The organism is Phenylobacterium sp. (genome assembly GCF_041913825.1).
Lineage (GTDB): Bacteria > Pseudomonadota > Alphaproteobacteria > Caulobacterales > Caulobacteraceae > Phenylobacterium.
Genome location: NZ_JAYSEO010000029.1, coordinates 1 through 51,902, shown reverse-complemented (window position 1 = coordinate 51,902; position 51,902 = coordinate 1). Strand labels below are relative to the sequence as shown.

Here is a 51,902-nt window from a genome sequence, read left to right as displayed (position 1 = left end):
CTGGCGCAGCACCGGCGAGAAGCCGCCGGAGGTGACCTTGCCCACCACCTGGCCGTCCTCGTCGGCGATCTCGGCGCCCTCGCGGGCGGGGGCGCCTTCCAGCACCTTAAGGCCGACACGGACCCGGAAGGGGCCCTGGCTGAGCTCACCCGCGATGCGGGCCGCGCCCGGGAAGTCGCGGGCGTCGCGGCGCTTCTTGGACACCGCGAAGCCGAGGTCGGCCTCGATGGGGCTGACCGTCTCGTCGAGGTCGTGGCCGTAGAGCGGCAGGCCGGCCTCGAGGCGCAGGGAATCGCGCGCGCCCAGGCCGATGGGCTTCACCCGCTCGTCGGCGAGGAGCTGGTTCCAGACGCTGACGGCCGCGTGCCCGGGGACGGAGATCTCGAAGCCGTCCTCGCCGGTGTAGCCCGAGCGCGAGACGATCAGGTCGACGCCGAAGCCTTCCAGCAGGCGGGCGTCCATGAACACCATGGCGGCGACCTCGGGCACGTGGCGCTTCAGCACCTCGACCGCGGCCGGGCCCTGCAGGGCGATCAGCGCCCGGTCCTCCAGGCGCTCGATGGTCACCTGGGGGGAGAGCTCGTCGTCGATGACCCGGAAGTCGTTGTCCTTGCAGGCGCCGTTGACCACCACGAAGAGGCCGTCGTCGCCGGAGCCGTCGGGCCGGATCGGCCGCGCGGCCATCAGATCGTCGATGATCCCGCCCTGGCGGTTCAGCAGGACGGAGTAGCGCTGCTTGCCGGGTTTCAGGCCGATGAAGTCGGACGGCGTGATCTCCTCGAAGGCCGACAGCGGCGCGACGCCGCGCAGGCGCGCCTGGCCCATGTGGGAGACGTCGAACAGGCCGGCGTGCTCGCGGGTCCAGAGGTGCTCCTTCAGCACGCCCTCGGCGTACTGCACCGGCATGGAGTAGCCGGCGAAGGGGACCATCTTGGCGCCCAGCGCCACGTGGGCCTCGGAAAGCGGCGTGGTCTTCAGGACCGTTTCGGCGGGGAGGTCGGACAAGGCGAAGGACTCCGGTGACGCGCGTTCGGTCCGCCGGACCCCGTGGCCCGGCATCCCTGCGCCCCCGCTGTCCTTATGGCCTGAGAGATTTCGGGCCCCGGCCTAGCCTTGCCGGCGCCCCCTGCTCCTTCGGCGTCCCGCCTTCGCTCGGGTGAGCGACGGAGGGAACTTTCCAGCGTGCCTTCGCCCCTCGCGGTCCTTTTGCCTGAGCGTTTCCGGGGCGGTTGCGCCTTCGGCTCCGGGGTGAATCCCGGTCTCTCCCGCGAGAGTCGGCCGACGGTGTAGCGGAGGGGCGGGGGGAGTCAACGCGGGAGTGTGGCGCAGGCGGGGGGAGGTGCGGGGATGGGTAAAGCGTGGGCGGCTCAGGCCCGCAGGGCGGCGGCCACGAACCCCGCCCGCTCGTCCGGCGAGAGCACCCGCGGCGCGGCCACCGGCCGGCCGGTCGCCGCATCGAAGAAGGGCGTGCGCCGGTAGCTGCCGTCCAGCCGCGCCTTGAGGCTGCGGGCCGCGACCCGCAGCAGGACGCCCACGAACGGCGTCTGCGGCGGCTTCGGCTCGCCCCGGGCGGTCTTCACGAAGCCGAACAGGCGCGCGGGCCCGAAGGCGGCGTCGAGCGCCGGGGCCCCGCCCAGCACCGGCGCCTGCAGGGCGGCGAAGGCCATCTTCGGCGACGCGCCCGTGTTGGCCACCGGGGTGTCGCAGCAGGCCGCATACCAGCGCACCGGCCCCCGCCCGCTCAGGCGGACCGAGGCCAGCCGCTCGGCGCCCGACGCGATGTGGATGGCGCTGGGCGAGGTCAGCAGCGCGTTCGAGCCGCCGCGCGCGTCCAGGTCCTCGGGGTGGCCGAGCACGTGGGCGTAGGCCTGGCAGTCGGCGCAGTAGCAGGTGATCCGCTCGTGCGGCTGGGCGGTGTCGACGGTTCCGCTCAGGGCGCCGCAGCGGCAGCCCAGGGGGTGCAGCATCGGCGCCTCGCGGGGGTGATCACGCCTGTGGGGAGGATGGGGCCGGGCCGGCGGCGGTGTCAACGAAGGGGGAGGGGGCGGGACCACGGACCTCACGGACCGAACGGAAGACACGGAGGGGGCGGTGGGCGGCGGCCCTGGGGGAAGGTTGCTGACAGACCCTGGCAGCAGGCCTCGGCTAGGTCGGTGTCCGACGGGCGGACGGAGACGGGCGATGGGCGATTTCGGGTTCCAGACGGGCGAGTGGCGGGTGCGCCACCGCAAGCTGAAGGCGCGCCTGGCGGGCTGCGAGGACTGGGTGGAGTTCGAAGGGACCTGCCGGGCCTTCGAGGTGATGGGCGGCGAGGCGAACGTGGAGGACAACGTCCTCGACGACCCCGCCGGCGCCTATCGCGCGGCCGCCTTCCGCCGGCGCGATCCGGAGACCGGGGTGTGGTCGATCTGGTGGGCGGACGGACGCGCCGGCGGGCTCGACACGCCGGTGCGGGGCGGTTTCGTGGACGGGGTGGGGACCTTCCTCGCCCGCGACACCCTCGACGGCCGGCCCATCCTCGTGCGGTTCGTCTGGTCGGAGATCACGGCGACCACGGCCCGCTGGGAGCAGGCGTTCTCGGCGGACGAGGGGGCGACGTGGGAGGTGAACTGGGTGATGGCGTTCGAGCGGGTGGGGTAGGGCGCGGGCTTGCGCCACCTGTCGCCGCGCTTCGATCGCTTGGGGGGCTCCTCCTCCCGCTCGCCGCTAAACCTCACGCACACCTCATGGTCACACGGCGCGTGTCCGCTCAGCCACGTACTGCGGCGGAAGGGAAGTCGTCCCTTTTCGATGACGTCCGCGCCGGCGCCCGCGGAGCTCGTCGCAACCTCAGGCGTCACGGCCGAGGGCGTTCGCCCGCGCGGCGACGATCTGGTCGAGGTTCTCGAGGAAAAACCTAAGGATGGGCGACGGATTGTCGGCCCGGTACCCTGCCGCGATCTCGATGACCGGCGCATTGCCGGAGAGCGGCCGGCTGACGACCGAGCGGGGCAGAAGCGGCTCCACGTAGGCCGGCAATAGGGTCACGCCGCCCGTCGACGCCACCAGCGATATGCCCGTGGCGATGCCGTCGAGAAGTTGCGTGGGCCTCATGGGCACGCCCCGATCGCGCAGATAGCGATCCACGATGCCGCGCAGCACGTGCGGGGTGTCCGTGTAGCCGATGAAGGAGGCCGGATCGATCTCGCGCACGTCGATGGCCGAGCGGGCGGCCAGGGGGTGGTCCGCGGGCAGAATCACCAGGATCGGCTCGTGCGCGATGACCTTGTAGGAGACGTCGGGCTGTGGCTCGAGCCGGCAAAATCCCAGGTCGATCTCGCCCCGCTGGACCGCTTCGCCAATATCCGGCGAGAAGTCGCTCGAAACGCGGAAGTCGATGTCCTTGAGCTGGCTTCGCAGCACGTTGGTGACGTGTGGAAGCCATATGACTTCCTGGCCCGTCAGAAAGCCCACGGAGAAGCTGGGCTTCGGAGGCCTGACCGCGCGCCGCGCCGCTGCAACCGCTTCGCCAGCTTCCCGCAACGCGAGCCGGGCGTGCTCCAGGAAGGCGCGTCCGGCGGCGGTGAGCTCGACGCCGCGAGGGCCGCGGATGAAGAGCTGGGCGCCGACCTCGAGCTCGAGATCCCGGAGCTGGCGGCTGAGAGACGGCTGGGCGGTATGCAGCCGCCGCTCGGCGGCGACGGTGAGGCTGCCCTCCTCCGCGACGGCCACGAAGTATCTGAGGTGGCGAAGCTCCATGCGACCCATGCCTTCCAGGTATGGTCGACCCATAAACGAAGTCGTTCTTCAGACGAAGCGACCTTGTTATCACCCTGAGGCCGACGTCGAGACGTCTGCCGTCCGGGCATGGCTCGGGTGAGTACCTTACTGCTCACGGCGGTTGCCCGCCTGCCCCCTTCCACCTCCCCGATGCGGCCCCCGGGCCGGATCGGTCAGCCGCCGGCTTCCCCGCCGGCGGAGGGAGACCTCGCATGCCTGAAGACCCGTTCGCTTCGCTCAGCTTCATCGCCGGTCCGGCGATCCTGACCAACGCGAGCGCCATCCTGCAGAACGGCGCCACGACCCGCTACAACCTGGCCATCCTGCAGTGGCGCGAATTCCGCGCCGCGTTGGCCGCCGGCGACGGTGGGGTGGCCCGGCAGTACGTCGCTCCGGCAGCCGCGGTCGCCCTCGCGAGGCGGCGCATCCGACTGCAGCTCTTCGGCCTGAGCCTGCTTAACGCCGCGGTGGCGCTGTTCGCCGCCACGACGGTCCTCGGGCTGGCCGGCGCCCTCCTGGTCCAGGCGCGCGGCGCGCCGGCGCCGGCCGTAGGCCTGGTGCTGACCATCTCGGGCAGCTCGGGGCTCGTCGCCCTGCTCGCCGCGACCGTCTTCTTCTTCCTCGAAAGCAACTGCGGCGGGGCGCTGCTCCGCCTGCACCGCGAGTTCGGCGCCCCCGCCGACGCTCAAACGGCCGACCCGAGCCGGCCGGCTTGACCTCACCCCAAAGTTCACAGGAGCCCCATCATGAGCACCATTTCCATCGTCACCGGCGGCAGCCGTGGCCTCGGCCGCAACACCGCCCTAAGCATCGCGCGCCACGGCGGCGACGTGATCCTGACCTACCGCAGCCAGGCCGAGGAGGCGCGGCGTGTCGTCGCCGAGATCGAGGCGATGGGCCGGCGCGCCGCCGCAATCTCGCTCGACACCGGCGACACTTCGGGCTTCCCCGCCTTCGCCGACCAGGTGCGCGCCACCCTCGGAGCCTGGAGCCGGAACACCTTCGACCATCTGGTGAACAATGCCGGCCATGGGGAGATGGCGGGCTTCGCCGAGACGGCCGAGGCGCAGTTCGACCAACTGTTCGACGTGCACGTGAAGGGCGTGTTCTTCCTGACGCAGGCCCTGCTGCCGCTCCTGGCCGACGGCGGGCGGATCGTGAACTTCTCATCCGGCCTGACCCGGGTGTCTTATCCCGGCTTCGCCGCCTATTCGGCCGCCAAGGGGGCGGTGGAGATCCTCACGCTCTACATGGCCAAGGAACTCGGCGCCCGCGGCATCACCGCCAACGCCATCGCCCCAGGGGCGATCGAGACGGACTTCCTCGGCGGGGCGGTGCGCGACACCCCTGCCTACAACGAGGCTTTCGCCGCGATGATCGCGCTCGGACGCGTCGGCGTCCCCGACGACATCGGGCCGGCGGTGGCGAGCCTGCTCGGTCCCGACAACCGCTGGATCACCGCCCAGCGGATCGAGGTCTCGGGCGGCCAGAACATCTGACCCATGAACGAAGGGGGCCATCGCCCCGACCGGCCGCCGAACCGCCGCAGGCGGCGGCCGGACAATCCCTGCCTGCGGCCCCCACCCGAAGGAGACCAAACCCATGCCCCGCGTGCTCACCGTGCTGTCCGCCGCCGACAAATGGACCCGCACTGATGGCTCGACATACGACACCGGCATCTGGGCCGAGGAGTTCATCGTGATGGACGAAGCCCTGATCGCCGCCGGCTTCGATGTCGATCTCGCCACACCGGGCGGCGTCCCGCCGACCATCGACGCGCTGAGCCTGCAGCCGAAGATCGTCGGCGAGGAGACCGCCGCCCGTTATCGCGACTATCTCGCGCGGAACGCAAAGCGCCTGCAGAACCCGCTCGTGCTCGCAGGTGTCGACGCTGACGCCTACGACGCCATCGTCATCCCCGGGGGGCACGGGCCCGTAGAGGATCTCTACAAGGATCCAGACATGGGCCGGGTGCTGGTCCAGGCCGACCGAGCCTCGAAGTTCATCGCCGCGGTCTGTCACGGGCCCGCCGGCCTGCTGGCGGCCAGGGACGAGGACGGCGGCTGGCCCTTCGCCGGACGACGGATGACCGCCCTGACCGACGAGGAGGAGATCGAGTTCGGGACCGCCGAAAAGGCGCCCTGGCTGCTGGCCGACACCCTTCGCAAGCACGGCGCCGTTTTCCTGCAAGGGCCGAACTGGGCCTCCTTCGTGGTGCAAGACCGGAATCTGCTGACCGGGCAGAATCCGGCATCGACCGCCGCCCTTGCAGATGCCGTGGTCAGCGCCCTGCAATGAGCGCGTGCTCTCCAGCCGGCGCTATCGTCGGCTGGAGAGCCGCGGAGTCGGGGGCGCCCGGAAGTCAGCCATGCGCCAGCAGCAGGGCGCTCTCCTCAGTCCTCTCCCGCTCGGCTGCGCCGGGGGAGAGGCGGGGAAGGGGCCGCGGCGCGGCGCGTCTTGGGCTTCAGGCCACCACGAACCAGCCCGTGCCGGTGAGGGTGGAGGCCTGGACGCCCACGAGGGTGACCTGGTCGCCGGCGCCCCAGGCGACGACGGTGTCGGCCCCCACCTGGGTGACGGTGTAGTTGGGCTGGCCGCCTTCCCAGCGGATCCGGTCTCCCTGGGCCAGGCTGAAGTCGGTGATGCGGTCCTGGCCGGCGCCGGCGAACAGGTTGAACAGGTCCGCGCCGGCGCCGCCGGTGAGGGTGTCGTTGTCGCGGTCGCCGCTCATCCAGTCGTTGCCGGCGCCGCCGTTCAGGATGTCGGCCTGCTGGCCGCCGCGGACCCAGTCGTCGCCGGCGTCGCCGTTGAGGGTGTCGGCGCCGAGGTTGCCGTAGACCACGTCGAAGCCGTCGCCGCCGAACTGCAGGTCGTTGTCCTGGCCGCCGACCACCCAGTCGTCGCCGGCCCCGCCGGAGACGGTGTCGTTGCCCATGTTGCCGTGGACGTCGTCGAAGTCGGCGCCGCCGGTCAGGTTGTCGTCGCCCTCGTTGCCGCGCAGGTAGTTCTGGCCGCCGGTGTCGCGGATCACGTCGGCGCCGAGGCCGCCGGAGACGGTGTCCTGGCCCGCGCCGCCCTCGAGGGTGTCGTCGCCGGCCCCGCCCACGAGGCTGTCGTTCCCCGCATGGCCGGACAGCCGGTCGGTGAAGGCCGAGCCGGTCATGGTGTCGGCGCCCGCGAAGATGGTGGAGACCGCCGTGGCGTTGTCGTCGTTGGCGACCCAGATCAGGAAGGACGAGACCGAGACGTTGGCGCCGCTCACCTCGAAGACGAGCTGGCCGTTGTAGGTCTGCTTCCAGCCGGTGAGCACGCCGCCGGCCAGCTGGCCGAAGGCGTTGTACTGGAACTGGCCGTAGAACTCGTCGAGCCAGCCCTCGAAGCGCAGGGCGGCGTAGGTCGCCGTGGCCTCGCCGGCCTGGACGCCTTCGGCCAGCATGCCGATCTCGGGATCATTGACGTCGATGCCGGCGTTGCCGGCGACCACGATGGCCATGGGCGTTCCTCTCTGTGCGGCGCTACTCGTCGCGGCGCCGGCAGGCGGACGCACGGAAGCTGTTGAACTTCAGACCCTTGCCGGGCGTGAACTGCCGGCGAGTTCAACCGGAGGCGGTGGCCATGGTCAAGCTGTCCGTCAGACGGCGGAGGATCGGTCTGCGGGCCGACGACCGGGCGGGCCGGGGCGTGCAGGCGCCGTGGAGATCTGGCGGGGAAGCCGAGGTCTTCGGCGTCCGGGGCTGTCGCGCGGGGGCGGGGCGGGGCAGGGTCGTCCGGGAGCCGCCGGACGGAGACCCCACGCGATGACCCCCGCCACCTTCCGCGCCCCATGGCGCCTGCCGCTCTGGGCCCTGATCGCCGCGGCGCTGGTCGCGCCGGCGGTGGCCATGCGGTTCACCGACGAGATGGCCTGGACGGCCGGCGATTTCCTGGCGGCCGGCGGGCTGCTGGTGGGCGCGGGCCTGGCCTGGGAGCTGGCGGCCTGGCGGCTGCGGCGGCCCCTGCACCGCATGATCGCGGCCGCCGTGATCGCCGCGGCGGTGCTGGGCGTCTGGGCCGAGGGCGCGGTGGGGATCTTCTAGCCGGACCGGGCCGGGACGAAGCCGGCGTCGGTGAGGGTGAAGGCGTCCAGGTCGAGGCCGAAGCCCCGGGCGCTGCGGCGCGCCGCGTCGCCGATCTGGCGGAGCTGGGCGGGGTCGGCCTTGGCCTGTTCGGCGGCGCTGCCGATCAGGACGGCCTGCAGCAGCAGGGCCTCGGCCATGGCCTGCTTGCCGGCGTCGTCGCCGCCGGCGAGGCCGGGCGTCGCCAGCATGGCGCGCTCGGACTGGGCCTTCACCGCCTTGACGCTGGCCTGGGTGGGATCGCCGGTGACGCCGTGGGCGGCGTGCCAGACGTTGATCCACCAGACGGTATAGGCGTCGGCGAGGTTGTCGCTGCGCAGGCCGAAGCGGCCGAGCTCGGCCTCCAGCTTGGGCATGAACGTGGGGTCGCGCAGGACGGCCTCGAGCTCGCGTCGGCTCTTGGCGTCGCCGCGCCAGCCGGCCAGGAAGCGGTCGAGGTTGGCGCGACGCCGCTCGGGCGAGGGCGTGTAGCGCAGCCCCGCGGAATTGGCCGCCGGCGCTGGTTGTGGAAGTAGGTCCCGAGCTGGTCCGTGCCGGTGACCGAGGGGATGATGATGCTCCAGCCCCAGCCGTCCTGGGCCGCCGCCGGCAGCGCGCCCATCCAGATCGCCGCGGCGATCGCCAGCACCCGTCCCATGTGCGCGCTCCTTCGCAAGGTGAGCCTCGGGCGCAGGCTGGGGCGGCATTGTGACGGATGATGGGCCGGCCGCGCGGCGCGGACTGAACCCGGACCGGGTTCGCGCGTAACCGCTCCGCACCGGAGCCTGCGCGCCCTTGTACGAACTCTCCAGCTATCACGTCCTGCTCGCCGCGCTCGGCGTGGCGATCATCCTGGCCTACTGGCTGCCGCGGTTCTTCTCGGGGCGGGAGCCGGCCGCCTCGGCGCTGCTGATCGGACTGGGCTGGCTGATCTTCGGCTGGATCCCCGGCATGCCCGAGGCGCTGAGCCCGATCTCGGCGCCGAAGCCGTGGGAGATCCTGAGCGAGCTGTGCGTGATCGTCGGCCTGTTCGGCGTCGGCCTGCGGATCGACCGGCTGTTCAGCCTGAAGCAGTGGGGCCCGACCATCGGCCTGCTGGCGGTGGGCATGCCGCTGACCATCCTGGGCGTGGCGGCGCTGGGCTGGCAGCTCGCCGGGATGACGCTGGCCGGCGCCCTGCTGCTGGGATCGGTGCTGGCCCCTACCGACCCGGTGCTGGCCGGCGACGTGCAGGTGGGGCGGCCGACCGAGGGCGGCGAGCACCCGGTGCGCTTCACGCTCACCACCGAGGCCGGGCTGAACGACGGCCTGGCCTTCCCCTTCGTGCACCTGAGCCTGGCGGTCGCGGCGGCGGCGACGCTGACGCCGGACCTGTTCGGGACCTGGGCGGCGCGCGACCTGGCCTACCGGGTGGTGGTGGGGGCGGCCTGCGGGGTCGCCATCGGCTGGCTGCTGGGCAAGGTGCTGTTCGAGATCCCGCGCGAGAACGCCCTGGCCGAGACCGAGGCCGGGGTGTTCGCGCTTGCCGGGGTGTTCGTGGCCTATGGCGTAACGGAGCTGGCCGAGGGCTACGGCTTCATCGCCGCCTTCGTCGCCGGGGTGACGCTCCGGCGCTCGGAATCCGACCATGCCTTCCACGTGCGGCTGCACGACTTCTCCGAGACGATCGAGCACGCGCTGACCGCCATCCTGCTGATCGGCCTGGGCGCGGCCATGCCCGAGCTGCTGAGCCGGCTGGACCTGACCGGGGCGCTGATCGGCCTGGCGCTGATCCTGGTGATCCGGCCGGCGGCGGGGCTGCTGTCGGTGGCCGGCTCGCCGCTCCGGGGCCGCGAGCGGCTGGTGGTGGCGTTCTACGGGGTGCGGGGCGTGGGCTCGATCTACTACCTGAGCTACGCCGGCAGCCACATGGAGCTGACCAACGAGGCGCAGCTCTGGGCCATCGCGGCCTTCACCATCCTGGTCTCCACCGTGCTGCACGGCTTCTCCGCGGCGCTGGCGGTGGAGCGGGCCACCGGCGAGACCCAGGCCGGCTGAGCCGATTTGCCCCAGGGGCGCGACAGGATGCGTGGGCGCGCAGGGGCCCCGTCCATGGTCAAGCTTTCGCCCTGATTGGCGGCGACCAAGGGCGTCCGCAGAACGAACAGGGGTCTCCCATGCGTCTCCTCCTCGCCATGCTGGCAGCCGCCTCGGCGCTGGCGGTGGCGATCCCGCTGTCGGCCCGGGCCCAGGCGCTGGCCGACCCGGAGGCGAACCTGGTGGCCGAGCTGGTGGTCCAGGCGGTGGAGCCCGGACCGGCCTGGTGGCGGGTGCGCGACGGCGACACCACGGTCTATGTGCTGGGCCTGGCGGACGACGACCTGCCGGCGGACCTCGCCTGGGACCGGCGGTTCCTGGAGCGGCGGCTGGACGGCGCGAACCTGCTGATCGTCGGCAATCGCATCAGCCTGAAGGGCGGGCTGCGCGACATCCCCACCCTGCTGAAGGCCCGCAGCCAGCTGCGCACCAAGACACCACTGGAGGAGACCCTGCCGACGGAGCTGCGGACTCGGTTCGTCGCCGCGCGCGAACGGATCGGCCGGCCGGCCAAGCGCTACGCCGGCTGGCAGCCGCTGATGGCCGGCGAGATGCTGGTGGAAGACACCCGCGGCGCGACCGACGAGACGGGCTCGCTGGCGCGGGAGGTGGAGAAGCTGGCGAGGCGCGGAAAGGTGCGCACGGTGGTCCCGGCCACCTACGACGCCGTGCCGTTCATCCGCCAGGCGCTGGGCGGGATCACCCCGGCGGTCCACCGGCAGTGCCTGGAGGGCGCGCTGGCCGACGCCGAGGCGCCGCGGGCGCGCTGGCGCGGGGCGCTGGAGGGCTGGGCGCGGGGCGACGTGGCGCAGGCGCTGAGCGAGCCGCGCAGCTTCGACAAGTGCCTGCTGCTGCTGGGCGGCGGCGCGGAGCTGTGGGACCGGGCGGTGCGCGACCAGGCCTCGGCCATCGAGGGGGCGCTGGCCACGCCCGGCCATGCGGTGGCGCTGGTGAGCCTGCGGCCCTGGCTGGCGCAGAGCGGCATCGCCGCCCAGCTCCGCGCGCGCGGCCTGCAGGTGAGCGGGCCGGGCGAGCCCTAGGCCGGTCCGGCCGCGGGGGCGGGGGCGGGCTCGACGTCGTCGAGGGCCCCCAGCTCGCCGCGCGCCCGGGCGCGGGCGCCGTAGACCAGCTCGAACAGCGGCGAGGCCATCAGCGTCGTCACCACCGCCATCAGCACCAGGATGGAGAACAGGGCCGGCCCGATCAGGCCGCGCTGCAGGCCGATGTTGATGATGATCAGCTCCATCAGGCCGCGGGCGTTCATCAGGGCGCCGATGGCCATGGCGGTGGGATTGGACTGACCGGTGAGCCGGGCCGCGGCCCAGCAAGCGCCGCCCTTGGCCAGGATGGAGGCCGCCAGCACCCCGGCCGCCAGCAGGAACAGCGACGGCTCGGCGATCAGGGTGAGCTGGGTGTTCAGGCCCGAGAAGGTGAAGAAGACCGGCAGCAGCAGGACCACGGTCAACGGCTCGAGCCTGGCCTTCAGCTCGCGGGCCAGCACGCCGCGCGGCATGGCGGCGCCCAGCAGGAAGCCGCCGAACACCGCGTGCATCCCCGCCCAGTCCATGGCGAAGGCCGAGGCCAGGAACAGCATCAGCACGGTGGCGAGGACGCCGTGGCTCAGGGTCCCCTCGCGCTCCGCCTGACGCCCGAGCGGCGCCAGCAGCCGCGGACCGAAGCCCAGCACCAGGACGGCGAACCCGACGGCGCAGACCACCGCCTTGACCGCCACGCCGGGGCCGTCGCCGAAGGTGGCGAGGACCACGGCCAGCACCGTCCAGGCGCCGGCGTCGTCGATGGCTCCGGCCGAGAGCGACAGCGACCCCAGGGGCGACTTCGAGAGGCCGCGCTCGTGGATGATGCGCGCCAGCATCGGGAAGGCGGTGATGGAGATGCAGGCCCCGAGGAACAGGCTGGCCTGCACCGTGTCGAGCTTCGGCGAGAACAGCCCCGGCGTCCGCATCAGCCAGGGCGCCAGCACGAGCGCGATCAGGAAGGGCGCGGCCATGCCCGAGAGCGACACCGCCGCGGCGCTGCGGGCGTTGGCCCGGAAGTGCGAGCGGTCGAAGCCGAGGCCGACCAGGAACATGTAGAGGCCGACGCCGAGCTGGGAGAGGACGTAGAGCACGCCCCTGGCCTCGGCGGGGAAGAGGGTGGCCTGGGCCTGCGGGAAGAGGAGGCCCAGCAGGGAGGGCCCCAGCAGGACGCCGGCGATCATCTCGCCCACCACCTGCGGCTGGCCGAGGAAGCGCTTGCCGATCCAGCCGACGACGCGGGCCGCCGCGACGATGGCGGCAAGCGCCAGGAACAGCACCACGCTGAGCTCGGCCGGCGTCATCGGATCGCCCCTCCCAAGGCGTTTTCCCCGGACTGTGACCGCTAACAATCTGCTGGTCAAACGCCGTTTTGCCAGCGCTGTCATTTTGCGGGTGGGGCGCGGCAGGGCGCCCGGGAGCTTGGCGCGCGCCTAGACCCGCGGCCGCCGCACCATGGGGTGGAGGCCGGGGAAATCTCCGGGCTGGACGAAGCCCATGACCTCGAAGCCCCAGCGCTCGTACAGCGGCACGTTCTTCGGATTGGAGCTCTCGAGGTAGGCGATGACCCCGTCCTCGTCGCAGCGCCGCAGGGAGTCCCGCAGGATGGCCGACCCGTAGCCGCGCCCCTGACGGGCGGGATCGACGCCGATCATGGCGAGGTACCAGTGCGGCTCCTGCGGATGGTAGCGGGCCATCGTCTCGCCCAGCTCGCCCAGCACCGGCAGCTTCTCCGGGCGCGCCAGTTCGGCCACCACCGCCAGCATGGCCTCGCGGTCGGAGGTCACGCCGGGGGGCAGCCAGAGCGCGGCCGCGGCCGCCTCCTCGGCGAGCCAGGCCGTCCCCTGATCCAGAGCCGCTCCGCCCATGCCCCCGGCGAAGGCCCGGAACCCCTCGAGCAGCTTTCCCGGCGTGTCCAGCACGTAGCGCAGACAGGGATCGCCGCTGAAGGCCAGCATCAGGGTGTCGAGGACCGTGTCCCGCTCCGACGCCTGCGCCACCCGCACGCCGTAGCCGCTCATTCCGACCTCCCGCGCCCTCTCGTCGGCCCAGTTGAGCAGGCCCGGCGCGGGCTGCCTAGGGCGGTGCCGGCGGGGAGGCCGCGATCCGATCGGGACCTGGGCGTGGACCCGGGCCCCGATCTCCACGTAGTCTGCCGCCAAAGACCGACAGGGAGAGTTCGATGTTCGTCGACATGCGCGAGGGGACCCAGGAGCACTGGAAGGTGATCGGCGCCGAGCACAAGGCGCACCAGCGGTCCGCCGCCCCCATGCAGATCATGGACACCCTGCGTCGGCTGGAGCCCCTGCAGCTCGGCTTCGCCGCCAACCAGTTGACCCACAGCCTGATGGCCGGGACGCTGGCCCGCCGCGACGGCGCCAGCGACGAGGAGGTGGTCGCCGCGCTGTGCCACGACATCGGCAAGGTGCTGTCGATCCCCAACCACGGGCCGATCGCCGCCGAGATGCTCAAGCCCTATGTGCGGGAGGACATCTACCAGGCGATCTACTGGCACCAGGACTTCCAGGGCGCCTACTACTACGAGTTCGTGGGCAAGCCCGGCGACCTGCGGGAGAATTTCCGCGAGCAGCCCTGGTTCGCGTTCGCCGAGAAACTGGTCGACCGCTGGGACGCCCCGGCGTTCGATCCCGACTTCGCCGTCGACCCCCTGGAGTCCTTCGAGGATCAGGTGGTGAGGGTGTTCTCCAGCCCGAAGCGGTGAGGCTGGGAGCTCCGGCGGGGCGGCCGCCGAGCCATGGGGAGACCCGACTTGACCCGTGACGCATCATCGGCGGCCCCCGGCTCGATCGTCATCATCGGCGCATCGCGCGGCCTCGGCCATGCCATGGCGGCCGAGTTCGCGAACCGGGGATGGCGGGTCGTGGGCACGGTCCGAGGCGCCGAGACGCCCCTGCATGCCCTTGCCGCCGAACGGGCCGGCCTCGTCGAGGTCGAGACCCTCGACCTGACGGACCCCGACCAGATCCGGAGCCTGCGCGATCGGCTCGCCGGCCGGTCGTTCGATCTGGTCTTCATCAATGCGGGGATCGTCAACCGCCGGCCCGCCGACACCATGGCCGAGGTGGCCACCGCGGACTTCGTCGAGGTCATGGCGACCAACGTCCTGGGCGTCATGCGGGCCGTGGAGGCGCTCGGCTCCCTGGCCCGGCCCGGCGGCGTCGTCGGCGTAATGTCCTCCGGGCAGGGCAGCATCGCCAACAACGCCAACGGGACGAACGACGTCTACAGGGCCAGCAAGGCGGCGCTGAACCAGGCGATGGCCAGCTACGCCGGCCGCCACGCCGACCGTGCGGCGATCCTCATGGCGCCCGGGTGGATCCGCACCGATCTGGGCGGCGCCAAGGCGCCGGTCGGCGCCGACGAGGCCATGCCGCAGATCGTCGACGTCCTGGTGGCGCAACAGGACGCCCCCGGCCTGCGCTACCTCGACCGCTTCGGGAACACCGTGCCCTGGTGACGGCAGGACGCCACGTGGAAGGCTCGCGCCCTTGAGGGCCACGAGCGGAGGCGCAACCCCGGCCGGCGCGCGAGAGGTCTCCGGTCCCTAGTCCTGCCGCGCCCGGTCGTAGGCCGAGGAGGCGGCCGAGATGGCGCCCCCGTGCTCCAGCGCCCAGGCGCAGAGCGCTTCGAAGGGCTGGCGCAGGGAATGCCCCAGAGGCGTGATCGCGTACTCCACCCCGATGGGCGCGGTCGGCAGGACGGTCCGGGTCACGAGGCCGTTGCGCTCCAGGCGCTTCAGCGCGTCGGCCAGGGCCTTGTGGGTGACGCCGTTCAGCCGGCGCTTGATCTCGTTGAAGCGCGCGGGCTCAGGACACAGGACGGTCAGGATCAGGATCGTCCACTTGTCGGCGATCTTGTCGAGCACCGGACGCACCACCTCCATGTTGGACAGCGCGCGGGCCGACAGGGTCGCGAGATCGGTATCGTCAGGCATATCTAGGCTACTCAAAGTGCGTTCTTGATAGCAGATATACCCGGTATATCTGGAAAGCCATCGTTGAAACGAGGACCCTGCGATGGCTCGAATGTCGAACAAGGTGGCTTTGGTGGTGGGCGGCGCGAAGGGCATCGGCCTGGCCATCGCCGAGCGGCTGGCGGCGGAGGGCGCAAGCGTCTTCCTGACCGGACGCAAGGCCGAGGAGACCGAAGCGGCGGCAAGGGAGGTGGGGCGAGGCGCGACCGGCCTGGTGGCCGACGCGAGCGTGGCGGAGGACCTCGCCGCGGCGGTCGAGGCGGTGCGCGAAGCCCACGGGCGGATCGACGCCCTGGTCCTGAACGCCGGCATCTCCGAACCGGCTTCGGTCGCGGAGGAGACAGCGGAGCATTTCGACCGCCACTTCGCCGTCAATGTCCGCAGCCAGGTGCTCGGGCTGCAGGCCGCCCTGCCGATCATGGGGGACGGCGGCTCGGTCGTGCTGATCGGGTCGGTCGCCGGATCCATGGGGATCCCGGAGCGCGGCGCCTACAGCGCCACCAAGGCGGCCGTGCGGTCGTACGCCCGGACCTGGACGGCGGAGCTGGCGCCGCGGGGCGTCCGCGTGAACGTGGTGAGCCCCGGTCCGACCGACACGGCGATGATGGCCGCCACGTCGGAGGCGTTCCGCGCGGCGATCATCGAGACCATCCCGCTCAAGCGCATGGCCCGCCCGAGCGAAGTCGCCGCCGCGGCCGCCTTCCTGCTGAGCGACGACGCCAGCTACGTCGCGGGCGTCGAACTGCACGTGGACGGCGGGGCGGCGCAGGTCTGACCGCTGGCGCGTTGCGGGCGGCCCCGTAAGCCGTCACCCGGCCTGCGGGCGCCCGCTCTCTTCGCGCTCGCCATCGTGGGCCAGCTCGGGGTGCCGCGCGATCATCGCGATGCGATCTGCGGCGAGCTTCTCCCAATGTTCCGCCATCTGGAGGAGCTGAGCTCGCTGCTGATCCGAGGGCATAGCCGCGGCGAGCGCACGGCACTCGGCCGCGTGCTCTCGATACTCTGACGCCTTCTTCATGTGTGTGGTGAACGCGCAATGGCCTGCGGGCGCAATGCTCATGGCCGCCGAAGATGCGGCGGGCGTGCGCTTAGGGCCCCGTGTGCGATCAGCGAGCCACATACCACGTTATGCGAGTCGAAGGGCGCGCCTTCGCGGCGGCGGAGTTGCAGGCCTGCGCAGGTCCGCACCCTCGCACCCGCTGTCCGCTAGGGCCGCGACCCAGCCGTTGGGCGCTACATGCGGTCGGGGACGGCGATCCCGAGGACGTCGAGGGCCTGTTCGAGCTGGCGGAGCGTCGCCTTGGCCAGGGTGAGGCGGCTGGCGCGGACCGGGGGCTCGGCGACCAGGATCGGGCAGGCGGCGTAGAACTTCGAGAAGGCCTGGGCGAGGCGGTAGGCGTGCTCGGCCACGGCGTTCGGCGCGTAGCGATCGTACGCCTCCGCCAGCGCGGCGTCGAAGGCGTCCAGGGTGAGCACGAGGTCGCGCTCGGCCGGCTCGGCGACCGTCACCGGCCCGGCCTCGGCGCCTTCCGCCTCGGCCTTGCGCAGCAGGCTCTTCACACGGACGGCCTGGTAGAGGAGGTAGGGGCCGGTCTTGCCCTCGAAGCTGGTGAAGCGGTCGAGGTCGAAGACGTAGGAGGTGCCGCGGAAGTTCTGCAGGTCGGCGAACTTGAGCGCGGCCACCGCCACCTTGCCGGCGATCTCCTCGAACTCCTCGGCCGGCAGGTCCTCGCCGAGGCCGGCCTCGTGCAGGCGCTCGCGGGCCTTGGTCCGGGTCATCTCGATGAGGTCGTTGAGCTTCAGGACGCCGCCCTCGCGGGTCTTGAAGGGCTTGCCGTCGGCGCCGTTCATGGTGCCGAAGCCGATGTGCTGAAGCTGGCCCTCGCGGGCGTAGCCGGCGAGGTAGGCGGCGCGGAAGACGATCTCGAAGTGGTCGGCCTGGCGCTGGTCCACGCAGTAGATGACCAGCTCCGGAACGAAGGTCTGCTTGCGGTCGAGGATGGTGGCGAGGTCGGTGGTCCCGTACATCGCCGAGCCCTCGGAGGAGACCACGAGGAGGGGGGGCAACTCGCGCTTGTCGCCCTCGCGGGCGACGCGGACGATGCGGGCGCCCTGGTCCTCGACCAGCAGGCCCTTCTCGTCGAGCTCGCGCACCATGGGCTCGATCAGGTGGTCGACGTCGCTCTCGCCCTTCCAGAGGTCGAAGTCGACGCCGAGCGCGTGGAAGTCGCGCTCCAGGGCCACTTGGGTGACCTTGGCGAAGCGGCGCCACAGCAGGTAGGCGCCGGGCTTCTTGGCCTGCAGCTCGGCGGTGAGCTTGCGGGCGCGGTCGCGGTAGGCGGGGTCTTCCTTCCCCTTGGCGGCGGCCTGGGGATAGAGGCGGTCGAGGTCGGAGAGCTCGATGGCCTGGAAAGCCTCGGGCTCGAGCTGCTGCCAGTCGGCCGGCAGGTCGTCGGCGGCGTTGAGCCGCGCGACCTCGGCGGCGATGGCCGGGTTCTCATCGGTGACGGCGCCGATCAGCAGGCCCATCTGGTAGCCCCAGTCGCCGAAGTGGGCGTCGCCCACCACCACGTCGCCGCGGAAGCGGTAGAGGCGCTTGAGGCTCTCGCCGATGATCGAGGAGCGCAGGTGGCCCACGTGCATGGGCTTGGCGACGTTCGGGCCGCCGTAGTCCACCAGGACGCGCCGCGGGACCGGGACCAGCTCGCCCCCGGCGCGCGGGTCGGCGGCGATCTCGTCGGCGCGGGCGGCGAGGGCGGCGTCGGCCACCTTCATGTTGATGAAGCCGGGGCCCGCGATGTCCACGGAGGCGAGCCGCGGGTCGGCCTTCAGCGCCTCGGCCACGGCGGCGGCGATCTCGCGCGGGTTCCGCCCCGCCTTCTTGGCGGCGGCGAGCGCGCCGTTGGACTGGAAGTCGGCGAGGTCGGGGCGGTCGGAGGCGGTCACCCGCGCCAGGTCGCCGGGCAGGTCGAGGCCTTCGAAGGCGGCCTGGACCGCTTCGCCAAGTCCCGTTCTGAGGTCGGTCATTGCGGTTGCGGGTTGGATCCGGCGGCGGCGGTCTGGGCGCCCGCGTTCAGGCGGAAGCGCTTGCCGTCACGGTTGAAGGCGGCCATCTCCGGCGTCACCTCGAAACCGATCAGCACCTCGAAGTTGGAGCCGGAGGTGGTCATGGTCGCCCGGGGGATCTCGATGCCGTGGATCTTCTCGGTCACCTGGACGCGGTCCTTGCCGGACGGGAAGGTCACCGGCAGGTCAAAGGTCTGCTTGGCGAGGACGGAGCGGTTCCGGTCCGTCACCGCCACCCAGTAGCGGTAGGTCTTGCGGCTGTCCGAGGCCTGCGGGCCGCGGCCGAGCTCGAACAGCACGTCCATGGCGAGCTTGATCGGCTCGTCGTCCTTGTACTGGCAGCCGGCCGAGATGCCCTGGATCTCGCCGGTGTAGGCGACGGCGGCCGAGGCCTCGCGGCCGTCCTTGAACTCCGCGTAGCGGGCGGCGTCGTAGAGCGTCTTCACGAACGGGCAGGGGCCGGCGTTGCGCAGCGCGGGCAGGGGCGACTGGTTGTTGCCCCACTCGGAATCGCGCTTGCGCTTCTTGGCCGCCTCGTCGCGCTGCTGCTGCTCCTGATCCTGGCCGCGGCGGTTCTGCGCCTCGGCGGCGAGCGGGACGGCGGTGGCGGCCGCGGCGACGGCGGCGGCGACGAGGAACAGGCGGCGCATTTTCGTGAGGCGTCCAGAATCCAGCGGGCGCGGCGGTCCGCGCGGTCGAGGCCTAGTTACAGCCTCAGGATTGCGGCGGCAACGCGGCTGGCGGGCCGGCCCGCGAGCGCTTACCTTCCGCGGCCATGAACGCCGTCGTCCCCAAGCCCGCCCTGACCGTGCTGCTCGCCGCCCCGCGGGGGTTCTGCGCCGGCGTCGACCGGGCGATCCAGATCGTCGAGCGGGCGATCGAGAAGTACGGGGCGCCGGTCTATGTGCGCCACGAGATCGTCCACAACCGCCATGTGGTCGACCGCCTGCGGGAGCTGGGCGCCGTCTTCGTGGAGGAGGTGTCAGAGGCCCCGGCGGACCGGCCGATCATCTTCTCGGCGCACGGCGTGCCGAAGTCGGCCCCGGCCGAGGCGCAGGCGCGGCGGATGCTGTACCTCGACGCCACCTGCCCGCTGGTCTCGAAGGTGCACGTCGAGGCCCAGCGGCACCATGACGCGGGCCGCGAGATCGTGCTGATCGGCCACGCCGGCCACCCGGAGGTGGTGGGCACCATGGGCCAGCTCCCGGACGGCGCCGTGCGGCTGATCGAGACGGTGGAGGACGCCCAGGTGTTCGAGCCCATCGATCCGGCCAACGTCGCCTTCGTCACCCAGACGACGCTCTCCGTGGACGACACGGCCGAGATCGTGGCGGCGCTGAAGGCGCGGTTCCCGGACATCGCCGCGCCGCACAAGGAAGACATCTGCTACGCCACCACCAATCGCCAGGAGGCGGTGAAGGCGATCGCCGGGCAGGCGGACGTGCTGCTGGTGCTGGGCAGCCGCAACTCCTCGAACTCGGTGCGCCTGGCCGAGGTCGGCCGCCGGGCCGGCAAGGCGGCCTACCTGATCGACGACGCCTCGGGCCTGGAGCTCGGCTGGCTGGACGGCGCGCGCACCCTGGGCGTGACCGCCGGCGCCAGCGCGCCCGAGGTGCTGGTCCAGGGCCTGATCGACCGCCTGGCCGAGGCCTTCGACGTCACCGTGCAGGAGGTGGAAGCCGCCCGCGAGACGGTGACCTTCAAGCTTCCACGGGTGCTGGCCGGCTGACGGGAGGCGGCGCAGGGGCGTCGGCCGGCGGCGTCTCCGACCTGGGCGGCGCCAGTTCCACGAGCTTGCGGTCCGCGGCGTCGGCGTCCCCCAGCAGGCAGAGGGCCGCGCGGAGGGCGAGCACGTGCTCGGCCGGGGCGCCATCGGCGGCGGTGTAGAAGCACCAGTAGGCGTTGTGGGCGAACTCCGGCATGCGCGGCTCCCGCCGCACGGCGACGTCCTGCGGCCCCCAGCCGAAGCGGCCCTCCTTCACGGCGCCGGCCACCGGTCCGCCGATGATGTCGCCCCGGATCAGGCCTTCGGTCTCGAAGAAGATGTTGGTCCAGCAGGTCGCCGCGAAGGCAGCGGCGTGGTGGACCCGGCCCTTGTAGGTGAACCCTTCCCGGGGAAGCATGGACGGCGGGCACTCGGCGTGGCGGCGGGTGCGGAACTGAGCCTCGAAATCCTCGCCGCCGCCGGCCATGAGCAGCTTGCCGTAGGTCAGGGGGCTGCCGATCGTGACGAAGTCGCTGATCAGCCATGGCGGCCGCGGCGGCGGCGGCCGCGGCTCGCGCTTCTCGATCCGGTTGAGGGTGCGGAGGGTCCTGCGCAGGAGATGGCCGACGGAGGCGTACTCCGCCGTCAGCCACTCGACGTCCTGCGGATTGAGCGCGCGGTCCGGAGCCTTGAGCACGGCGTGATAGTCCCGCACGGCGGCGCGGTAGGCGAGCCTCGCCTCGGTCAGCGCCTTGCGCCCGGAGGCGGCCGCGGCGTGGGCGGCGGCCTCGTTGAGCGCGAGCGCCTTCTGCTCGACGCGGGCCCGCTCGGCTGCGGTCTGGCCGTGGTCGAGCAGGCGGTAGATGTTGCCCCAGTACTGGTTGATCACGTTGTAGGCGACGATCGAGCCCAGGCTGTGGGCCACGAAGATGATGCGGTCGTATTGCCGCTCGGAATGGTGCAGGGCCTCCAGGAGCTCCATGCCGCGCCGGCGGATCCGGTCGCGCGCCGGGATGTTCTCGGGCGTGGCGCTGAGCATCCGCGCCGAATCCGCCATCACCGGCACCAGGAAGGAGCTGTAGAGCCGCGCGAACTGGACGCCGGAGAGCGCGACGAGCGCCATGAGCAGGGCGGCGAGGGCGCTATGGGTCCAGGCGGTCGCCTCGGCCCACGACAGCGGCCCGTCGACGAGCCAGTCCAGCAAGTGCTCCTGCTTGTAGGTCAGGGCGCCCGCCGCGAGGCCCAGCAGCAGGGAGGCTAATGTCAGCCCGAGCCCGCCCGTGAAGGCGGCGAGCCGTCGGCTGGGCGCCGCGAGCATCCAGACCTGAGCTGCGAGCGCCCCCGTCAGGAGGAGGGCGTAGAGGTTGCCCCAGGTGAATGGCTCGCGGGTCACGAGCCGCGCCGCGGTGACCGCGCCGAAGACCAGGCCGAACAGGCCGGCGAGCAGGCCGATGGTCATGGCGATGCGGCGCAGCGGCTCCAGAGCCTCGGGCGTGTCGGGCTTGCGCTTCATCAGGCCGACGAACCAGCGCCAGAGCTGGATGAAGCGGTTCCCGGTCATCAGGTCGGCCCAGTAGAACTGGTAGAAGTCGACCTGCAGGGGCGGCCGACCCGCGCCGCGCCGGAGGACGCCGGTGACCAGCCGGCGCTGTTCGGACATGTCCGCGTCGTAGACCGGCACGCTCCAGACCTGCGATCGGAAGCCCGCGTGGGGATCGTCGGCCACGGCCTTCGACCAGACCGTCTCGGCCAGCTCGGTTACGTCCTGCATGGGGACCTGCTCGCCCTGCCCGTGAGCGAAGACGACAGCGACGCGCTCGATCGCCGCTTCCGTGGCGGCCCGCCGCCCGCGGGTCTCGTATTGGTCATCGGCCATGACAGCTCCCCCGACCAAGGGATCGAGCAACCCTAGATCGTGAGGCGTCAATCGCCAACGCGCAGCGGGAATTTCAGAAAGATGAAGCGGCGCCGCAAACGTGAACGGCCGGCCGGCCGCCCTCAGGCCTCCTCGAGCTCGTCGTCGTCGAGGTGATCGCCCCAGCCGGCCTCGAAGCGGCCGAGGAAGCGTCCGTCGACCAGCAGTTCGTGCCCGTAGGGGCTGACCAGGCTGGCGGCCAGGCGCATGGCCTCGGCCACGTCGTCGCACTCTAGGTCGACGCGGCCGACCGCCTCGTCTTCAGGGCCTCTCACCAGGAGTTCGAAGTCAGCCAATCCGGCCTGCCTCCGGCGCATAGACGGTGCTGCCGACCACCTGCTGGGCGCGGTCGTGGACCAGCACCCGGGCGGCGAGGCCGGTCTGGGCGAGGGTGCGGGCGAGCGCGTGGGCTTGGGCCTCGGCGCGGCCGCCCGAGCGGAACATCAGCGGCTCGACCGCCCCGGCGGCGTCCACGAGCCAGCCATCACCGGCAGGACGGACATGCAGACGGATGTCTTCCACGGCGAAGTCTCCTCGATACGGGTTGTGGTGTGAGCCCGACGGCGCTCCACGAAAGGCGCCCGCTTAGGCGGGGCCCTCGGGGGAGGGGCCGTCCCGACTGAGATGGGCGGCGCCCTGCAGGGCGGCAAGCGCGGCCGCAGGATTTCTTTGCCGTGCGCCGGAGCCTTAGGAACGGCGGGCGGCGGATGCGCGCTCCGCCCCTCGCCACAGGATGCGAGGAGAGACCCCCATGCCCGATCAACGCGAGGCGACGCTCTACCGGATGGTCCTGCCGGACCACACCTGCCCGTTCGGCGTACGCGCCAAGGCGCTGCTGGAGGGCGCGGGCTATGCGGTCGACGACCGGCTGCTGGAGACGCGCGAGGCGGTGGACGCCTTCAAGGACGAGCAGGGCGTGGCGACCACGCCGCTGGTCTTCGTCGGGGAGGAGCGGGTCGGCGGCGCCGACGAGCTGGAACGCTACCTGGCCCGCGATGGCTAGAGCGCTTGGACTAGGGGCTGGGCTCCAGCCGCTGCAGGCTGCGGGTGTAGCGCTTCAGGAAGGCGCGGCCGCGGGCGTGCGGATCCTCGACCCAGACCTCCTGGGTCGTCGCGCAGAGCACCCCGTCCGGCGAGGGCTCCAGGTGCAGGGTGCCGCCGACGTCGACGCCGAGCACCTGCCGGGCTTCTTCCGTGAGGACGACGGCGACCTGATCGCCGATCTTCTCGACCTTCAGCGCAATCATGAGGCTCCTCCTGGGAGAGGGGTCCATTCTTACCACGATCTGCCGGCTTGACCGACTCCGCTCGGTCGCTCACTGCGGGCGGATCATGGCGGTCTACACCGATATAACGGACGAGGAGCTGGCCAAGCTTCTCGCTGACTTCGACCTCGGCGAGGCGCTGAGCCTGAAGGGCGTGGCCGAGGGGATCGAGAACTCCAACTTCCTGCTGGAGACCCCGGCCGGCCGCTACGTCCTGACGATCTACGAGAAGCGGGTGAAGGCGGACGAGCTGCCGTTCTTCCTCGAGCTGCTGAAGTGGCTGGCCGAGCACGGCTACCCCTCGGCGACGCCGGTGGCCGACCGCGAGGGACGCCTGCTCAAGACCGTGCGCGGCAAGCCCGCGGCCATCGTCAGCTTCCTGCAGGGCATGTCGGTGCGGCGGCCGGGCGTGGCGCACTGCCGAGAGGCGGGCCGCGGGCTCGCCGAGCTGCACCTGGCGCAGCAGGGCTTTCCCATGCGCCGGGAGAACGACCTGGGCCAGGCCGCCTGGGCGCCGATGTTCGCGCGGCTGAAGGACGAGGCCGACGCGCTGAAGCCCGGCCTGGCCAAGGTGATCGACGCCGACCTCGCCAGCCTCGCCGCGCGCTGGCCGAGGGGGCTGCCCCACGGCGTGATCCACGCCGACTTCTTCCCGGACAACGTCTTCTTCACCGCCGGCCGGTTCGCCGGCGCCATCGACTTCTACTTCGCCTGCAACGACGCCTTCGCCTACGACATCGCGGTCGCCCTGAACGCCTGGTGTTTCGAGGCGGACGGCTCGTTCAACATCACCGCGGCGCGGGCGATGGTGGCCGGCTACGAGGCCGTGCGGCCGCTCTCGACCGCCGAGCGCGACGCCCTGCCGGTGCTGGCGCACGGGGCCGCCATGCGGTTCTTCCTGACCCGGCTCGCCGACTGGCGCGCCACCCCGGCCGGCGCGCTGGTGAAGCCGAAGGACCCCCTGGAGTACGAGCGCAAGCTCGCGGTGCACCGGTCGTCGCCCGACCTGGTGCTGTTCGGAGCCCCCGCATGACCCCCGAGGTGATCATCCACACCGACGGCGCCTGCTCGGGCAATCCGGGGCCCGGCGGCTGGGGCGCCATCCTGCAGTACGGCGAGCAGGAGAAGGAGCTGAAGGGCGGCGAGCTCGCCACCACCAACAACCGCATGGAGCTGATGGCGGCGATCCAGGCGCTGGAGGCGCTGAAGAAGCCCTGCAAGGTGGAGCTGCACACCGACAGCCAGTACGTCCAGAAGGGCATCCATGAGTGGATCCACGGCTGGAAGCGCCGCGGCTGGAAGACCGCCGACGGCAAGCCGGTGAAGAACGACGACCTGTGGAAGCGGCTCGACGCCGCGCGCCTGCGCCATGAGGTGAAGTGGTGCTGGGTGAAGGGCCACAACGGCCATGAGCTGAACGAGCGCGCCGACGCGCTGGCGCGGGCGGGCCTGAAGGAGAATCTCGAGGCGAAACGGGCCGGTTGAGGCCGCGACATGTCGCCATGCCTCGGCGGTTGTGCGGGGGCGCGAAGAAGTTGAGCGCGGCCCTCAGAGTTGTTCCGCGGCGACCGAAAGTAATCCAAATGCATCCCGCCGGTTGTCGTTCGGCCGCCCTCCGGTTGTCAGTGGCTGGCGAGCGGGCGATCACTGATCCGGCCCGGCGGGACCTGTGGTGAATCGCGCGTTCTCCATGTTGTAGTTTTACGTAATCCTCGCCCGCGAGCGAACATGCCACCAGCGCCACCGCTCGGGGCAACGGCCAAGCCGCATCGCCCGCCAATCCGCGAGGGTGCGATGAAGGTGCTTTCAGTGTTCGGGACGCGGCCGGAAGCCATCAAGATGGCGCCGGTGGTGAACGCCCTGGCCCGCGAGCGGCGGGTGACGTCGGTGGTGTGCGTCACCGGCCAGCACCGGCAGATGCTGCACCCGGTGCTCGAGCTGTTCGGCATCGTTCCCGACATCGACCTCGGCCTCATGCGGCCCGGCCAGACGCTGAGCGGCCTGGTCTCCGGCGCGCTCACCGGGCTCGACGAGGTGCTGGCGACGGTGAAGCCGGACCGGGTGCTGGTCCACGGCGACACCTCCACCGCCATGGCCGCGGCCGTGGCCGCCTTCCACCGCCGGGTACCGGTGGGCCACGTGGAGGCGGGCCTGCGCACCTACGACCTCGCCCAGCCCTGGCCCGAGGAGATGAACCGGCGGGTGGTGGACGTGGTCAGCGACCTGCTGTTCGCGCCCACGGCGGGGGCGGCGGCGAACCTGGCCGGCGAGGCGCTCGAAGGGCGCATCCTGCTGACGGGCAACACGGTGATCGACGCGCTGCACGCCGCCTGCTCGCGGCTGGAGGCCGACGCCGAGCTGCGCGCCGCGGTGGACGCCGGCCTGCCGAAGATCGCGCCCGGGCAGCGGGTGGTGCTGGTCACCGGCCACCGGCGCGAGAACTTCGGCGACGGCATGGCCAACATCTGCGCGGCGCTGCGCGGCCTGTCGCGCATGGACCGGGTGCAGATCGTCTATCCCGTGCACCTGAATCCGAATGTCCAGGCGCCGGTGCTGCAGGCGCTGGGCGGCCGGCCGAACGTCCACCTGATCCCGCCGCAGGACTACCTGCCGTTCCTGCGCCTGATGCAGCGCGCCGACGTGGTGCTGACCGACTCCGGCGGCGTGCAGGAGGAGGCGCCCGCGCTGGGCAAGCCGGTGCTGGTGATGCGCGACACCACCGAGCGGCCCGAGGCCCTGGCGGGCGGGTCGGTGAGCCTGGTGGGCGCGGACGCCGAGCGGATCCTGTCGGGCGTGCTGGGCGTGCTCGAGCGCCTGGACGCGGGCGGCGCGCGGCCGCGGCCGGTGAGCCCCTACGGCGACGGCCGCGCCGCGCAGCGCATCGTGGACGCCGTGATCGGCCGCGAGGTCATCCCCTTCCCCTCCGCCGCGCCGCCCGCGCGCCGGGCCGCCTGAGGCCGCCATGTCCGCCGAACTGGCCGCCGCCCTGGAGGCGGGACTCGCCGCCTATTCGGGCAGCGTCCAGGCGATCACCGTGGCGGTGGCGCTGCTGATCGCGCTGTCGTCGGCGGACGACCTGTTCATCGACGCGGTGTTCTGGACCCGCGAACTCCACCGCAAGCTCGTGGTCAGCAAGCGCTTCCGGCCGCTGTCGGAGGCGGACCTGAGGTCCCGGCCCGAGCAGCACCTGGCGATCATGGCGCCGGCCTGGAAGGAGGACGACGTCATCGCCGCCATGGTCGAAAACGCGATCAGCGCGCTCGACTACCAGAACTACACCATCTTCTGCGGCACCTATCCCAACGACCCGGCGACCATCGCCGAGGTGGAGCGGGCCCGGCGGCGCTACGGCCGGCGGGTGGTGCGGGTGGAGGTCGGCCACGCCGGGCCCACCTGCAAGGCCGACTGCCTGAACGCCATCGTCGAGGCGATCTTCGCCCACGAGCAGAAGACGGGAGTCGAGTTCGCCGGAGTGATCCTCCACGACTGCGAGGACGTGCTGCATCCGCTGGAGCTGAAGTTCTTCAACTACCTGCTGCCGCGGAAGGACATGATCCAGCTACCGGTGGCCTCGCTCGAGCGGCGCTGCTCGGAGCTGATCGCCGGCACCTACATGGACGAGTTCGCCGAGTGGCACTCCAAGGACCTGGTGGTGCGCGAGGTGCTGTGCGGGGCGGTGCCCTCGGCCGGCGTCGGGACCTGCTTCTCCAGGCGGGCGCTGCTGGCCCTGCGGGAAGAAGACGCGCAGGAGCCGTTCAACACCGCGAGCCTCACAGAGGACTACGACATCGGCGCGCGCCTCCGGGCGCGGGGCATGAGCTCGATCATCGCCCGCTTCCCGATCAAGGTGCGCGTGCGCCGCAAGACCCTGTTCGGCTTCGGGCCGGAGAAGCAGCTCGACGTCGCGATGCCGCTCTGCGTGCGCGAGTACTTCCCGAACACCTTCCGCACCTCCTACCGCCAGAAGGCCCGCTGGACGCTCGGCATCGCCTACCAGGGCTGGGCGCAGCTCGGCTGGGCCGACACCCTGAAGGCCAACTACTTCTTCGTCCGCGACCGCAAGGCGATCGTCACCCCGGCCCTGTCGCTGGCCTCGTACCTGATCCTGCTGAACTTCCTGCTGTTCGCCGCCTGGCCGCAGGCGCAGGCCCACGGCTTCCGCCCGGTGTTCCCGACCCAGTGGTGGTTCCTGCCGCTGATCGTCTTCAACGGCGCGGCGCTGGCGCTCCGGACCGTGCAGCGGCTCTACTTCGTGAACCGGTTCTACGGCTGGGAGCACGCCCTGCTGTCGCTGCCGCGGATGGTGGTGGCGACCTTCGTGAACCTCTGGGCGGCCGGGCGGGCCACGCGGATCTTCTTCGCCAACCTGATGTTCGGCTCCGGCATCGTCTGGGACAAGACGATGCACGACTTCCCCACCGCCGGGGATCTCGGGCAGGAGCGTCGGCGGCTGGGCGAGATCCTGGTGGACTGGCGCGCGGTGACGCCCGAGCAGGTGGAGGCGGCGCTGGCGGCGCAGGGCGGCGACGCCCAGCCGCTCGGCCGCATCCTGCAGGCGCGGGGCTGGCTGGACGACGAGACCCTGGCCGAGGCGATCAGCGTGCAGGCCGACCTGCCGCGGGCCGCGATCTCCACCGAGGTGCTGCGGCTGGGCCTCGACCTGATCCCCCGCGACGTGGCCATCGCCCACCGCGTGGCCCCGCTGGAGCTGACCGACCAGGCGCTGACCGTCGCCGCCGCCGGGCCGCTGAGCCCACAGGCGGGGCAGGCGCTGCAGGCCGCCGCCGGCCGGCCGGTGAAGGTGCGCATCGCCCGCGAGAGCGAGATCACCGCCGGCCTCGTCATGCTGGCCTGGAGCCTGCCGGCGGCGCGGGCCCCGGACCTCGGCCTGCCGCAACTCCTGGCGGACGAGGGCCTGCTGCCGCGGGACGCCTTCGACGATCCGGCCGCCGCCGGCTGCCGGCTGGGCGAGGTGCTGCGCCAGAGCGGCGCCCTGCGGCCGCCCGTCGCCTCCGAACCCTTCAGGAACGCCGCCTGAGATGGCCGCCCGCACCCTTGTCCTGGCGCTCGGCGCCGCCCTCCTCGCCCCGGGCCTCGGCCGCGCCGCCGAGGCGCCGGCCGCCCGCGCCGCGGCGCCGCAGGCCACCGCCTACAACCTCGCCGCCGCCGGCTATTCGGCGTTCGGGAGCGGCGACTACGCCGGCGCGGCCGACCTTGCCCGCGCGGCCGTGCAGGTGGCGCCGGACAACCGCGACTACCGCCTGCTGCTGATGCAGGCCCTGGCCAACGCCGGCCGGGCCGAGGAGGCGGAGGCCGCGGCGGCGGAGATCGAGCGGCGCTTCGGCCCGGCCCCGGAGGTGGCGGTCCAGCGCGGCCACCTCGCCGTCGCCCGCCGCGACCCGGCCGCCGCCGCAGAGCAGTTCGCCCGCGCCCTGGCGACGCCGGGCCTGGATCCGGCCGCCGCGCGGCTCGCGCGGCTCGGGCTGTTCGACGCGCGGATGACCCTGAACCGACCGCAGGAGGCGGCCGCGGCGCTCGAAGGGCTGCCGGCCGACAGCTACGAGGTGCGCGCCCGACGGGCCATGGCCGCCGAGGCCGCCGCCCATCCGGCCGAGGCCGCCCAGGCCCAGGCGGCCGCCGCCGAACTCGCCCCGACCGCCGAGAGCCGGGCCTACATGATCCGCGGCCAGGTGATGTCGCTGGTGGCGCTCGAGCGCCGGGCGGAGGCGCGCCAGGTGTTCGACGCCGCGCTTCGGGCCGGGGCGCTGGACGCCTCCGATCCGATGGACGTGGCCATGGTCGCGGTGGCGGTGGGCGACGACGCCACCGCGCTCGCCTGGTTCGCCCGGGCCGAGGCGGCCGGCGGGCTGAAGGGCCGCGCGGCGCTGGACGCCGCCTACGCCGCCAAGCGGCTGGGCCGGGACGAGGCGGCGGCGCGCTACTTCAGGCTCGGGCTGGCCCGCGCCCGGGCCGGCGAGTTCGCGCTCGCCCCCCAGGCGGAGATGGAGATCCGCCGCGACGTCGCCGCCATCTCCCGGCGCTGGGGCTTCAACGGCTACGTGGGCTACGGCGGCGCGGGGGCGGCCGCACCGCCCACCGGCGGACGGGGCGTCGCCCAGGCGGGCGGGGAGGCCTACTGGCGGGCCGGCGGCTACCGCAGCGGGCGCACCGTGGAGGTGTTCGCCCGGGCCTTCGAGACGGTGGCGTCCGACCGGGGCGACCCGACCGGCGGCGAGACGCTGCAGGGCTGGCTGGGCGTGCGCCACAAGCCGTTCGAGAGCCAGAACCTGGTGTTCGAGGCGAGCCGGATGATCCGCCTCGGCCGCCTGTCGCGCGACGACTGGATGCTGCGCGCCGCCTATTCGGCAGGCGAGGGCCTGGACCTGCGCCTCGACGAGGCGAGCTGGCCCATGTGGAGCGCCTACGTGGACATGGCCCACCTGCTGGACGCCGGCCAGACGCTTGGCGCGGGCGAGCTTCGCCTGGGCCGCAGCCTGCGGCTGTCCGGCGGCGCGGACGGGGGCCTCGTGCTCTCGCCCTTCCTGGGCGCGGCGGCGGGCTACGACGACTCGCTGGAGCGGCCGCTGGCGCTGGGCTGGGGCCCGGGGCTCGCCGGCCGCTACTGGATGGGCGGGACGCCGGACCAGGCGCCGCGGTCCTACGTGGAGATGGCGCTGCAGTTCCGCTGGCGGATCACCGGCGACGACCGCGCCGACGGCCTCTTCGCCACCTTCAACCTGGCCTACTGAGGCGCCCCATGCTGCTCGAGCCGCCCGCCGTCCTCTCCACCCTGTCGAACGCGGCCATCTGCGCCATGCTGTCGTCCGTCGCCTGGCTGCCGCTGTCGGCCTCCTGGCGCGATGCGGCGGCGCGGCGGCGGCGGCGCTCAGCGGCGATCGCGGCCACCGCCGGGACGGTGCTGCTGGCCATCGCGGCGCGGGTGCTGTTCGGGCCCGGCGCGCCGTTGACGCCGCACCTGGCCGCCTGGGTCTGGCTGGCGGGCTTCGCGGCCGCGACGCTCGGGATCGTCGGCGTGGCCTCGGCCGTGTCGCGCTGGGTCTACGGGGCGGGCTGGTGGCTGCACGCCGAGGGCGACACCGCCGCCGACCGGCGGCGCTGGACGCTGGTGCCGCTGGTGGTCTCGGCCTTCTGCGCCGTGGTGCTGGGGTGGGGCTACAACCTCTTGGCCGTGGCCGCCGTGGCCGCCGCGGAGGTGGCGGCGCGGTAACTGCGGCTCGCGCGGAAGGCGAGCTATTGAAGAATTCAACTGAATGGTTCGATCTTGAACTTGACCGTTCACCGAACGCCGGTCTAGCTTGTTCGGTATCGAACGAAGGGCGCGCCATGCCTCCGCAACCGGAAGACCACGCCGACATCCAGGTCTTCGACGAGATCCGCTACATCGAACATCTGGTGAGGACGACCATCACCCGCAAGCTGCCGGTCGGGCTGAACTACCCGCAGTGGGAGGTGCTGAACCTGCTGTCGCGCCGGGGCGACGGCTCATCGCCGGCGCAGATCGCCTCGGCCCTGCAGATGACCCGCTCGGGGCTGACCAACACGCTCCAGCGGCTCTGCGCCCGCAAGCTGATCGAGGTGGAGGACTGCCCGGCCGACGGCCGGCGCAAGCGCATCTGGCTGACGCCGGGCGGCCGCCAGGCCTACGCCCAGGCCATGGCCAACCTCAGGCCGAAGATGGACCTGCTGCGGGACGGCTTCACGACCAAGGAGTTCCGCGAGGCGCTGCCGTTCCTCCGCGCGCTGCGGGAGTGGCTGTCGGAGCCGGAAGAGGCGCAGGCGGCCTCGGCCTAGAGGCCGGGGACCTTGGCGAGGTTGGGCTTGGGGATCGCCGAGCGGAAGGCGCCCTTGGCCTTGGCCCTGTCGGAGCCGAACTCGGCCCAGGCCGCGGCGAAGCCCAGCGGCGTGGCGGCGGGAGCGGCGATGGTCGCCAGGCGCGCGTCGCGGCCGGCCAGCGCGGCCACGGCCGGCGCGTAGGCGGCGGTATCGGCCTCGGCCGGCGGCTCGCCCCCGAACAGCGGCGCCAGCAGGGCCGCGTCCTCGGGCGACACGTGCAACACGAGGGCGCCCCTGGGCAGGTCCTTCAGGGCGTCGGCCAGGCCAGCCAGCGCCATGCGCGCCCGGCTGGTCCGGCGATCGCCGCCGGCCGCCCCGGCCACCTCGCCCCCGGCCGCCCGGACCCAGGCCCAGCCGCCGTTCAGGAAGGCGCTGTGGTGGAGGGCGGCGAGCCAGAGGCGGGCGGGGGCGGTCATGGGGTGCGCGCCTAGCACCAAGCCGGCCGACTTGGAACCGGGGCCGGGGCTCCCCAGATGACGGGCCGAGTACCGGAGTTATCCCATGACCGAAGCCCTGCACGTCGTCTGCCCGCATTGCGACGGGGTGAACCGCCTGCCGGCCGAGCGACTGGCCGAGGGCGGCAAGTGCGGCCGCTGCAAGAACGCCCTGTTCACCGGCGAGCCGGTGGCGCTGGACGCCGCCCGCTTCGAGCGGCACCTGGCCAAGAGCGACCTGCCGCTGATCGTGGACTTCTGGGCCGCCTGGTGCGGCCCCTGCCGGGCCATGGCGCCGATCTTCGAGCGGGCCGCCAAGGGCCTCGAGCCGCGCGCCCGGTTCATCAAGATCGACGTGGACGCCAACCCCGAACTCGCCCAGCGCTACGGCATCCAGGGTATCCCGGCGCTGTTCGCGTTCCAGGGCGGCAAGATCACCGCGCGCCAGTCCGGCGTCGCCCAGGAGGCGCAACTGCGGGGCTGGGTCGAGCGGTTCGCCCCGAAGCTGGCCGCCTGACCTAGACCAGCACCCGCGCGGCCGCGGGCGCGCCGTCGACCAGGCGGGCGACCTCGCCGAGCGCGCGCTGCAGCACCGCCCGCTTGCCGGGGCCGCCCAGCGAGATCCGCAGGCCGTTCGGGTGTTCGGGACCCGTGGCGAAGGCGTCGGCGGCGACGAGGGCGAGGCCGCGGGCCTGGGCCGCCTCGCGCACCCGCTCGGGGCTCCAGGCCTCGGGCAGCGGCAGCCAGACGTGCGGGCTCTCGGCGGCGCCCAGGGCGTCGGGCAGGGCCTCGGCGGCGAGCGCCCGGCGGGCCCGGGCCTCGGCGCGGACAGCGGCCAGCAGGGTCTCGGCCACGCCTTCGCGGATCCAGCTCGTCACCACCGCGGTCATCAGCGGCGCCGGCATCAGCGCCAGGGCGCGCAGCGCGTGACCGATCGGCTCCAGCAGGGCGGCCGGCGCGGCGACGTAGGCCGTGCGCAGGCCGGGCGTCAGGGTCTTGGCCAGGGTTCCCACATAGACGGTGCGCTCGGGGGCGAGCGCGGCGATGGCCGGGACGGGCGCCTCGGCGAGGCGGCTGTAGGGGTCGTCCTCGACGATCCAGAGCCCGCGCGCCTCGGCCACGCGGGCGATCTCGCGCCGCCGCGCCTCGCCCAGTGTGGCGGCGGTCGGGTTCTGCATGGCGGGCACGAGGTAGAGGGCGGCGGGCCCGTACTCGGCGCAGAGGCGGTCCAGCGCGTCCGGCCGCAGGCCCGCCTCGTCCACGGGGCAGGGCAGGAGGGTGAGGCCGAGCTGGGCGGCCAGGGTCTTCACGCCCGGATAGCTCAGCGGCTCGGCGACCAGGGCGCCGCCCGGGCGGCAGACGGCGGAGAGCACGGCGGCGAGGCCGGCCTGGGCGCCGGGGCTGACGAGGATGCGCTCGGGCGCGACTTGACCCAGCACGGGCGCAAGCCAGGCTGCGCCGGCGGCGCGCTGGCCGAGCGTGCCGGCGCCGGGGTGGTAGGCCATCAGGGCGGCGGCGTCGGTCCGCTGCAGCACGGCGGCGGTGGTCTCCTGCAGCAGCCTGGCCAGCGACAGCCCCTCGGGCGGCGGCGGCAGGTTCATGGTCAGGTCGACGAGGCCGGCCTCGTCCTCGGCGGCGCGGGCGCGCACGAAGGTGCCGCGGCCGACCGTTCCCTCCACGAGGCCCCGCTCCCGGGCGACCGTGTAGGCGCGGGTGACGGTGGTGAAGTCGACGCCCAGCCGATCGGCCACCGCGCGCTGCGGCGGAAGGCGGTCGCCCGGGTGCAGCTCGCCCTCGCGGATCGCGGCCGCCAGGGCGTCGGCCAGCGCCAGGTAGAGGGGGCCGCGGCGCTCTACCCGGTCGAGCCAGCGATAGGTGTGGGCGTCCATGACCGGCTTGCAGTCTCCGCTAGGATGCATACATTACAGGTAGATTGTATGCATCCGCAATCGGATTGTAGGGACGCGAGGTCCGGCATGAGCATCCAGTACGATTCCCCGTCCTCCCTAAGCGCCGGCCTGCGCTGCCGCTGCCCGCGGTGCGGGGAGGGCAAGCTCTTCCGCGGCTTCCTGAAGATCGCGCCGGCCTGCGAGAAGTGCGGCCTGGACTTCGGCTTCGCGGACCCGGCGGACGGCCCGGCCTTCTTCGTGATGAGCGGGGTGGGCATCGTGGTCACCGCGCTGTGGGCCTGGTGGGCGGTGGTCGCGCAGCCGCCGATCTGGGCGCAGATGGCGGTGGTGTTCCCGGCGATGATCGGCGGCTGCCTGGCCTGCCTGCGGCCCGTGAAGGCCTGGCTGGTGGCCGAGCAGTACGTGCACAAGGCCGGCCAGGGCGAGTGGGCCAGCCTCGGCCGCCACGGCGAGGGCGGGTTCGTGTACGACCGGCGCAAGGCCTCGGGCGGCTGACACCCCATTCCTCCCCCTCGGGGGAGGTGGCCCGAAGGGTCGGAGGGGGGGCCGCTCAAACCGTGGATGACCCCCTCAGTCGGCCGCGCCGACAGCTCCCCCTGTGGGGGAGCGACGGAATGCGCTCCATTGCATCCCCCGGCGGCATCGGCCGACAATGGCGGCGCAGTGCGGGGGAGTGGCGGCTTTGCGGGACGGACTTGAAGAGACGGCGGCGATCCCGGAGCACCCGCGGCCGAAGCTGACCTATCCGTTCGAAGCGGGGCCGGCCTCCGGCGAGGCGATCGATGTCGCTCCGGGCGTGAAGTGGCTGCGCATGCCGCTCGGCGGATCGCTGGCCTTCATCAACGTCTGGGCGATCGAGGACGGCGACGGCTGGGCCATCGTCGACACCGGCATCGCCAGCCCGGACACCGCCAAGGCCTGGCGCGCCGGCATCGCCGGGCCGCTGGAGGGGCGCCCCGTGACGCGGGTGTTCGTCACCCACATGCACCCCGACCACATCGGCATGGCCGGCTGGCTGACGCGGAAGTTCCAGTGCCGGCTGTGGATCACTCGGCTCGAGTTCCTGATGTGCCGCTCGCTCGCCGCCGACACCGGCCGCGAGGCGCCGGCCGACGCCATGACCTTCTACAAGGCCGCCGGCTGGGACGAGGAGGCGCTGGAGACCTACCGCTCCAAGTTCGGCGGCTTCGGCCGCGGGCTTCACGCCCTGCCGGACAGCTTCCAGCGGCTGAGCGACGGCGACACGGTGCGGATCGGCGAGCACGATTGGCAGGTGGTGGTGGGATCCGGCCACAGCCCCGAGCACGCCTGCCTCTGGTGCCCGGACCTGAAGCTGATGATCTCGGGCGACCAGGTGCTGCCGAAGATCTCGTCGAACGTAGCGGTCTTCCCCACCGAGCCGGAGGCCGACCCGCTGGCCGAATGGATGGGCTCGCTCAGGCGGATCAAGGGCCGGGTGCCGGACGACGTGCTGGTGCTGCCGGCCCACAACGATCCCTTCCACGGGCTGCACGCGCGCATCGACCACCTGGTGGGCGGGCACGAGCGGGGGCTGACCCGCCTGCGGCAGGTGCTGGCCGAGCCGAAGCGGGCGGTGGACGTCTTCCACGTGCTGTTCCGCCGGCGCATCGACGCGGGCCTGCTGGGCCTGGCCACCGGCGAGAGCCTGGCCCACCTCAACCACCTGCTGGCCACCGGCCAGGCGATCCGCGAGCGGGACGCAAGCGGGGTCGACTGGTACCGCGCGGCCGCCTGAGGCCGGAACACGGCGCGAAGTGACTGGTCCTGTGCCGAGGCGAAGCGCTAGGCTGACGCTGTAAGCCAGGAGGAGGTTCGGATGAGCGAGCACGTGCTGTCGGAGGTGTCGGGCGGGGTCCTGACGCTGACCCTGAACCGGCCGGAGAAGAAGAACGCGCTGACGCGGGCCATGTACCAGGCGCTGGCCGACGGCATAGACCGGGCCGACGCGGACGCAGGCATCCACTGCGTGCTGATCCAGGCCAACGGCGACATGTTCACGGCCGGCAACGACCTGGCCGACTTCGCTGCGGTGAACCGGGGCGAGCAGGATGCGAACGCCGCCCGCGAAGGCGGCAATCCGCTGCTGAACGCGCTGGAGCGGGCGAAGACGCCGATCGTCGCCGCGGTGAACGGCCGGGCGGTGGGCGTCGGCACGACCATGCTGCTGCACTGCGACCTCGTCTATGTGACGCCGGACGCCCTGCTGACGACGCCGTTCGTGAACCTGGCGCTGGTCCCGGAGGCGGCGTCCTCCATGCTGCTGCCGGCCCGGATCGGGCATGCGCGGGCCTTCGCCATGTTCGTGCTCGGCGAGGCGGTGGATGCGGCCAAGGCGGTGGACTGGGGCCTCGCGAACGCGGTGGTTGCGGCGGCCGAGCTGCGGGCGAAGGCCCGGGCGGCGGCCGAGGCCGTGGCCTCGCGCGCCCCGGCCTCGGTAGCGGCCACCAAGGCGCTGATGCGGCGTCCGGCCGAGACGATCAAGGAACGCTACGCGGAGGAGGGTCGGCTGTTCGCCGCTCAGCTCAAGTCGCCGGAGGCGGCCGAGGCCTTCGCCGCCTTCGCCGAGAAGCGGCAGCCGGACTTCGCCAAGACGCGGGAGCCGGCCTGATGAGCCTCGCCGGTAAGACCCTGTTCGTCACCGGCGCGAGCCGGGGCATCGGGCTGGCCATCGCGCTCCGAGCCGCCCGCGACGGCGCCAGCGTGGCCATCGCCGCCAAGACCGCCGAGCCGCATCCGAAGCTGGAAGGCACCATCTACACCGCCGCCGAGGAGATCGAGCGGGCCGGCGGCAAGGCCCTGCCGCTGGTGGTCGACGTGCGCGACGAGGCCTCGGTGCAGGCGGCGGTGGAGCAGACGGTCCAGCGGTTCGGCGGGCTCGACATCTGCGTGAACAACGCCTCGGCGATCCAGCTCACCGGCACGCTTCAGACCGACATGAAGCGCTACGACCTGATGCACCAGATCAACACGCGGGGGACCTACGTCACCTCCAGAGCCTGCATCCCGCACCTGAAGCGCAGCGCCAACCCGCACGTCCTGATGCTGTCGCCGCCGCTGGACATGAGCCCCAGGTGGTTCGGCCCGCACGTGGCCTACACCATGGCCAAGTTCGGCATGAGCATGTGCGTGCTGGGCATGGCCGAGGAGTTCAAGGCCGACGGCATCGCGTTCAACGCGCTGTGGCCGCGCACCGGCATCGCCACCGCGGCGATCCGGAACGCGCTCGCCGGCGAGGAGGGCATGCGCCGCTGCCGGACGCCGGAGATCATTGCCGACGCGGCCTATGCCATCTTCAACAAGCCGGCGCGCGAGTTCACCGGCAATTTCCTGATCGACGACAGCTTCCTCTACGCCGAGGGCGAGCGGGACTTCGACCAGTACCGGGTGGATCCCTCCGAGCCGCTGATGCCGGATTTCTTCGTGCCGGAGAACATGCCACCGCCGCCCGGCGTCAGCCTCGCCCCCGCGGGCGCGGCATGAGCGTCACGATCCGGGTGGCGACCCCCGCCGACGTGCCGCTGATCGTGCAGTTCATCCGCGACCTGGCCGAGTACGAGCGCCTGCTGCACGAGGTGGAGGCCACCGAGGCCGACATTCGCCGGGACCTGTTCGGCGAGAACCCGAGGGCGTTCTGCGACATCGCCGAGCACAAGGGGAAGCCGATCGGCTTCGCGCTCTGGTTCTACAACTACTCGACCTTCCGCGGCCGGGCCGGGATCTACCTCGAGGACCTGTTCGTGGAGCCGGACGCGCGGGGGCTGGGGGCCGGGAAGGCGCTGCTCTCAAGGCTGGCCCAGCGCTGTGTCGAGGCCGATCTCGGCCGGCTGGAGTGGGCGGTGCTCGACTGGAACGCGCCGTCCATCGCCTTTTACGACAGCCTGGGCGCGACCGCGAAGACCGACTGGATCACCCGCCGCCTCGACGGCGAGGCCCTGCGCCGGCTGGCCGGCGTCGAGGAGGAGGTGGGGTAGGGAGCGCTGCGGGACCACCCGCCGCAGAGCGAGTGGCGGAGGGGCGAGACCGGGCGCAGCGCCTGATCCCGCCCCTTCCGTCCCCGGGCGCTTCGCCCGGCCTTCGCCGGGCTCGGCCGACGGTCCCCCTTCCCCATGAACGGGGAAGGAAGATCGGCCAGCCTACGCCGGCTGGGCCTGCTTGGGCTGGGCCGAGGGCGGGGCGCGGCCGAGGTCATAGAATTTCGGGGCCATCTGCGGCACAGCTTCCTTGAGGATGCTGTCCACCGTCCAGCCGGCGTCGTCCGGCTTGGTGCAGGTCTCGATCGGCCGCGGCTGGGAGTAGAGGATGATGTTCTCGCCCGAGACGCCGAAGATCTGGCCGGTGACGTGCTTGGCCTGGTCGGAGGCGAGCGCCACCGAGAAGCGGGCCGGCTGGTCGGGACGGATCTTCTCGGCCATCACCTTGCGGCGCTCGGCCTGAGCCTCGTCCTTGATCGGCACCGACTGCGTCATCCGGGTCCAGGCGACCGGCGCGATGCAGTTGGAGCGGACATTGTTGCGGGCGCCTTCCATGGCGATGATCCGCGACAGCCCGGCGATGCCCATCTTGGCCGCGCCGTAGTTGGCCTGGCCGATGTTGCCGAACAGCCCCGAGGTCGAGGTGTAGAACATGTAGGAGCCGTCGTTCTGTTCACGGAACAGCTCGATGGTGGCGCGCGCCACGTTGAACGAGCCGCGCATGTGGACGTCGATGACCCGGTCCCAGTCGTCCTCGGACATCTTGTGGAACATCACGTCGCGCAGAATGCCGGCCGGATTGATGACGGCGTGCAGGCCGCCGAAGGTGTCGCGGGCCTGCTCGACCATGCCCTGCACGGCCTTGAGGCTGGTCACGCTGTCGGAGTTGGAGACCGCCTCGCCGCCCGCGGCGCGGATCTCCTGGGCCACCTGCTCGGCCGGACCCGCGGATCCCTCGTCCTCGCCCTTCAGACCGCCGCCGAGGTCATTGACGACCACCTTGGCGCCTTCCTGCGCCGCGATCAGCGCGCACTCGCGCCCGATACCGTTGCCGCCGCCCGTGACGAGGACGACCTTACCTTCCAATGCGCCCATAGCGTTTATCTCCCTAAATGAATGGGAGCGACGCTATTCGAGCCGATCCGCCTTCCGCAAGGCGGGAAACAGCCAGGCCCAGAGCACGGTGACGCCCATGGCGCCGACCCCGCCGAACACGGCCGCGCCGATCGGGCCGAGCAGCCGGGCGACCACGCCGCTCTCGAACTCGCCGAGCTCGTTGGAGGCGCCGATGAACACCGAGGACACCGCCGCCACCCGGCCGCGCATGTGGTCGGGCGTGACGAGCTGGACCAGCGTCTGGCGGATGTAGACGCTGAGCATGTCGGCGCCGCCGAGGACGGCCAGGGCGGCGACCGACAGCCAGAGCGCGCTGGAAAGGCCGAAGACCACCGTGGCGGCGCCGAACAGGAACACCCCGCCGAACATGTAGAGGCCCGCCTTCTGGCGGATCGGGTTGGCCGCCAGCCAGAGCGCCACGGTGGTGGCGCCCACCGCCGGGGCGGCGCGCAGCACGCCGAAACCCTCGGCGCCCACGTGCAGCACGTCGCGGGCGAACACCGGCAGGAGGGCCGTGGCGCCGCCCAGCAGCACGGCGAAGAGGTCGAGGCTGATGGCGCCGAAGACGATCTTCTGGCGCCAGACGTAGGAGAGGCCCTCCTTCATGAGCTGCCAGCGCGAGCCCGGCTGCACCTCGGGCTTGGCGTTGCGGCGGATGGCGAACACGCAGGCCGCCGCGCCCAGGTAGAGGAAGAAGGTGGTGGTGTAGGCGTGGGCCGGGGAGACGGCCACCAGCAGGCCGCCGACCGCGGGGCCGGCGATGGAGGCGGTCTGCCAGGCCAGCGAGTTCCAGGCGATGGCGCGCGGCAGCAGGGCGCGCGGCACCAGCATGGGGCCAAGCGCGGTGTTGGCCGGGGCGAAGAAGGCGCGGCTGGCGCCGAACAGGGCGGCCACGCCCAGCAGCAGCGGCGCCGAGGCCTCGCCTCGCCAGGTGGCGACGGCCAGCGTCAGCACGCTGGCCACCTCGCCCGTCAGGCACAGGAGCAGCACCTTGCGCCGGTCGTAGCGGTCGGCGGTCTCGCCGGCCGGCAGGGTCAGCAGCAGCACGGGGATGAAGGCCGCGAGCCCGATCATGCCCACCAGGAAGGCGCTCTCCTCGACCGAGCGCGTGTGGCGGGCGAGCACGTACATGTGCCAGCCCATGGCCACGGACTGGATCTGGGCCGCGAAACTGCCGAGCCAGCGGGTCGCCCAGAAGAACAGGTAATCCCGCTCCCGGAGGAGCGCGCGGGCGGAGGGGACCTGGTCCAGCGGGGTCTCGGACGACATGCGCGCGCGACCCTGCCCTGAGCCGCCCCGCCCCGCAATGGCGTTGACGCGCGGGGCAGGGGGTCCTATTTGCGCCGCTCTACGGACGGTCAGGGAAGGGCCCGACCATGCAACTGCGACGACGCCCGCGCGCCCGCGCGTAATGAACCCTTCGCAGGTGAGCGGCATTGTAGCGCTCCCTGCGGCGTCGCAGTCCCGCCCGCAAAGCCGAGGCCCATGTCCGTACAGTTCGCCCCGCCGTCGCCGTCGCTCGTCCTGAAATCCGAAGAGATCGCGGATGCCGCCGCCATCGAGGCGCTGCTCGACCGCGCCTTCGGACCCGGCCGCTTCGTGAAGTCCTCCGAGCGCGTCCGCGAGATCGCCGACTTCGCCCCGGAGCTGTCGTTCTGCGCGTTCGACGGGGAGATCCTGCTGGGCACGGTGCGCATGTGGCGCGTGCGCGTGGGCGGCCAGGCGGTGACCTTCCTGGGCCCTCTGGCGGTGGACCACGAACAGCGCAGCGCCGGCGTCGGCGGCCAGCTCGTCCAGCGCGCCTGCGACGCGGCCAGGGCGGCCGGCGACGCCTGGGTCGTGCTGGTGGGCGATCCCCCGTACTTCGAGCGCTTCGGCTTCTCGGCGGTGGACGCGACCGGGGTGCGGATGCCCGGCCCGGTGGACCAGAAGCGCGTCCTGGCGCTCCGGCTGCAGGCCGGCGCGCCGGTCCCGGCGGGCGAGTTCGGGCCCGTCTAGGGCGCGGCTCGCGGAAAAGGCCAGGGCGGCCGGATCGCTTGAGGCGACGCAGGCGCGCGCCTACCTTCCCGGGATGGCGGATGTTCAGGACAGCAAGGCGCTGGATCGCGTGGCGGAGGCCGCCGGCGCGGCCGGCAAGCGCGGCCTGCCGCCGGTGCACCTGTGGAACCCGCCGCATGTGGGCGAGATCGACATCGTCATCCGCCGCGACGGGACCTGGGTCCACGAGGGCGGGGTGATCGGACGCGAGGCGCTGGTGCGGCTGTTCTCCACCATCCTGCGCAAGGACCCGGACGGCGTGTACCTGGTGACCCCCGTCGAGAAGCTGAAGGTGCGGGTCGAGGACGCGCCCTTCGTGGCCGTGCGCGTGGACCGCGACGGCGAGGCCCTGCGGTTCACGACCAACGTCGGCGACGAGGTGGAGGCGGGGCCCGACAATCCCATCCGGGTGGAGATCGGGGCCGACGGCGAGCCCCGGCCCTATGTCCACGTGCGCCGCGGCCTCGAGGCGCTGATCGCCCGGCCGGTGTTCTACGAGCTGGCCGACCTCGCCGAAGAGCGGACGACGCCGGACGGGCCCGTCCTGGGCGTCGGCTCGCGCGGCGCCTGGTTCCCCATCGGACCCGCCCAGTGAACGCGACGGCCTCCCCCGACGACCTCCGCGCCTGGATCTCCCGCCACCTCGACCCGCTGGAGGCGCGCGATCCGGCCAGGGGCGTGACGCGCTCGGACTTCGACCTGACGCCGGGCGGCTGGTCGCCGCCGGACGAGCCGCTGACGCCCGCCGCGGTGCTGGTGGGCCTGGTGGAGCGCGAGCAGGGCTTCTCGGTGCTGCTCACCCGCCGCTCGGAGACGCTCCGGCGGCACACCGGCCAGATCGCTCTGCCGGGCGGCCGCCAGGACCCCGGCGAGACCCCCTGGCAGACGGCGCTGCGCGAGGCCGAGGAGGAGATCGGGCTGCACCCGAGCTACGTCTCCCTGGCCGGGCTCTCGACGCCCTACCGGACCGGCACGGGCTATCTGATCACCCCGGTGGTCGGCTTCGTGGCGCCGGGCTTCACCCTGCGGCCCAACCCGGACGAGGTGGCCGACATCTTCGAGACGCCGTTCGGCTTCCTGATGGACCCCGGCAACCACGAAGAGCACGAGCGCGAGCTGCCCACCGGCGAGAAGCGGCGGTTCTACGCCATGACCCACGAGAACCGGTTCATATGGGGCGCGACGGCCGGGATGCTCAGGGCGCTCTACGACCGCCTCTACGGCGCCGCCGTTGCTTAGGGTCTTCCTGTTCCGGGCGGTGCTGATGGCGCTGCCGTTCGTGGCCTGGTTCGTCTGGAAAGCCTGGGCCGAGCGGAACGGTCGGCCGATGGGCGCGACGCCCTGGGCCTGGCTCTCGGCGGCGGGCCTGGTGCTGGTCGGCCTGTCCTTGCTCGCCACGCCGCTGTTCCATAGGGACAACCGGGGCGAGGTCTATGTGCCGGGCGAGGTGACGTCCGACGGCCGCGTCAGCCCAGGTCACTACGAGCAGCAGGTACCGGACCCCAGATGAGCGAGACGATCGGCCAGCGCCCCTGGATGACCGCGCCCGAGACCGTGCGGGTGCTGGACGCGCTGGAGGCGGCCGGCGGGGCCGACTGCGCCCGGTTCGTCGGCGGCTGCGTGCGCAACACGGTGATGGGCCGGCCGATCAACGACGTGGACATCGCCACCACCCTGACGCCGGACCAGGTGACGAAGGCGCTGGAGGCCGCCGGCGTCCGCGCCGTGCCCACCGGCGTCGAACACGGCACGGTGACCGCGGTGGCCGACCACAAGCCCTTCGAGGTCACGACGCTGCGCCGGGACGTGGAGACCGACGGGCGCCGGGCGGTGGTGGCCTTCACCACCGACTGGATGGAGGACGCGATGCGGCGCGACTTCACCCTGAACTCGCTCTACGCCTGCCGCGACGGGCGGGTCTTCGATCCCACCGGCCACGGGGTGGCCGACGCCAAGGCCGGGCGGATCGTCTTCGTGGGCGACCCGGAGCAGCGGCTGCGCGAGGACCACCTGCGGTCGCTGCGGTTCTTCCGGTTCCTGGCCTGGTACGGCAAGGGCGAGCCCGATCCGGCGGCCGTGGCGGCGATCCGCGCCTGGAAGGACCATGTGGGCAAGCTCGCGGCCGAGCGGATCTCCAGCGAGCTCCTGAAGCTGCTGGCCGCCGACGATCCGCGCGCCGCCGTGCGGCTGATGGACGACACCGGCGTGCTTCCGGTGGTGCTGCCGGGGACCCTGAACTTCGCCCGCTTCGAGGGGCTGGTGGAGATCGAGAGCGAGCAGCTCTTCGAGGCCGACGCGGTGCTGCGGCTGGCGGCCCTGCTGCCGGACGACCAGATCGCCGCCCACCAGACGGCGGAGCGGCTGCGGCTGTCCAACGCCGAGCGCGACCGGATCGTGGCGGCGGTGGCGCCGACCCCGGCGTTCAAGAGCTGGATGAGCCCGCGGGAGATCCGCCGGGCCGTCTATCGTCTCGGCCCCCAGGCGTTCCGCGACCGCGCCAAGCTCGCCTGGGCGCAGGCGAACCGCACGGCGGTGGCGCCGCAGTGGCGGGGGATGATCGCGCTGGGCGAAGGCTGGAGCCCGCCGCCGTTCCCGATCAGCGGCGAGGACGTGCTGACGTCCGGCGTGCCCAAGGGGCCGCTGGTGGGCGAGGTGCTGCGCGAGGTGGAGGACTGGTGGATCGACCACGACTTCCTCGACGACAAGCTGTCGGCCATCGAGAAGCTGAAGGCCGTGGCCCAGGGGATGGTCTATTGAAGCTCGGCGTCCTCAAGACCGGCCGGCCGCCGAAGCCGGCGATCTCGCAGTTCGGGACCTATCCCGAGATGTTCATGCGCCTGCTGGGGCCGGACGCCTACGACTGGCGGATCTATGCCGCCGACGAGGGCGAGCTGCCCGCCAGCCCCACCGAGTGCGACGGCTATATCGTCACCGGCTCCGCCTGTGGGGTGTACGACCCCGAGCCCTGGATCGGCGAGGCCAAGGCCTGGCTGCAGGCGGCGCGCGGCCAGGCGGCGCTGGTGGGCGTCTGCTTCGGCCACCAGCTCATGGCCGAGGCCTTCGGCGGCAAGGTGATCAAGTCGCCCAAGGGCTGGGGCGTGGGCGAGCACGAATACGAGGTGCTGAAGCCGCGGCCGTGGATGGACAGCGCTCAGGCGATCCGCCTGCCGGCCTCGCACCAGGACCAGGTCGTCGAGCTGCCGCCCGGCGCGGAGATCATCGCCGCCAGCGAGTTCACGCCCATGGGCGCCCTGGACTACGGCGACCGGGCCATCTCCATCCAGCTCCACCCGGAATTCGAGCCCGCCTACGCCGTCGCCCTGATCGAGCACCGGCGCGGGGACCGCTACACCCAGGAGCAGGCGGATGCGGCCATCCACACCTACGGCCGGCCGGACGACCGGGCGCGGGTGGGCGGCTGGATCCGAAATTTCCTTGAGGATGCAACAGCCTAGCCGGCTTCCGAGTTGAGGGCTCCATGGGCGCGGAGGCGCGCCCTCGGAGGCTCAAGAATGACCCGGACCTGGCAGACCCTGATCATCGCGGCCAGCGCCGCCGCCGCCCTCGCGATCGGACTGGGCGCCCAGGCCGGCGCGCTCGATCCGGCCGCCACGGCGGTCGTCGCCCAGCGCTGAGCGCCTCAGGGCCAGGCCACCAGCGGCGGCATGGACGACAGGATGGTGTCGACGTTGCCGCCGGCCTTCAGGCCGAACATGGTCCCGCGGTCGTAGAGCAGGTTGAATTCCACGTAGCGGCCGCGGCGCACGAGCTGCTGCTGGCGGTCCTGCTCCGTCCAGGGCTCGGCCATGCGGTGGCGCACGATCTTCGGATAGACGTCGAGGAACGCCTCGCCCACCGCGCGGGTGAAGGCGAAGTCCTTCTCGAAGTCGCCGGTGTTGTGCCGGTCGTAGAAGATGCCGCCGATGCCGCGCGGCTCGTTGCGGTGCGGCAGGAAGAAGTACTCGTCGCACCAGGCCTTGTAGCGGCCGTACCAGTCCGGATCGTGGGCGTCGCAGGCGCCCTGCATGGCGGCGTGGAACAGCACCGCGTCGTCGGCCTGCTGGCTGCGCTGCTCGTCCAGCATGGGGGTGAGGTCGGCCCCGCCGCCGAACCAGCTCTCCGCCGTGGAGAGGAAGCGGGTGTTCATGTGCACCGTCGGCACCCGCGGCGAGCGCGGGTGGACGATCAGGCTGATGCTGGCCGAGACGTAGGATGGATCCTGGTCGGCGCCCGGCATCTGGGCGGCCATCTCGGGGCTGAAGCGGCTGGTGGCCGCCGAGGTGTGGATGCCGGCCTTCTCGAACAGCCGTCCGGCGAGGTGGCCGCCGATTCCGCCGCCGACGCCGGTCTCCCGCGTCCAGGGCCGCGTCTCGAAACGGCCGGGCGCGCCGGGGTAGAGGTCCTCCGGCGCCTCGTCCTCGAGCTGTTCCAGGGCGGCGAAGATCCGCGTCTGCAGGCCTTCGAACCACGCCTTCGCGCGCTCGCGCCGTTCGAGGATTTCGGGGGGCAGGCTGGACATGGGCCGCTTGCTAGCCGGTTCCCGCGGGGCTTGGAAAGCCATTCGTCTGACGGAGCGCCTCGCCCAGGGCCAAGGCGGCGGCCGTGACGACGTTCAGCGAACGGGCGCCTGGCGAAAGGGGAATGTAGAGCCGCGCATCGGCGGCCGAATGCACCTCGTCGGGCGCGCCGGCGCTCTCGCGGCCGAACAGGAGTCTGTCGCCGGGCCGGAAGGCGAACGCCTGGTAAGGACTGGCCCCGCGGGTGGTGAAGAGCACGATCCGCCCCTGCGCGCAGCGGGAGTCCTGGAGGAAATGCGACCAGCTACTGTGACGCTTCGTCTCGGCGCGGGCCGCGTAGTCCATCGCAGCCCGGGCCACGGCGCGGTCCGAGAGCGGGAAGCCGCAGGGCTCTATCACGTCCACCGGGACCCCCAGACAGGCGCCCAGTCTTAGGGCGGCGCCGAGGTTTTGCGGAATGTCCGGTTGAAAAAGGGCCAAACGCATTCTAAGCGAACCGCCACGGGATAGGCCGGGGCTTGATACGACGAATCGTTGGGGTGTTTGCGAGCATTCGCAAACGGTTCGGCGAACGCATCCTGCCCCAACGCCTGACCCGGCGAGCGGCCCTACCAGAACCCCTGGTCGGGCCCAAAAGGCTGGGCGCCCTTCGCTTGGTACCAGGGCGTCCGAATTCGAAGGGTAGCTTTAGGTGGCCGACACCGTCGTGGGCGCAAATCCCGATCCGCACGCTCCGGGCGAAGACCCGAGCCGTCGCGACTTCATCCACATCGCCGCTGGCGCGGCCGCGGCCGGCGCCGTGGGCGCGCTCGCCTGGCCGTTCATCGACCAGATGAACCCGTCCGGCGACACCCTGGCCCTGGCCTCGGTCGAGTTCGACCTGAACAAGGTCACCCCCGGCCAGCAGGTGGTGCTGAAGTGGCGCGGCAAGCCGCTGTTCGTGCGCAACCGCACGCCGGCCGAGATCGCCGCGGCCATCCGCGACAATAACGCCTCCATGCCCGACCCGCAGCCCGACGAGGCGCGGCACAAGCCCGGCAAGCCCGAGTGGCTCGTCCTGATCGGCACCTGCACCCACCTGGGCTGCGTGCCGACCTTCGGCGGCGGCGACTACGGTGGCTGGTTCTGCCCGTGCCACGGGTCGCACTACGACACCTCCGGCCGGATCCGTAAGGGCCCTGCGCCGCGGAACCTGCAAGTTCCCGAGTGGGACTTCCTCACCGACACCACGGTCAAGATCGGCTGATCCAGAGATGAGCGGACATTCCACTTACGAGCCGAAGACCGGCTTCGAGCGCTGGCTCGACATGCGGCTGCCCATCATCCGCATGGCGCATGACACGGCGCTCGCCTTCCCGACCCCGAAGAACCTGAACTACTGGTGGACCTTCGGCGGCATCCTGGCCGTCATGCTGGTCGTGCAGATCGTCACCGGCATCGTGCTGGTGATGCACTACGTCCCGCACGTCGACTACGCCTTCAACTCGGTCGAGCGCATCATGCGCGACGTCAACTTCGGTTGGCTGATCCGCTACATGCACGCCAACGGCGCCTCGATGTTCTTCGTGGCGGTCTACATCCACATCGTCCGGAACCTCTACTACGGGTCCTACAAGGCCCCGCGGGAGATCCTCTGGATCCTGGGCTGCATCATCTACCTGCTGATGATGGCCACCGCCTTCATGGGCTACGTGCTCCCCTGGGGCCAGATGAGCTTCCACGGCGCGGTGGTGATCACCAACCTGCTGGGCGCCCTGCCGATCGTCGGCGAGCCGATCACCACCTGGCTGTGGGGCGGCTTCGCGGTGGACAACCCGACCCTCAACCGCTTCTTCGCCCTGCACTACCTGCTGCCGTTCATGATCGCGGGCGTCGTCGCCCTGCACATCTGGGCGCTGCACGTGCCGGGCAACAACAACCCGACCGGCGTGAACGTGAAGTCGGCCGAGGACACGGTGCCGTTCCACCCGTACTACACGGTGAAGGACGGCTTCGCGATCGCGGTGTTCTTCATCATGTTCGCCAGCTTCGTGTTCTATAACCCGAACATCCTGGGTCACGCCGACAACTACATCCCGGCCAACCCGCTGGTGACGCCGTCGCACATCGTGCCGGAATGGTACTTCCTGCCGTTCTACGCGATCCTGCGGGCGGTCCCGGACAAGCTGGGCGGCGTGCTGCTCATGTTCGGCGCCATCGGCGTGCTGTTCGTCCTGCCCTGGCTCGACACCTCGAAGGTGCGGTCCATGCGCTACCGCCCGACGGCGCGCTGGTACTTCTTCATCTTCCTGGTGGCGGCCCTGGTGCTCGGCTTCTGCGGCGCCAAGCTGCCGGACGACCCGGTGATCCCGGGCCTGGCGAGCTTCACGCTCTTCGACGCCAAGCTGAACAGCTACGTCTGGCTCAGCCGTATCGCCACCCTGTACTACTTCGCCTACTTCGTCGTGATCCTGCCGATCCTCGGCCTGACCGAGACCCCGCTGCCGGTCCCGGACTCGATCTCGGCGCCTGTCCTGTCGCACTCCGCCACCACGCCCGCGGGCGCCGTGGCTTCGCCTGAAAAGAGGGGTTGAGCCTAAGATGCTGCGCAAAGTTTCCGCGCTCGCGGCGTTTGGGCTTGCCCTGATCACGGCCGCCCCGGCGTTCGCCGCCGCCCACCCGGAAAAGCCCCACGACGTGAAGTGGGGCTTCGAGGGGCCGTTCGGCCGGTTCGACAAGGCCCAGCTTCAGCGGGGCTACAAGGTCTATCGCGAGGTCTGCGCCTCGTGCCACGCGATGAACCTGATGTACTTCCGGAACCTCGGGCAGAAGGGCGGGCCCTTCTACGACCCGAAGTACCCGAACCCGAACGACAACCCGTACGTGAAGGCGCTGGCCAACGACATCCAGGTCGGCGACATCGACTCCGAGACCGGCGACGCCGTTCAACGTCCGGCGACCTCGGCCGACCGGTTCCCCTCGCCGTTCCCGAACGAGGCGGCGGCGCGGGCTTCCAACGGCGGCGCCCTGCCGCCGGACCTGTCGGTGATCGCCAAGGCGCGCTCGGGCGGGCCGCAGTACATCTACTCGCTGCTGGTCGGCTACGAGAACCCGCCTCCGGGCCTGACCGTCCCGCCGGGCCAGCACTACAACCCGTTCATGCCGGGCGACGTGTCGGCCTTCTACAAGGGCGACCACGGCCATGTGCCGCCGGGCGGCTTCCTGGCCATGCCCCCGCCGCTGGGCACCGACAAGGTGACTTTCGACGACGGCACCAAGTCCACCGTGCACCAGCAGGCCATGGACGTGACCGCCTTCCTGACCTGGGCCGCCGAGCCCAAGATGGAAGAGCGCAAGCAGTTCGGCTTCGGCGCGATGATCTACCTGCTGATCCTCACGGTCCTGCTGTGGTTCAGCTACCGCCGGATCTGGCGCAACGTCGCCCACTAGGGGCGGCTGCCGAGACGAGACACGGGAGGGCCCCGGCGCAAGCCGGGGCCCTTTTCGCATGGGCTCAGGAGGCGGGCTGGAGCCGCAGCTCGCCGGCCGGGAAGTCGAAGCGCACCCGCCAGCGGGCGAGCACCGGCGCGCCCAGGGCGCCGGCGACCGAGTCGGGCGTCGGGTTCATCAGGCCGGCCGGCACGTCGGCGAGCAGCGCGTCGCCGAACGACAGCGCGGCGAGCCGCGGCCGCAGGACCCCGTACGGCAGGAGCTCTCCCGGCGTCGCGGCCCCAGGAGCAGCCGCAAGGGCCTCGGAGAGCCGCACCGGGGCGTCCAGCCCGGTGGAGAGCACGAAGGGGCCTCTGAGCGCCGTGGAGCCGTCGGAGGCCCCCGCCAGGGCCACAGGGCGGCCCTCCGCCCAGGCGAGGTCCAGGCGCTGGCCCGGAAACGCCGGGGCGCGGCCGGGCCGAGACAGCCGCACGCGGCAGGGCGCGAAGCTCACGTCCACCACCTGGTCCTTCAGGACGTCGGCGCCGATCACCCCCGCCACCGGCGTCGGAAGGAGGCCGGTGCGCACGTCGAGGTCGGCGACGGCGACGGGCAGCCCCGTGAGACGCACCCCGGCCAGGAGCACGTCTCCGGTGACCTGCGGGCCGGCGTAGCCCATCTCCTGGGCCTGGGTCTCGGCAAGCGTCGTGCGCGGCTCGCCGGTATCGAGGATGTAGTCGCCGACGAAGCCGGCCACCTGGGCGGTCACCACCACCATGCCGTTCTCGTACCAGCAGGCCGCCTCGCCGGCGGCGGCGGGCAGGGCAGGGGCGCCGAGCGCCAGGGCGAGGAGGGCGGCCTTCACGAGGGCAGAGCATAGCCAAGGCGCAGGCGCCCGGCGAGCCGGCGGGCGCGGAACGGCCGTGGCGCCTTACGCCTGCCGCATGGCGCGCCAATATGGAGCCGATGGCCTACACGCGCGCCTGGACCAACTTCAAACGGATGCAGGACGTCAGCGTGGCGGCCGCCTCGCTGATCTACGCCGGCGCCGTCCTGCACGCCTTCCAGCGGCTGCCAGGCGGGCTCGCCCTGATCGCCGAGCGGACCCTCGTCTGGCCTGCCGCCTTCCTGTTCTTCTCCCTCGCCCTGCCGCTGTCGATCGGCCCGTTCCGGCGGCCGCTGGCGCGCTACGTCTGGATGAGCTTCCAGGCCGGCTTCGGGCAGACGGCGGGCTCGGTGCTCACCGGGGTCGGGCTTTTGGCCGGCGCGGCGCTGTTCATGTACTGGCAGGTGGCCGGCGCCTCGAACGGCGGGCGCTATCCGGCCGGCGTGTTCTCCGGCTACGCGGCCGGCATCGGCATCCTGGCGGCCCAGGCCGCGCTGGTGCGAGTGCTCGAACGCGCGCCGGAGGTGCGCAAGGCGATCGAGCGGCGGGAGTAGCGGCAGGGCCCCTCCCCACGGGAGAGACCGACGCCTCACATCTCCCCGCGCCCCACGCCGTTGAGGGCGAAGAGCTGCAGGGTGCGCAGGCGGGCGAGGCGGGCGCTGTCCTCGTGGTAGTCGGCGCGGCGGTCGGAGTTGAAGCCGTGGCCGGCCTCGTAGAGGTAGATCGGCAGGTCCGGGTGCTTCTCGCGGATCTCGTCCACCTTCTCCATCGGGATCGAGGCGTCCGTCTTGCCGAAGTGCAGGATGGTGGGACACCGCGGGGTCTCGTCCACCAGCTCGCTGATCCGCCGGCCGTAGAAGGCCGAGGCCGCCGCCACGCCCTGGCAGCGGCAGGCGACCAGCCAGGTCGCGGCCCCGCCCCAGCAGTAGCCGGCGACGAAGACCGGCGCCTGCAGGGCGTCGATGGCCGCCTGGGCGTCGCCGACCACCTGCTCCCAGGCGGTCGCCTGCGAGTACTGCACGCCCTTCTGGATGGCGTCGGGGCTGTAGTCCGCCGCGAAACCGGGCTCGAGCCGGTCGTAGAAGGCCGGGGCGATCACCTCGTAGCCGTCCTCGGCGAAGCCGTCGCAGAGCTCGCGGATGTGGTCGGTGATCCCGAAGATCTCCTGGATCAGCAGCAGCCCGCCGCGGCGGGCGTCGGCGGGCTTCGCATGGTAGGCGGAGACCTCGAAGCCGTCGTAGCGGCTGGTCAGGCGGATCGTCTCGCCCATGGGCTCAGGCCCGGTCGAAGAGTTCGAGGGTGCGGTGGCGGGCGAGGTCGGCCGCCTCGGCGTTGTACCGCTCGGGGCTCTGGTTGTTGAAGCCGTGGCCGGCGCCCTCGTAGATGTGCACGGGCACGTCGCTGTGGTGCTGGGCGATGGCGACCGCCACCTCGTCCGCGTCGATCCCCGGGTCCGTGCGGCCGAGGTGGACGAGCGTCGGGCACTTCGGCGTTTCGGCGGCGAACGTCTTCACCAGGCTGCCGTAGTAGCTGGAGGCCGCCGCGACGCCGTCCAGGCGGCAGGCGGAGAGCCAGGCCAGCGAGCCGCCGTAGCAGTAGCCCACCACGCAGACCTTTTCGCCGCGGGTCTTCAGGAAGTCGCGGCAGGCGGCGATGTCGGCCAGGGCCTGGTCGAGCGGCGTGGCGCGGGCGTGGGCCACGCCCGCCTGGATGCCCGCGTCGTCGTGCTCGGCGTGGAAGTCCCGCTGGCGGCGATCGAAGAGCGCCGGCGCGATCGCCTCGTAGCCCATCTTCGCCCAGCGCTCGACGTCGGCTCGGATGTGCCGGTCGATGCCGAAGATCTCCTGGATGACCACCACCCCGCCCTTGCGGGGGGTGAAGGAGGGCTCGTGGTAGGCGGTGAACTCGAAGCCGTCGGCTCCTGCGATCTTGATCGTCTCGCCCATCTCGCCCCCTTCAGGATCACACGTTGAAGCGGAAGTTCATCACGTCGCCGTCCTTGACGACATACTCCTTGCCTTCCGACCGCAATTTTCCCGCGTCGCGGGCGCCCGCCTCGCCGCCCAGGCGGACGTAGTCCTCGTAGGCGATGGTCTCGGCCCGGATGAAGCCCTTCTCGAAGTCGGTGTGGATCACGCCGGCCGCCTGCGGGGCGGTGTCGCCCTTGTGGATGGTCCAGGCGCGGGCCTCCTTCGGACCAACGGTGAAGTAGGTCTGCAGGCCGAGCAGGTGGTAGGCCTCGCGGATCAGCTTGTTGAGGCCGGGCTCGGTGAGGCCGAGGGTCTCGAGGAACTCCGCGCGCTCCTCGGGATCCAGCAGGGCGATCTCGCTCTCGATCTGGGCGGAGATGATCACGTGGTCGGCGCCGTCGCGCTTCGCGCGCTCGGCCACGGCGGCGGAGAGCTCGTTGCCGGTGGCGGCGGAGGCCTCGTCGACGTTGGAGACGTAGAGCGCCGGCTTGGAGGTGAGGAGCTGGAGCATCCGCCAGGCCTTCTCGTCCTCGGCGGCGACCTCCGCCTTGCGCGCCGGGCGGCCTTCGTTCAGGTGGCTGAGCGCGAGCTGCACGAGACGAAGCGTCTGGGCGCTCTCCTTGTCGCCCGTCTTGGCGCGCTTCTCGAGGTTCACGACCCGCTTCTCGAGGCTCTCGAGGTCGGCCAGCATCAGCTCGGTCTCGATGGTGTCGAGGTCGGCCAGCGGGTCGATCTTGCCCTCCACGTGGGTGATGTCGTCGTCGATGAAGCAGCGGGCGACGAAGGCCACGGCGTCGCAGTCGCGGATGTTGGCCAGGAACTGGTTGCCCAGGCCCTCGCCCTTGGACGCGCCGCGCACCAGGCCGGCGA

General features: G+C 72.0%; 61 protein-coding genes and 1 riboswitch (1 of these 62 running past the window's edge). Of the genes, 36 read left to right on the top strand and 25 right to left on the bottom strand.

What is annotated here, in order from left to right:
• On the bottom strand, nt 1–1,005 hold the 5' portion of the coding sequence (gene gcvT / locus ACE3Q8_RS19970) for a glycine cleavage system aminomethyltransferase GcvT (RefSeq protein ID WP_374472235.1). Its footprint begins 138 nt before the window's first position; only the first 1,005 of its 1,143 coding nucleotides appear in the window; its start codon is at nt 1,003–1,005; its stop codon lies beyond the left edge, outside the window.
• Nucleotides 1,006–1,188: 183 nt separating this feature from the next.
• Nucleotides 1,189–1,278: riboswitch (glycine riboswitch) on the bottom strand.
• 89 nt (nt 1,279–1,367) lie between these two features.
• On the bottom strand, nt 1,368–1,967 hold the full coding sequence (locus tag ACE3Q8_RS19965; RefSeq protein ID WP_374472233.1) for a DUF6151 family protein: 600 nt from the start codon (nt 1,965–1,967) through the stop codon (nt 1,368–1,370).
• Between the two features lie 214 nt (nt 1,968–2,181).
• Between ACE3Q8_RS19965 and ACE3Q8_RS19960 the strand changes: the two genes are divergently transcribed.
• The gene (locus ACE3Q8_RS19960) at nt 2,182–2,640 is read left to right on the top strand and encodes a DUF1579 domain-containing protein (protein ID WP_374472231.1); all 459 of its coding nucleotides are present in this window, start codon (nt 2,182–2,184) and stop codon (nt 2,638–2,640) included.
• Nucleotides 2,641–2,829: 189 nt separating this feature from the next.
• On the opposite strand, the gene ACE3Q8_RS19955 is transcribed toward ACE3Q8_RS19960, so the two are convergent.
• On the bottom strand, nt 2,830–3,738 hold the full coding sequence (locus ACE3Q8_RS19955) for a LysR substrate-binding domain-containing protein (protein WP_374472230.1): 909 nt from the start codon (nt 3,736–3,738) through the stop codon (nt 2,830–2,832).
• A gap of 233 nt (nt 3,739–3,971) precedes the next feature.
• On the opposite strand from ACE3Q8_RS19955, the gene ACE3Q8_RS19950 reads away from it, so the two are divergent.
• The 3 genes from ACE3Q8_RS19950 (at nt 3,972) to ACE3Q8_RS19940 (ending at nt 6,057) form a co-directional block, all read left to right on the top strand.
• A complete protein-coding gene (locus ACE3Q8_RS19950) occupies nt 3,972–4,475 on the top strand; it encodes a hypothetical protein (protein WP_374472228.1) in 504 nt (167 codons plus the stop codon).
• Nucleotides 4,476–4,505: 30 nt separating this feature from the next.
• On the top strand, nt 4,506–5,258 hold the full coding sequence (locus ACE3Q8_RS19945) for an SDR family NAD(P)-dependent oxidoreductase (RefSeq protein WP_374472226.1): 753 nt from the start codon (nt 4,506–4,508) through the stop codon (nt 5,256–5,258).
• 103 nt (nt 5,259–5,361) lie between these two features.
• Nucleotides 5,362–6,057, top strand: a complete 696-nt coding sequence (locus ACE3Q8_RS19940) for a type 1 glutamine amidotransferase domain-containing protein (RefSeq protein WP_374472224.1) — start codon at nt 5,362–5,364, stop codon at nt 6,055–6,057.
• Between the two features lie 166 nt (nt 6,058–6,223).
• On the opposite strand, the gene ACE3Q8_RS19935 is transcribed toward ACE3Q8_RS19940, so the two are convergent.
• The gene (locus ACE3Q8_RS19935) at nt 6,224–7,252 is read right to left on the bottom strand and encodes a calcium-binding protein (RefSeq protein ID WP_374472222.1); all 1,029 of its coding nucleotides are present in this window, start codon (nt 7,250–7,252) and stop codon (nt 6,224–6,226) included.
• A 304-nt stretch (nt 7,253–7,556) separates the two neighbouring features.
• On the opposite strand from ACE3Q8_RS19935, the gene ACE3Q8_RS19930 reads away from it, so the two are divergent.
• Entirely contained in the window at nt 7,557–7,835 is a 279-nt protein-coding gene (locus tag ACE3Q8_RS19930) for a hypothetical protein (protein WP_374472220.1), read from the top strand.
• Here the strand turns inward: ACE3Q8_RS19930 and ACE3Q8_RS19925 are convergent.
• Complete coding sequence (locus ACE3Q8_RS19925) at nt 7,832–8,560, bottom strand: DUF6683 family protein (protein ID WP_374472218.1); 729 nt, start codon at nt 8,558–8,560, stop codon at nt 7,832–7,834. The genes ACE3Q8_RS19930 and ACE3Q8_RS19925 overlap by 4 nt on opposite strands.
• Nucleotides 8,561–8,648: 88 nt before the next feature.
• Between ACE3Q8_RS19925 and ACE3Q8_RS19920 the strand changes: the two genes are divergently transcribed.
• Both ACE3Q8_RS19920 and ACE3Q8_RS19915 read left to right on the top strand, forming a co-directional pair.
• A complete protein-coding gene (locus tag ACE3Q8_RS19920) occupies nt 8,649–9,890 on the top strand; it encodes a cation:proton antiporter (protein WP_374472216.1) in 1,242 nt (413 codons plus the stop codon).
• Between the two features lie 119 nt (nt 9,891–10,009).
• Nucleotides 10,010–10,969: a TraB/GumN family protein gene (locus ACE3Q8_RS19915; RefSeq protein ID WP_374472214.1), complete on the top strand. Its 960-nt coding sequence runs from the start codon at nt 10,010–10,012 to the stop codon at nt 10,967–10,969.
• Here ACE3Q8_RS19915 and ACE3Q8_RS19910 read toward each other — a convergent pair.
• Both ACE3Q8_RS19910 and ACE3Q8_RS19905 read right to left on the bottom strand, forming a co-directional pair.
• A complete protein-coding gene (locus ACE3Q8_RS19910) occupies nt 10,966–12,267 on the bottom strand; it encodes a cation:proton antiporter (RefSeq protein ID WP_374472212.1) in 1,302 nt (433 codons plus the stop codon). The genes ACE3Q8_RS19915 and ACE3Q8_RS19910 overlap by 4 nt on opposite strands.
• A gap of 129 nt (nt 12,268–12,396) precedes the next feature.
• On the bottom strand, nt 12,397–12,984 hold the full coding sequence (locus ACE3Q8_RS19905; RefSeq protein ID WP_374472210.1) for a GNAT family N-acetyltransferase: 588 nt from the start codon (nt 12,982–12,984) through the stop codon (nt 12,397–12,399).
• Between the two features lie 161 nt (nt 12,985–13,145).
• Between ACE3Q8_RS19905 and ACE3Q8_RS19900 the strand changes: the two genes are divergently transcribed.
• Both ACE3Q8_RS19900 and ACE3Q8_RS19895 read left to right on the top strand, forming a co-directional pair.
• A complete protein-coding gene (locus tag ACE3Q8_RS19900; RefSeq protein ID WP_374472208.1) occupies nt 13,146–13,685 on the top strand; it encodes an HD domain-containing protein in 540 nt (179 codons plus the stop codon).
• A gap of 48 nt (nt 13,686–13,733) precedes the next feature.
• Nucleotides 13,734–14,441, top strand: coding sequence for an SDR family NAD(P)-dependent oxidoreductase (locus ACE3Q8_RS19895; protein WP_374472207.1), 708 nt, complete (start codon nt 13,734–13,736; stop codon nt 14,439–14,441).
• Nucleotides 14,442–14,528: 87 nt separating this feature from the next.
• On the opposite strand, the gene ACE3Q8_RS19890 is transcribed toward ACE3Q8_RS19895, so the two are convergent.
• Nucleotides 14,529–14,918 (bottom strand): winged helix-turn-helix transcriptional regulator, encoded by a 390-nt coding sequence (locus tag ACE3Q8_RS19890; RefSeq protein WP_374472206.1) that lies wholly within the window; start codon nt 14,916–14,918, stop codon nt 14,529–14,531.
• Nucleotides 14,919–15,000: 82 nt separating this feature from the next.
• On the opposite strand from ACE3Q8_RS19890, the gene ACE3Q8_RS19885 reads away from it, so the two are divergent.
• Complete coding sequence (locus tag ACE3Q8_RS19885) at nt 15,001–15,732, top strand: SDR family NAD(P)-dependent oxidoreductase (RefSeq protein WP_374472204.1); 732 nt, start codon at nt 15,001–15,003, stop codon at nt 15,730–15,732.
• Between the two features lie 33 nt (nt 15,733–15,765).
• Here the strand turns inward: ACE3Q8_RS19885 and ACE3Q8_RS19880 are convergent, their stop codons facing one another.
• From ACE3Q8_RS19880 to ACE3Q8_RS19870, 3 genes are all read right to left on the bottom strand, one after another.
• Nucleotides 15,766–16,017 (bottom strand): hypothetical protein, encoded by a 252-nt coding sequence (locus ACE3Q8_RS19880; RefSeq protein WP_374472202.1) that lies wholly within the window; start codon nt 16,015–16,017, stop codon nt 15,766–15,768.
• Nucleotides 16,018–16,190: 173 nt separating this feature from the next.
• On the bottom strand, nt 16,191–17,984 hold the full coding sequence (locus tag ACE3Q8_RS19875) for an arginine--tRNA ligase (protein WP_374472200.1): 1,794 nt from the start codon (nt 17,982–17,984) through the stop codon (nt 16,191–16,193).
• A complete protein-coding gene (locus ACE3Q8_RS19870; protein WP_374472198.1) occupies nt 17,981–18,673 on the bottom strand; it encodes a Tat pathway signal sequence domain protein in 693 nt (230 codons plus the stop codon). The genes ACE3Q8_RS19875 and ACE3Q8_RS19870 overlap by 4 nt, the downstream gene beginning before the upstream one ends.
• A gap of 125 nt (nt 18,674–18,798) precedes the next feature.
• Between ACE3Q8_RS19870 and ispH the strand changes: the two genes are divergently transcribed.
• On the top strand, nt 18,799–19,752 hold the full coding sequence (gene ispH, locus ACE3Q8_RS19865) for a 4-hydroxy-3-methylbut-2-enyl diphosphate reductase (RefSeq protein WP_374472197.1): 954 nt from the start codon (nt 18,799–18,801) through the stop codon (nt 19,750–19,752).
• Here the strand turns inward: ispH and ACE3Q8_RS19860 are convergent.
• From ACE3Q8_RS19860 to ACE3Q8_RS19850, 3 genes are all read right to left on the bottom strand, one after another.
• Nucleotides 19,724–21,604: a hypothetical protein gene (locus ACE3Q8_RS19860; RefSeq protein WP_374472195.1), complete on the bottom strand. Its 1,881-nt coding sequence runs from the start codon at nt 21,602–21,604 to the stop codon at nt 19,724–19,726. The genes ispH and ACE3Q8_RS19860 overlap by 29 nt on opposite strands.
• Nucleotides 21,605–21,726: 122 nt before the next feature.
• Nucleotides 21,727–21,939, bottom strand: coding sequence for a hypothetical protein (locus tag ACE3Q8_RS19855; protein WP_374472193.1), 213 nt, complete (start codon nt 21,937–21,939; stop codon nt 21,727–21,729).
• Nucleotides 21,932–22,165, bottom strand: a complete 234-nt coding sequence (locus ACE3Q8_RS19850) for a hypothetical protein (protein ID WP_374472191.1) — start codon at nt 22,163–22,165, stop codon at nt 21,932–21,934. Before ACE3Q8_RS19850 ends, ACE3Q8_RS19855 begins: the two co-directional genes overlap by 8 nt.
• A gap of 229 nt (nt 22,166–22,394) precedes the next feature.
• Here ACE3Q8_RS19850 and ACE3Q8_RS19845 point away from each other — a divergent pair, with 229 nt between their 5' ends.
• The gene (locus ACE3Q8_RS19845; protein WP_374472189.1) at nt 22,395–22,646 is read left to right on the top strand and encodes a glutaredoxin domain-containing protein; all 252 of its coding nucleotides are present in this window, start codon (nt 22,395–22,397) and stop codon (nt 22,644–22,646) included.
• 10 nt (nt 22,647–22,656) lie between these two features.
• Here the strand turns inward: ACE3Q8_RS19845 and ACE3Q8_RS19840 are convergent, their stop codons facing one another.
• Nucleotides 22,657–22,890 (bottom strand): hypothetical protein, encoded by a 234-nt coding sequence (locus ACE3Q8_RS19840; protein ID WP_374472187.1) that lies wholly within the window; start codon nt 22,888–22,890, stop codon nt 22,657–22,659.
• Between the two features lie 85 nt (nt 22,891–22,975).
• Here ACE3Q8_RS19840 and thrB point away from each other — a divergent pair, with 85 nt between their 5' ends.
• The 7 genes from thrB to ACE3Q8_RS19805 all read left to right on the top strand — a co-directional run bounded on the left by thrB (nt 22,976) and on the right by ACE3Q8_RS19805 (nt 30,720).
• Nucleotides 22,976–23,941: a homoserine kinase gene (gene thrB, locus ACE3Q8_RS19835; protein ID WP_374472185.1), complete on the top strand. Its 966-nt coding sequence runs from the start codon at nt 22,976–22,978 to the stop codon at nt 23,939–23,941.
• Complete coding sequence (rnhA, locus tag ACE3Q8_RS19830) at nt 23,938–24,393, top strand: ribonuclease HI (RefSeq protein WP_374472183.1); 456 nt, start codon at nt 23,938–23,940, stop codon at nt 24,391–24,393. The genes thrB and rnhA overlap by 4 nt, the downstream gene beginning before the upstream one ends.
• A 309-nt stretch (nt 24,394–24,702) precedes the next feature.
• Nucleotides 24,703–25,863: a non-hydrolyzing UDP-N-acetylglucosamine 2-epimerase gene (gene wecB, locus ACE3Q8_RS19825; RefSeq protein ID WP_374472181.1), complete on the top strand. Its 1,161-nt coding sequence runs from the start codon at nt 24,703–24,705 to the stop codon at nt 25,861–25,863.
• A 7-nt stretch (nt 25,864–25,870) separates the two neighbouring features.
• Nucleotides 25,871–27,946 (top strand): glycosyl transferase family protein, encoded by a 2,076-nt coding sequence (locus ACE3Q8_RS19820; RefSeq protein ID WP_374472179.1) that lies wholly within the window; start codon nt 25,871–25,873, stop codon nt 27,944–27,946.
• Between the two features lies 1 nt (nt 27,947).
• Nucleotides 27,948–29,657 (top strand): tetratricopeptide repeat protein, encoded by a 1,710-nt coding sequence (locus ACE3Q8_RS19815; protein WP_374472177.1) that lies wholly within the window; start codon nt 27,948–27,950, stop codon nt 29,655–29,657.
• Between the two features lie 8 nt (nt 29,658–29,665).
• Entirely contained in the window at nt 29,666–30,136 is a 471-nt protein-coding gene (locus tag ACE3Q8_RS19810; protein ID WP_374472175.1) for a hypothetical protein, read from the top strand.
• 116 nt (nt 30,137–30,252) lie between these two features.
• Nucleotides 30,253–30,720 (top strand): MarR family winged helix-turn-helix transcriptional regulator, encoded by a 468-nt coding sequence (locus ACE3Q8_RS19805; RefSeq protein WP_374472173.1) that lies wholly within the window; start codon nt 30,253–30,255, stop codon nt 30,718–30,720.
• Here ACE3Q8_RS19805 and ACE3Q8_RS19800 read toward each other — a convergent pair.
• Entirely contained in the window at nt 30,717–31,178 is a 462-nt protein-coding gene (locus ACE3Q8_RS19800; RefSeq protein ID WP_374472171.1) for a ribonuclease H, read from the bottom strand. The two genes, ACE3Q8_RS19805 and ACE3Q8_RS19800, sit on opposite strands and share 4 nt — an antisense overlap.
• A gap of 85 nt (nt 31,179–31,263) precedes the next feature.
• Here ACE3Q8_RS19800 and trxC point away from each other — a divergent pair, with 85 nt between their 5' ends.
• Nucleotides 31,264–31,713 (top strand): thioredoxin TrxC, encoded by a 450-nt coding sequence (trxC, locus tag ACE3Q8_RS19795; protein WP_374472169.1) that lies wholly within the window; start codon nt 31,264–31,266, stop codon nt 31,711–31,713.
• Nucleotide 31,714: 1 nt separating this feature from the next.
• Here trxC and ACE3Q8_RS19790 read toward each other — a convergent pair whose 3' ends face one another.
• Nucleotides 31,715–33,085 (bottom strand): PLP-dependent aminotransferase family protein, encoded by a 1,371-nt coding sequence (locus ACE3Q8_RS19790; RefSeq protein ID WP_374472167.1) that lies wholly within the window; start codon nt 33,083–33,085, stop codon nt 31,715–31,717.
• 87 nt (nt 33,086–33,172) lie between these two features.
• Here ACE3Q8_RS19790 and ACE3Q8_RS19785 point away from each other — a divergent pair, with 87 nt between their 5' ends.
• The 5 genes from ACE3Q8_RS19785 to ACE3Q8_RS19765 all read left to right on the top strand — a co-directional run bounded on the left by ACE3Q8_RS19785 (nt 33,173) and on the right by ACE3Q8_RS19765 (nt 37,098).
• A complete protein-coding gene (locus ACE3Q8_RS19785) occupies nt 33,173–33,601 on the top strand; it encodes a DUF983 domain-containing protein (RefSeq protein WP_374472165.1) in 429 nt (142 codons plus the stop codon).
• A 187-nt stretch (nt 33,602–33,788) separates the two neighbouring features.
• Complete coding sequence (locus tag ACE3Q8_RS19780) at nt 33,789–34,862, top strand: MBL fold metallo-hydrolase (RefSeq protein WP_374472163.1); 1,074 nt, start codon at nt 33,789–33,791, stop codon at nt 34,860–34,862.
• Between the two features lie 81 nt (nt 34,863–34,943).
• On the top strand, nt 34,944–35,735 hold the full coding sequence (locus ACE3Q8_RS19775) for an enoyl-CoA hydratase-related protein (RefSeq protein WP_374472161.1): 792 nt from the start codon (nt 34,944–34,946) through the stop codon (nt 35,733–35,735).
• On the top strand, nt 35,735–36,607 hold the full coding sequence (locus ACE3Q8_RS19770; RefSeq protein WP_374472159.1) for an SDR family oxidoreductase: 873 nt from the start codon (nt 35,735–35,737) through the stop codon (nt 36,605–36,607). Before ACE3Q8_RS19775 ends, ACE3Q8_RS19770 begins: the two co-directional genes overlap by 1 nt.
• Nucleotides 36,604–37,098, top strand: a complete 495-nt coding sequence (locus ACE3Q8_RS19765) for an N-acetyltransferase family protein (RefSeq protein ID WP_374472157.1) — start codon at nt 36,604–36,606, stop codon at nt 37,096–37,098. Before ACE3Q8_RS19770 ends, ACE3Q8_RS19765 begins: the two co-directional genes overlap by 4 nt.
• Before the next feature lie 162 nt (nt 37,099–37,260).
• Here the strand turns inward: ACE3Q8_RS19765 and ACE3Q8_RS19760 are convergent, their stop codons facing one another.
• Both ACE3Q8_RS19760 and ACE3Q8_RS19755 read right to left on the bottom strand, forming a co-directional pair.
• Nucleotides 37,261–38,193 (bottom strand): SDR family oxidoreductase, encoded by a 933-nt coding sequence (locus ACE3Q8_RS19760; RefSeq protein WP_374472155.1) that lies wholly within the window; start codon nt 38,191–38,193, stop codon nt 37,261–37,263.
• 33 nt (nt 38,194–38,226) lie between these two features.
• On the bottom strand, nt 38,227–39,483 hold the full coding sequence (locus ACE3Q8_RS19755) for an MFS transporter (RefSeq protein WP_374472153.1): 1,257 nt from the start codon (nt 39,481–39,483) through the stop codon (nt 38,227–38,229).
• Between the two features lie 216 nt (nt 39,484–39,699).
• On the opposite strand from ACE3Q8_RS19755, the gene ACE3Q8_RS19750 reads away from it, so the two are divergent.
• The 7 genes from ACE3Q8_RS19750 to ACE3Q8_RS19720 all read left to right on the top strand — a co-directional run bounded on the left by ACE3Q8_RS19750 (nt 39,700) and on the right by ACE3Q8_RS19720 (nt 43,886).
• The gene (locus ACE3Q8_RS19750) at nt 39,700–40,212 is read left to right on the top strand and encodes a GNAT family N-acetyltransferase (RefSeq protein ID WP_374472151.1); all 513 of its coding nucleotides are present in this window, start codon (nt 39,700–39,702) and stop codon (nt 40,210–40,212) included.
• Nucleotides 40,213–40,285: 73 nt separating this feature from the next.
• Entirely contained in the window at nt 40,286–40,846 is a 561-nt protein-coding gene (locus ACE3Q8_RS19745) for a DUF1285 domain-containing protein (RefSeq protein WP_374472149.1), read from the top strand.
• Nucleotides 40,843–41,490: a CoA pyrophosphatase gene (locus tag ACE3Q8_RS19740; RefSeq protein ID WP_374472148.1), complete on the top strand. Its 648-nt coding sequence runs from the start codon at nt 40,843–40,845 to the stop codon at nt 41,488–41,490. Before ACE3Q8_RS19745 ends, ACE3Q8_RS19740 begins: the two co-directional genes overlap by 4 nt.
• Nucleotides 41,483–41,761, top strand: coding sequence for a hypothetical protein (locus ACE3Q8_RS19735; RefSeq protein ID WP_374472147.1), 279 nt, complete (start codon nt 41,483–41,485; stop codon nt 41,759–41,761). Before ACE3Q8_RS19740 ends, ACE3Q8_RS19735 begins: the two co-directional genes overlap by 8 nt.
• Entirely contained in the window at nt 41,758–43,008 is a 1,251-nt protein-coding gene (locus ACE3Q8_RS19730) for a CCA tRNA nucleotidyltransferase (protein ID WP_374472146.1), read from the top strand. Before ACE3Q8_RS19735 ends, ACE3Q8_RS19730 begins: the two co-directional genes overlap by 4 nt.
• Nucleotides 43,005–43,706, top strand: coding sequence for a type 1 glutamine amidotransferase (locus ACE3Q8_RS19725; protein WP_374472145.1), 702 nt, complete (start codon nt 43,005–43,007; stop codon nt 43,704–43,706). The genes ACE3Q8_RS19730 and ACE3Q8_RS19725 overlap by 4 nt, the downstream gene beginning before the upstream one ends.
• A gap of 57 nt (nt 43,707–43,763) precedes the next feature.
• Complete coding sequence (locus ACE3Q8_RS19720) at nt 43,764–43,886, top strand: hypothetical protein (RefSeq protein ID WP_374472143.1); 123 nt, start codon at nt 43,764–43,766, stop codon at nt 43,884–43,886.
• Between the two features lie 5 nt (nt 43,887–43,891).
• Here the strand turns inward: ACE3Q8_RS19720 and hemF are convergent, their stop codons facing one another.
• Nucleotides 43,892–44,770: an oxygen-dependent coproporphyrinogen oxidase gene (gene hemF, locus ACE3Q8_RS19715; protein WP_374472141.1), complete on the bottom strand. Its 879-nt coding sequence runs from the start codon at nt 44,768–44,770 to the stop codon at nt 43,892–43,894.
• A 10-nt stretch (nt 44,771–44,780) separates the two neighbouring features.
• Entirely contained in the window at nt 44,781–45,254 is a 474-nt protein-coding gene (locus ACE3Q8_RS19710; RefSeq protein WP_374472139.1) for a tRNA (cytidine(34)-2'-O)-methyltransferase, read from the bottom strand.
• A 205-nt stretch (nt 45,255–45,459) separates the two neighbouring features.
• Between ACE3Q8_RS19710 and petA the strand changes: the two genes are divergently transcribed.
• From petA to ACE3Q8_RS19695, 3 genes are read left to right on the top strand one after another with little or no spacing between them, the layout of a single operon-like run.
• Nucleotides 45,460–46,014 (top strand): ubiquinol-cytochrome c reductase iron-sulfur subunit, encoded by a 555-nt coding sequence (petA, locus tag ACE3Q8_RS19705; protein WP_374472137.1) that lies wholly within the window; start codon nt 45,460–45,462, stop codon nt 46,012–46,014.
• A gap of 7 nt (nt 46,015–46,021) precedes the next feature.
• On the top strand, nt 46,022–47,341 hold the full coding sequence (locus ACE3Q8_RS19700; protein ID WP_374472135.1) for a cytochrome bc complex cytochrome b subunit: 1,320 nt from the start codon (nt 46,022–46,024) through the stop codon (nt 47,339–47,341).
• Nucleotides 47,342–47,348: 7 nt separating this feature from the next.
• On the top strand, nt 47,349–48,197 hold the full coding sequence (locus tag ACE3Q8_RS19695; RefSeq protein ID WP_374472133.1) for a cytochrome c1: 849 nt from the start codon (nt 47,349–47,351) through the stop codon (nt 48,195–48,197).
• Between the two features lie 64 nt (nt 48,198–48,261).
• Here ACE3Q8_RS19695 and ACE3Q8_RS19690 read toward each other — a convergent pair whose 3' ends face one another.
• Nucleotides 48,262–49,041, bottom strand: a complete 780-nt coding sequence (locus ACE3Q8_RS19690) for a hypothetical protein (protein WP_374472131.1) — start codon at nt 49,039–49,041, stop codon at nt 48,262–48,264.
• A gap of 101 nt (nt 49,042–49,142) precedes the next feature.
• On the opposite strand from ACE3Q8_RS19690, the gene ACE3Q8_RS19685 reads away from it, so the two are divergent.
• Entirely contained in the window at nt 49,143–49,616 is a 474-nt protein-coding gene (locus tag ACE3Q8_RS19685) for a hypothetical protein (RefSeq protein WP_374472129.1), read from the top strand.
• 35 nt (nt 49,617–49,651) lie between these two features.
• Here the strand turns inward: ACE3Q8_RS19685 and ACE3Q8_RS19680 are convergent, their stop codons facing one another.
• From ACE3Q8_RS19680 to ychF, 3 genes are all read right to left on the bottom strand, one after another.
• Nucleotides 49,652–50,332 (bottom strand): dienelactone hydrolase family protein, encoded by a 681-nt coding sequence (locus ACE3Q8_RS19680; protein WP_374472127.1) that lies wholly within the window; start codon nt 50,330–50,332, stop codon nt 49,652–49,654.
• A gap of 4 nt (nt 50,333–50,336) precedes the next feature.
• Nucleotides 50,337–51,008, bottom strand: coding sequence for a dienelactone hydrolase family protein (locus ACE3Q8_RS19675; RefSeq protein ID WP_374472125.1), 672 nt, complete (start codon nt 51,006–51,008; stop codon nt 50,337–50,339).
• 16 nt (nt 51,009–51,024) lie between these two features.
• Nucleotides 51,025–51,902: redox-regulated ATPase YchF (gene ychF, locus ACE3Q8_RS19670; RefSeq protein ID WP_374472123.1), on the bottom strand; the 878-nt coding region annotated here is incomplete at its 5' end.

Excerpts from the sequence above, each read along its gene's own strand:
- ACE3Q8_RS19675 (WP_374472125.1), bottom strand. The coding sequence starts at position 51,008 with ATGGGCGAGACGATCAAGATCGCAGGAGCCGACGGCTTCGAGTTCACC.
- ACE3Q8_RS19910 (WP_374472212.1), bottom strand. The coding sequence starts at position 12,267 with ATGACGCCGGCCGAGCTCAGCGTGGTGCTGTTCCTGGCGCTTGCCGCC.
- ACE3Q8_RS19965 (WP_374472233.1), bottom strand. The coding sequence starts at position 1,967 with ATGCTGCACCCCCTGGGCTGCCGCTGCGGCGCCCTGAGCGGAACCGTC.
- ACE3Q8_RS19930 (WP_374472220.1), top strand. The coding sequence starts at position 7,557 with ATGACCCCCGCCACCTTCCGCGCCCCATGGCGCCTGCCGCTCTGGGCC.
- ACE3Q8_RS19695 (WP_374472133.1), top strand. The coding sequence starts at position 47,349 with ATGCTGCGCAAAGTTTCCGCGCTCGCGGCGTTTGGGCTTGCCCTGATC.
- ACE3Q8_RS19870 (WP_374472198.1), bottom strand. The coding sequence starts at position 18,673 with ATGCGCCGCCTGTTCCTCGTCGCCGCCGCCGTCGCCGCGGCCGCCACC.
- ACE3Q8_RS19805 (WP_374472173.1), top strand. The coding sequence starts at position 30,253 with ATGCCTCCGCAACCGGAAGACCACGCCGACATCCAGGTCTTCGACGAG.
- ACE3Q8_RS19940 (WP_374472224.1), top strand. The coding sequence starts at position 5,362 with ATGCCCCGCGTGCTCACCGTGCTGTCCGCCGCCGACAAATGGACCCGC.
- ACE3Q8_RS19680 (WP_374472127.1), bottom strand. The coding sequence starts at position 50,332 with ATGGGCGAGACGATCCGCCTGACCAGCCGCTACGACGGCTTCGAGGTC.
- ACE3Q8_RS19885 (WP_374472204.1), top strand. The coding sequence starts at position 15,001 with ATGGCTCGAATGTCGAACAAGGTGGCTTTGGTGGTGGGCGGCGCGAAG.
- ACE3Q8_RS19925 (WP_374472218.1), bottom strand. The coding sequence starts at position 8,560 with ATGCCGCCCCAGCCTGCGCCCGAGGCTCACCTTGCGAAGGAGCGCGCA.
- ACE3Q8_RS19710 (WP_374472139.1), bottom strand. The coding sequence starts at position 45,254 with ATGCGTTTGGCCCTTTTTCAACCGGACATTCCGCAAAACCTCGGCGCC.
- ACE3Q8_RS19845 (WP_374472189.1), top strand. The coding sequence starts at position 22,395 with ATGCCCGATCAACGCGAGGCGACGCTCTACCGGATGGTCCTGCCGGAC.
- ispH (WP_374472197.1), top strand. The coding sequence starts at position 18,799 with ATGAACGCCGTCGTCCCCAAGCCCGCCCTGACCGTGCTGCTCGCCGCC.
- ACE3Q8_RS19745 (WP_374472149.1), top strand. The coding sequence starts at position 40,286 with ATGGCGGATGTTCAGGACAGCAAGGCGCTGGATCGCGTGGCGGAGGCC.
- ACE3Q8_RS19880 (WP_374472202.1), bottom strand. The coding sequence starts at position 16,017 with ATGAGCATTGCGCCCGCAGGCCATTGCGCGTTCACCACACACATGAAG.
- ACE3Q8_RS19900 (WP_374472208.1), top strand. The coding sequence starts at position 13,146 with ATGTTCGTCGACATGCGCGAGGGGACCCAGGAGCACTGGAAGGTGATC.
- ACE3Q8_RS19960 (WP_374472231.1), top strand. The coding sequence starts at position 2,182 with ATGGGCGATTTCGGGTTCCAGACGGGCGAGTGGCGGGTGCGCCACCGC.
- ACE3Q8_RS19935 (WP_374472222.1), bottom strand. The coding sequence starts at position 7,252 with ATGGCCATCGTGGTCGCCGGCAACGCCGGCATCGACGTCAATGATCCC.
- ACE3Q8_RS19750 (WP_374472151.1), top strand. The coding sequence starts at position 39,700 with ATGTCCGTACAGTTCGCCCCGCCGTCGCCGTCGCTCGTCCTGAAATCC.
- ACE3Q8_RS19790 (WP_374472167.1), bottom strand. The coding sequence starts at position 33,085 with ATGGACGCCCACACCTATCGCTGGCTCGACCGGGTAGAGCGCCGCGGC.
- ACE3Q8_RS19890 (WP_374472206.1), bottom strand. The coding sequence starts at position 14,918 with ATGCCTGACGATACCGATCTCGCGACCCTGTCGGCCCGCGCGCTGTCC.
- wecB (WP_374472181.1), top strand. The coding sequence starts at position 24,703 with ATGAAGGTGCTTTCAGTGTTCGGGACGCGGCCGGAAGCCATCAAGATG.
- ACE3Q8_RS19760 (WP_374472155.1), bottom strand. The coding sequence starts at position 38,193 with ATGGGCGCATTGGAAGGTAAGGTCGTCCTCGTCACGGGCGGCGGCAAC.
- trxC (WP_374472169.1), top strand. The coding sequence starts at position 31,264 with ATGACCGAAGCCCTGCACGTCGTCTGCCCGCATTGCGACGGGGTGAAC.
- ACE3Q8_RS19810 (WP_374472175.1), top strand. The coding sequence starts at position 29,666 with ATGCTGCTCGAGCCGCCCGCCGTCCTCTCCACCCTGTCGAACGCGGCC.
- ACE3Q8_RS19720 (WP_374472143.1), top strand. The coding sequence starts at position 43,764 with ATGACCCGGACCTGGCAGACCCTGATCATCGCGGCCAGCGCCGCCGCC.
- ACE3Q8_RS19815 (WP_374472177.1), top strand. The coding sequence starts at position 27,948 with ATGGCCGCCCGCACCCTTGTCCTGGCGCTCGGCGCCGCCCTCCTCGCC.
- thrB (WP_374472185.1), top strand. The coding sequence starts at position 22,976 with ATGGCGGTCTACACCGATATAACGGACGAGGAGCTGGCCAAGCTTCTC.
- ACE3Q8_RS19730 (WP_374472146.1), top strand. The coding sequence starts at position 41,758 with ATGAGCGAGACGATCGGCCAGCGCCCCTGGATGACCGCGCCCGAGACC.
- ACE3Q8_RS19905 (WP_374472210.1), bottom strand. The coding sequence starts at position 12,984 with ATGAGCGGCTACGGCGTGCGGGTGGCGCAGGCGTCGGAGCGGGACACG.
- ACE3Q8_RS19875 (WP_374472200.1), bottom strand. The coding sequence starts at position 17,984 with ATGACCGACCTCAGAACGGGACTTGGCGAAGCGGTCCAGGCCGCCTTC.
- ACE3Q8_RS19915 (WP_374472214.1), top strand. The coding sequence starts at position 10,010 with ATGCGTCTCCTCCTCGCCATGCTGGCAGCCGCCTCGGCGCTGGCGGTG.
- ACE3Q8_RS19775 (WP_374472161.1), top strand. The coding sequence starts at position 34,944 with ATGAGCGAGCACGTGCTGTCGGAGGTGTCGGGCGGGGTCCTGACGCTG.
- ACE3Q8_RS19765 (WP_374472157.1), top strand. The coding sequence starts at position 36,604 with ATGAGCGTCACGATCCGGGTGGCGACCCCCGCCGACGTGCCGCTGATC.
- rnhA (WP_374472183.1), top strand. The coding sequence starts at position 23,938 with ATGACCCCCGAGGTGATCATCCACACCGACGGCGCCTGCTCGGGCAAT.
- ACE3Q8_RS19755 (WP_374472153.1), bottom strand. The coding sequence starts at position 39,483 with ATGTCGTCCGAGACCCCGCTGGACCAGGTCCCCTCCGCCCGCGCGCTC.
- ACE3Q8_RS19820 (WP_374472179.1), top strand. The coding sequence starts at position 25,871 with ATGTCCGCCGAACTGGCCGCCGCCCTGGAGGCGGGACTCGCCGCCTAT.
- ACE3Q8_RS19955 (WP_374472230.1), bottom strand. The coding sequence starts at position 3,738 with ATGGAGCTTCGCCACCTCAGATACTTCGTGGCCGTCGCGGAGGAGGGC.
- ACE3Q8_RS19700 (WP_374472135.1), top strand. The coding sequence starts at position 46,022 with ATGAGCGGACATTCCACTTACGAGCCGAAGACCGGCTTCGAGCGCTGG.
- ACE3Q8_RS19770 (WP_374472159.1), top strand. The coding sequence starts at position 35,735 with ATGAGCCTCGCCGGTAAGACCCTGTTCGTCACCGGCGCGAGCCGGGGC.
- ACE3Q8_RS19785 (WP_374472165.1), top strand. The coding sequence starts at position 33,173 with ATGAGCATCCAGTACGATTCCCCGTCCTCCCTAAGCGCCGGCCTGCGC.
- ACE3Q8_RS19860 (WP_374472195.1), bottom strand. The coding sequence starts at position 21,604 with ATGGCCGATGACCAATACGAGACCCGCGGGCGGCGGGCCGCCACGGAA.
- ACE3Q8_RS19800 (WP_374472171.1), bottom strand. The coding sequence starts at position 31,178 with ATGACCGCCCCCGCCCGCCTCTGGCTCGCCGCCCTCCACCACAGCGCC.
- ACE3Q8_RS19685 (WP_374472129.1), top strand. The coding sequence starts at position 49,143 with ATGGCCTACACGCGCGCCTGGACCAACTTCAAACGGATGCAGGACGTC.
- hemF (WP_374472141.1), bottom strand. The coding sequence starts at position 44,770 with ATGTCCAGCCTGCCCCCCGAAATCCTCGAACGGCGCGAGCGCGCGAAG.
- ACE3Q8_RS19945 (WP_374472226.1), top strand. The coding sequence starts at position 4,506 with ATGAGCACCATTTCCATCGTCACCGGCGGCAGCCGTGGCCTCGGCCGC.
- ACE3Q8_RS19840 (WP_374472187.1), bottom strand. The coding sequence starts at position 22,890 with ATGATTGCGCTGAAGGTCGAGAAGATCGGCGATCAGGTCGCCGTCGTC.
- ACE3Q8_RS19950 (WP_374472228.1), top strand. The coding sequence starts at position 3,972 with ATGCCTGAAGACCCGTTCGCTTCGCTCAGCTTCATCGCCGGTCCGGCG.